Annotated in this window: 57 protein-coding genes, 7 tRNA genes and 3 pseudogenes (1 of these 67 running past the window's edge); 25 read left to right on the top strand and 42 right to left on the bottom strand. The window is 37.1% G+C overall.

Annotation, left to right across the window (positions count from 1 at the left end; translation table 11 throughout):
• The 6 genes from HFP47_RS09280 to HFP47_RS09255 form a co-directional block, all read right to left on the bottom strand.
• On the bottom strand, positions 1-1,614 hold the 5' portion of the coding sequence (locus HFP47_RS09280; protein WP_179876358.1) for a glycosyltransferase family 39 protein. The gene continues 489 nt to the left of window position 1, outside the view; 1,614 of the gene's 2,103 nt are visible here — the first part of the coding sequence; the start codon lies at positions 1,612-1,614; its stop codon lies beyond the left edge, outside the window.
• A gap of 209 nt (positions 1,615-1,823) precedes the next feature.
• Positions 1,824-2,462 (bottom strand): hypothetical protein, encoded by a 639-nt coding sequence (locus tag HFP47_RS09275; RefSeq protein WP_242961960.1) that lies wholly within the window; start codon positions 2,460-2,462, stop codon positions 1,824-1,826.
• A gap of 96 nt (positions 2,463-2,558) precedes the next feature.
• Positions 2,559-3,449: an XRE family transcriptional regulator gene (locus tag HFP47_RS09270; protein WP_115230867.1), complete on the bottom strand. Its 891-nt coding sequence runs from the start codon at positions 3,447-3,449 to the stop codon at positions 2,559-2,561.
• A gap of 180 nt (positions 3,450-3,629) precedes the next feature.
• Positions 3,630-5,027: a flavocytochrome c gene (locus HFP47_RS09265; protein ID WP_096638843.1), complete on the bottom strand. Its 1,398-nt coding sequence runs from the start codon at positions 5,025-5,027 to the stop codon at positions 3,630-3,632.
• Between the two features lie 196 nt (positions 5,028-5,223).
• Positions 5,224-5,790, bottom strand: coding sequence for an ECF transporter S component (locus HFP47_RS09260; protein ID WP_179876357.1), 567 nt, complete (start codon positions 5,788-5,790; stop codon positions 5,224-5,226).
• Positions 5,774-6,577 carry a hydroxymethylpyrimidine/phosphomethylpyrimidine kinase gene (locus HFP47_RS09255; RefSeq protein ID WP_179876356.1) on the bottom strand — a complete coding sequence of 268 codons (804 nt, stop codon included), beginning with the start codon at positions 6,575-6,577 and terminating at the stop codon, positions 5,774-5,776. The genes HFP47_RS09260 and HFP47_RS09255 overlap by 17 nt, the downstream gene beginning before the upstream one ends.
• A 471-nt stretch (positions 6,578-7,048) precedes the next feature.
• Here HFP47_RS09255 and HFP47_RS09250 point away from each other — a divergent pair, with 471 nt between their 5' ends.
• The 3 genes from HFP47_RS09250 to HFP47_RS10760 are packed head-to-tail and all read left to right on the top strand — an operon-like array spanning position 7,049 to position 9,089.
• Positions 7,049-8,359 carry a sensor histidine kinase gene (locus HFP47_RS09250; protein WP_179876355.1) on the top strand — a complete coding sequence of 437 codons (1,311 nt, stop codon included), beginning with the start codon at positions 7,049-7,051 and terminating at the stop codon, positions 8,357-8,359.
• A 5-nt stretch (positions 8,360-8,364) separates the two neighbouring features.
• Positions 8,365-8,781, top strand: coding sequence for a response regulator (locus HFP47_RS10765; RefSeq protein WP_257229749.1), 417 nt, complete (start codon positions 8,365-8,367; stop codon positions 8,779-8,781).
• The gene (locus HFP47_RS10760; RefSeq protein ID WP_237048903.1) at positions 8,736-9,089 is read left to right on the top strand and encodes a LytTR family DNA-binding domain-containing protein; all 354 of its coding nucleotides are present in this window, start codon (positions 8,736-8,738) and stop codon (positions 9,087-9,089) included. The genes HFP47_RS10765 and HFP47_RS10760 overlap by 46 nt, the downstream gene beginning before the upstream one ends.
• 271 nt (positions 9,090-9,360) lie before the next feature.
• Here HFP47_RS10760 and HFP47_RS09240 read toward each other — a convergent pair whose 3' ends face one another.
• The 6 genes from HFP47_RS09240 to HFP47_RS09215 form a co-directional block, all read right to left on the bottom strand.
• On the bottom strand, positions 9,361-9,573 hold the full coding sequence (locus tag HFP47_RS09240) for a hypothetical protein (protein ID WP_011679067.1): 213 nt from the start codon (positions 9,571-9,573) through the stop codon (positions 9,361-9,363).
• Between the two features lie 5 nt (positions 9,574-9,578).
• Positions 9,579-9,752, bottom strand: a complete 174-nt coding sequence (locus HFP47_RS09235) for a class IIb bacteriocin, lactobin A/cerein 7B family (protein WP_072612884.1) — start codon at positions 9,750-9,752, stop codon at positions 9,579-9,581.
• A gap of 13 nt (positions 9,753-9,765) precedes the next feature.
• Positions 9,766-9,945: a class IIb bacteriocin, lactobin A/cerein 7B family gene (locus HFP47_RS09230; RefSeq protein ID WP_036089377.1), complete on the bottom strand. Its 180-nt coding sequence runs from the start codon at positions 9,943-9,945 to the stop codon at positions 9,766-9,768.
• 811 nt (positions 9,946-10,756) lie between these two features.
• On the bottom strand, positions 10,757-10,933 hold the full coding sequence (locus HFP47_RS09225; RefSeq protein ID WP_096638841.1) for a class IIb bacteriocin, lactobin A/cerein 7B family: 177 nt from the start codon (positions 10,931-10,933) through the stop codon (positions 10,757-10,759).
• 603 nt (positions 10,934-11,536) lie between these two features.
• The gene (locus HFP47_RS09220) at positions 11,537-11,701 is read right to left on the bottom strand and encodes a class IIb bacteriocin, lactobin A/cerein 7B family (RefSeq protein ID WP_096638839.1); all 165 of its coding nucleotides are present in this window, start codon (positions 11,699-11,701) and stop codon (positions 11,537-11,539) included.
• Positions 11,694-11,894 (bottom strand): ComC/BlpC family leader-containing pheromone/bacteriocin, encoded by a 201-nt coding sequence (locus tag HFP47_RS09215; protein WP_036089375.1) that lies wholly within the window; start codon positions 11,892-11,894, stop codon positions 11,694-11,696. Before HFP47_RS09215 ends, HFP47_RS09220 begins: the two co-directional genes overlap by 8 nt.
• 688 nt (positions 11,895-12,582) lie before the next feature.
• Here HFP47_RS09215 and HFP47_RS09210 point away from each other — a divergent pair.
• Together HFP47_RS09210 and HFP47_RS09205 are read left to right on the top strand one after the other, a co-directional pair.
• Positions 12,583-14,730: a peptide cleavage/export ABC transporter gene (locus HFP47_RS09210; RefSeq protein ID WP_179876354.1), complete on the top strand. Its 2,148-nt coding sequence runs from the start codon at positions 12,583-12,585 to the stop codon at positions 14,728-14,730.
• A 17-nt stretch (positions 14,731-14,747) separates the two neighbouring features.
• The gene (locus HFP47_RS09205; RefSeq protein ID WP_179876353.1) at positions 14,748-16,097 is read left to right on the top strand and encodes a bacteriocin secretion accessory protein; all 1,350 of its coding nucleotides are present in this window, start codon (positions 14,748-14,750) and stop codon (positions 16,095-16,097) included.
• A gap of 815 nt (positions 16,098-16,912) precedes the next feature.
• Here the strand turns inward: HFP47_RS09205 and HFP47_RS09200 are convergent.
• From HFP47_RS09200 to HFP47_RS09190, 3 genes are all read right to left on the bottom strand, one after another.
• Positions 16,913-17,038: a putative metal homeostasis protein gene (locus HFP47_RS09200; protein ID WP_011679061.1), complete on the bottom strand. Its 126-nt coding sequence runs from the start codon at positions 17,036-17,038 to the stop codon at positions 16,913-16,915.
• Between the two features lie 182 nt (positions 17,039-17,220).
• Positions 17,221-17,892 (bottom strand): SDR family NAD(P)-dependent oxidoreductase, encoded by a 672-nt coding sequence (locus tag HFP47_RS09195; RefSeq protein WP_257229748.1) that lies wholly within the window; start codon positions 17,890-17,892, stop codon positions 17,221-17,223.
• Between the two features lie 57 nt (positions 17,893-17,949).
• A complete protein-coding gene (locus HFP47_RS09190) occupies positions 17,950-18,537 on the bottom strand; it encodes a helix-turn-helix domain-containing protein (RefSeq protein WP_115230862.1) in 588 nt (195 codons plus the stop codon).
• A gap of 466 nt (positions 18,538-19,003) precedes the next feature.
• Between HFP47_RS09190 and trpX the strand changes: the two genes are divergently transcribed.
• The 4 genes from trpX to HFP47_RS09170 all read left to right on the top strand — a co-directional run bounded on the left by trpX (position 19,004) and on the right by HFP47_RS09170 (position 22,682).
• Entirely contained in the window at positions 19,004-20,008 is a 1,005-nt protein-coding gene (gene trpX / locus HFP47_RS09185; protein WP_179876352.1) for a tryptophan ABC transporter substrate-binding protein, read from the top strand.
• On the top strand, positions 20,005-20,904 hold the full coding sequence (locus HFP47_RS09180; RefSeq protein WP_002815468.1) for an ABC transporter permease: 900 nt from the start codon (positions 20,005-20,007) through the stop codon (positions 20,902-20,904). The genes trpX and HFP47_RS09180 overlap by 4 nt, the downstream gene beginning before the upstream one ends.
• Entirely contained in the window at positions 20,897-21,652 is a 756-nt protein-coding gene (locus HFP47_RS09175) for an ABC transporter ATP-binding protein (protein ID WP_014324152.1), read from the top strand. Before HFP47_RS09180 ends, HFP47_RS09175 begins: the two co-directional genes overlap by 8 nt.
• A 115-nt stretch (positions 21,653-21,767) precedes the next feature.
• A complete protein-coding gene (locus tag HFP47_RS09170; protein WP_059442367.1) occupies positions 21,768-22,682 on the top strand; it encodes an NAD(P)-binding domain-containing protein in 915 nt (304 codons plus the stop codon).
• A 39-nt stretch (positions 22,683-22,721) separates the two neighbouring features.
• Here the strand turns inward: HFP47_RS09170 and HFP47_RS09165 are convergent, their stop codons facing one another.
• The 7 genes from HFP47_RS09165 to HFP47_RS09130 all read right to left on the bottom strand — a co-directional run bounded on the left by HFP47_RS09165 (position 22,722) and on the right by HFP47_RS09130 (position 28,812).
• Positions 22,722-23,678, bottom strand: a complete 957-nt coding sequence (locus HFP47_RS09165; RefSeq protein WP_031296082.1) for an ABC transporter permease — start codon at positions 23,676-23,678, stop codon at positions 22,722-22,724.
• Position 23,679: 1 nt separating this feature from the next.
• Positions 23,680-24,801 carry an ABC transporter permease gene (locus tag HFP47_RS09160; protein ID WP_042252489.1) on the bottom strand — a complete coding sequence of 374 codons (1,122 nt, stop codon included), beginning with the start codon at positions 24,799-24,801 and terminating at the stop codon, positions 23,680-23,682.
• Positions 24,801-26,357 carry an ABC transporter ATP-binding protein gene (locus tag HFP47_RS09155; protein WP_179876351.1) on the bottom strand — a complete coding sequence of 519 codons (1,557 nt, stop codon included), beginning with the start codon at positions 26,355-26,357 and terminating at the stop codon, positions 24,801-24,803. The genes HFP47_RS09160 and HFP47_RS09155 overlap by 1 nt, the downstream gene beginning before the upstream one ends.
• Positions 26,358-26,534: 177 nt before the next feature.
• Positions 26,535-27,200 (bottom strand): CPBP family intramembrane glutamic endopeptidase, encoded by a 666-nt coding sequence (locus tag HFP47_RS10755; protein WP_232683752.1) that lies wholly within the window; start codon positions 27,198-27,200, stop codon positions 26,535-26,537.
• A 704-nt stretch (positions 27,201-27,904) separates the two neighbouring features.
• Entirely contained in the window at positions 27,905-28,102 is a 198-nt protein-coding gene (locus tag HFP47_RS09140; protein WP_011679054.1) for a hypothetical protein, read from the bottom strand.
• A gap of 171 nt (positions 28,103-28,273) precedes the next feature.
• Positions 28,274-28,444, bottom strand: a complete 171-nt coding sequence (locus HFP47_RS09135; RefSeq protein ID WP_010288466.1) for a bacteriocin — start codon at positions 28,442-28,444, stop codon at positions 28,274-28,276.
• Between the two features lie 104 nt (positions 28,445-28,548).
• On the bottom strand, positions 28,549-28,812 hold the full coding sequence (locus HFP47_RS09130) for a helix-turn-helix domain-containing protein (RefSeq protein WP_010288464.1): 264 nt from the start codon (positions 28,810-28,812) through the stop codon (positions 28,549-28,551).
• Between the two features lie 172 nt (positions 28,813-28,984).
• Here HFP47_RS09130 and HFP47_RS09125 point away from each other — a divergent pair, with 172 nt between their 5' ends.
• Entirely contained in the window at positions 28,985-29,707 is a 723-nt protein-coding gene (locus HFP47_RS09125; protein ID WP_179876350.1) for a helix-turn-helix domain-containing protein, read from the top strand.
• Between the two features lie 56 nt (positions 29,708-29,763).
• Here the strand turns inward: HFP47_RS09125 and HFP47_RS09120 are convergent.
• Positions 29,764-30,967, bottom strand: a pseudogene (locus HFP47_RS09120) (MFS transporter).
• 311 nt (positions 30,968-31,278) lie between these two features.
• On the opposite strand from HFP47_RS09120, the pseudogene HFP47_RS09115 reads away from it, so the two are divergent.
• Positions 31,279-32,681, top strand: a pseudogene (locus HFP47_RS09115) (TrkH family potassium uptake protein).
• 31 nt (positions 32,682-32,712) lie between these two features.
• Entirely contained in the window at positions 32,713-33,378 is a 666-nt protein-coding gene (locus HFP47_RS09110; protein ID WP_010286784.1) for a TrkA family potassium uptake protein, read from the top strand.
• A gap of 20 nt (positions 33,379-33,398) precedes the next feature.
• Here the strand turns inward: HFP47_RS09110 and HFP47_RS09105 are convergent, their stop codons facing one another.
• Entirely contained in the window at positions 33,399-33,695 is a 297-nt protein-coding gene (locus HFP47_RS09105; protein ID WP_002815450.1) for a helix-turn-helix domain-containing protein, read from the bottom strand.
• Positions 33,696-33,805: 110 nt separating this feature from the next.
• Between HFP47_RS09105 and HFP47_RS09100 the strand changes: the two genes are divergently transcribed.
• The 8 genes from HFP47_RS09100 (at position 33,806) to HFP47_RS09065 (ending at position 40,380) form a co-directional block, all read left to right on the top strand.
• Entirely contained in the window at positions 33,806-34,186 is a 381-nt protein-coding gene (locus tag HFP47_RS09100) for a hypothetical protein (RefSeq protein WP_011679051.1), read from the top strand.
• A gap of 2 nt (positions 34,187-34,188) precedes the next feature.
• Positions 34,189-34,695, top strand: coding sequence for a YbhB/YbcL family Raf kinase inhibitor-like protein (locus HFP47_RS09095; RefSeq protein ID WP_011679050.1), 507 nt, complete (start codon positions 34,189-34,191; stop codon positions 34,693-34,695).
• A 124-nt stretch (positions 34,696-34,819) separates the two neighbouring features.
• Positions 34,820-35,860 (top strand): N-acetyl-gamma-glutamyl-phosphate reductase, encoded by a 1,041-nt coding sequence (gene argC, locus HFP47_RS09090; RefSeq protein ID WP_115230857.1) that lies wholly within the window; start codon positions 34,820-34,822, stop codon positions 35,858-35,860.
• A 44-nt stretch (positions 35,861-35,904) separates the two neighbouring features.
• A complete protein-coding gene (argJ, locus tag HFP47_RS09085) occupies positions 35,905-37,119 on the top strand; it encodes a bifunctional glutamate N-acetyltransferase/amino-acid acetyltransferase ArgJ (RefSeq protein ID WP_025267644.1) in 1,215 nt (404 codons plus the stop codon).
• Between the two features lie 43 nt (positions 37,120-37,162).
• Positions 37,163-37,897 carry an acetylglutamate kinase gene (gene argB, locus HFP47_RS09080; RefSeq protein ID WP_179876349.1) on the top strand — a complete coding sequence of 245 codons (735 nt, stop codon included), beginning with the start codon at positions 37,163-37,165 and terminating at the stop codon, positions 37,895-37,897.
• A gap of 10 nt (positions 37,898-37,907) precedes the next feature.
• Entirely contained in the window at positions 37,908-39,026 is a 1,119-nt protein-coding gene (locus HFP47_RS09075; protein WP_102753329.1) for an aminotransferase class III-fold pyridoxal phosphate-dependent enzyme, read from the top strand.
• Between the two features lie 58 nt (positions 39,027-39,084).
• A tRNA-Asn gene (locus tag HFP47_RS09070) sits at positions 39,085-39,156 on the top strand.
• Positions 39,157-39,555: 399 nt separating this feature from the next.
• Positions 39,556-40,380 (top strand): aldo/keto reductase, encoded by an 825-nt coding sequence (locus HFP47_RS09065; protein WP_179876411.1) that lies wholly within the window; start codon positions 39,556-39,558, stop codon positions 40,378-40,380.
• Between the two features lie 51 nt (positions 40,381-40,431).
• On the opposite strand, the gene HFP47_RS09060 is transcribed toward HFP47_RS09065, so the two are convergent.
• Genes HFP47_RS09060 through HFP47_RS09040 form a run of 5 tightly spaced genes read right to left on the bottom strand, consistent with a single transcriptional unit; the run spans position 40,432 to position 44,231 of the window.
• Complete coding sequence (locus HFP47_RS09060) at positions 40,432-41,199, bottom strand: ABC transporter permease (RefSeq protein WP_011679045.1); 768 nt, start codon at positions 41,197-41,199, stop codon at positions 40,432-40,434.
• A 3-nt stretch (positions 41,200-41,202) separates the two neighbouring features.
• On the bottom strand, positions 41,203-42,108 hold the full coding sequence (locus HFP47_RS09055; protein WP_179876348.1) for an ABC transporter ATP-binding protein: 906 nt from the start codon (positions 42,106-42,108) through the stop codon (positions 41,203-41,205).
• A 25-nt stretch (positions 42,109-42,133) separates the two neighbouring features.
• Positions 42,134-42,967: a hypothetical protein gene (locus tag HFP47_RS09050; RefSeq protein WP_179876347.1), complete on the bottom strand. Its 834-nt coding sequence runs from the start codon at positions 42,965-42,967 to the stop codon at positions 42,134-42,136.
• A complete protein-coding gene (locus HFP47_RS09045; protein ID WP_011679042.1) occupies positions 42,964-43,869 on the bottom strand; it encodes an ABC transporter ATP-binding protein in 906 nt (301 codons plus the stop codon). Before HFP47_RS09045 ends, HFP47_RS09050 begins: the two co-directional genes overlap by 4 nt.
• Entirely contained in the window at positions 43,866-44,231 is a 366-nt protein-coding gene (locus tag HFP47_RS09040; RefSeq protein WP_010289471.1) for a GntR family transcriptional regulator, read from the bottom strand. The genes HFP47_RS09045 and HFP47_RS09040 overlap by 4 nt, the downstream gene beginning before the upstream one ends.
• Positions 44,232-44,432: 201 nt before the next feature.
• Between HFP47_RS09040 and HFP47_RS09035 the strand changes: the two genes are divergently transcribed.
• The 3 genes from HFP47_RS09035 to HFP47_RS09025 all read left to right on the top strand — a co-directional run bounded on the left by HFP47_RS09035 (position 44,433) and on the right by HFP47_RS09025 (position 47,751).
• Positions 44,433-44,858, top strand: a complete 426-nt coding sequence (locus HFP47_RS09035) for a CopY/TcrY family copper transport repressor (RefSeq protein WP_011679041.1) — start codon at positions 44,433-44,435, stop codon at positions 44,856-44,858.
• The gene (locus HFP47_RS09030) at positions 44,855-46,906 is read left to right on the top strand and encodes a copper-translocating P-type ATPase (protein ID WP_179876346.1); all 2,052 of its coding nucleotides are present in this window, start codon (positions 44,855-44,857) and stop codon (positions 46,904-46,906) included. Before HFP47_RS09035 ends, HFP47_RS09030 begins: the two co-directional genes overlap by 4 nt.
• Positions 46,907-46,998: 92 nt before the next feature.
• Positions 46,999-47,751 (top strand): MIP/aquaporin family protein, encoded by a 753-nt coding sequence (locus tag HFP47_RS09025; protein ID WP_010284482.1) that lies wholly within the window; start codon positions 46,999-47,001, stop codon positions 47,749-47,751.
• Between the two features lie 73 nt (positions 47,752-47,824).
• Here HFP47_RS09025 and HFP47_RS09020 read toward each other — a convergent pair whose 3' ends face one another.
• The 4 genes from HFP47_RS09020 to HFP47_RS09005 form a co-directional block, all read right to left on the bottom strand.
• The gene (locus HFP47_RS09020) at positions 47,825-48,718 is read right to left on the bottom strand and encodes an RluA family pseudouridine synthase (protein WP_010284478.1); all 894 of its coding nucleotides are present in this window, start codon (positions 48,716-48,718) and stop codon (positions 47,825-47,827) included.
• A gap of 82 nt (positions 48,719-48,800) precedes the next feature.
• The gene (locus HFP47_RS09015; protein ID WP_010284476.1) at positions 48,801-49,241 is read right to left on the bottom strand and encodes a MerR family transcriptional regulator; all 441 of its coding nucleotides are present in this window, start codon (positions 49,239-49,241) and stop codon (positions 48,801-48,803) included.
• 67 nt (positions 49,242-49,308) lie between these two features.
• The gene (locus HFP47_RS09010) at positions 49,309-50,370 is read right to left on the bottom strand and encodes a glycosyltransferase (RefSeq protein ID WP_042252537.1); all 1,062 of its coding nucleotides are present in this window, start codon (positions 50,368-50,370) and stop codon (positions 49,309-49,311) included.
• Positions 50,371-50,423: 53 nt separating this feature from the next.
• The gene (locus HFP47_RS09005) at positions 50,424-52,622 is read right to left on the bottom strand and encodes an LTA synthase family protein (RefSeq protein WP_011679038.1); all 2,199 of its coding nucleotides are present in this window, start codon (positions 52,620-52,622) and stop codon (positions 50,424-50,426) included.
• A 101-nt stretch (positions 52,623-52,723) separates the two neighbouring features.
• Here HFP47_RS09005 and HFP47_RS09000 point away from each other — a divergent pair, with 101 nt between their 5' ends.
• Complete coding sequence (locus HFP47_RS09000; RefSeq protein WP_010287964.1) at positions 52,724-53,164, top strand: GNAT family N-acetyltransferase; 441 nt, start codon at positions 52,724-52,726, stop codon at positions 53,162-53,164.
• A gap of 35 nt (positions 53,165-53,199) precedes the next feature.
• Here HFP47_RS09000 and HFP47_RS08995 read toward each other — a convergent pair.
• Together HFP47_RS08995 and HFP47_RS08990 are read right to left on the bottom strand one after the other, a co-directional pair.
• Positions 53,200-53,990, bottom strand: a pseudogene (locus HFP47_RS08995) (DUF6681 family protein).
• Complete coding sequence (locus tag HFP47_RS08990) at positions 53,990-54,433, bottom strand: hypothetical protein (protein ID WP_042252540.1); 444 nt, start codon at positions 54,431-54,433, stop codon at positions 53,990-53,992. Before HFP47_RS08990 ends, HFP47_RS08995 begins: the two are co-directional and overlap by 1 nt.
• 235 nt (positions 54,434-54,668) lie before the next feature.
• Between HFP47_RS08990 and HFP47_RS08985 the strand changes: the two genes are divergently transcribed.
• Positions 54,669-55,445, top strand: coding sequence for a TIGR01457 family HAD-type hydrolase (locus HFP47_RS08985; protein WP_179876345.1), 777 nt, complete (start codon positions 54,669-54,671; stop codon positions 55,443-55,445).
• Positions 55,446-55,519: 74 nt separating this feature from the next.
• Here the strand turns inward: HFP47_RS08985 and HFP47_RS08980 are convergent, their stop codons facing one another.
• The 7 genes from HFP47_RS08980 to HFP47_RS08950 all read right to left on the bottom strand — a co-directional run bounded on the left by HFP47_RS08980 (position 55,520) and on the right by HFP47_RS08950 (position 57,658).
• Positions 55,520-56,695, bottom strand: coding sequence for an MFS transporter (locus tag HFP47_RS08980; RefSeq protein WP_179876344.1), 1,176 nt, complete (start codon positions 56,693-56,695; stop codon positions 55,520-55,522).
• Positions 56,696-57,090: 395 nt separating this feature from the next.
• Positions 57,091-57,164, bottom strand: a tRNA-Ile gene (locus HFP47_RS08975).
• Positions 57,165-57,196: 32 nt separating this feature from the next.
• Positions 57,197-57,267, bottom strand: a tRNA-Gly gene (locus tag HFP47_RS08970).
• A gap of 27 nt (positions 57,268-57,294) precedes the next feature.
• Positions 57,295-57,367 (bottom strand) — tRNA-Phe (locus HFP47_RS08965).
• 20 nt (positions 57,368-57,387) lie between these two features.
• Positions 57,388-57,461 (bottom strand) — tRNA-Asp (locus HFP47_RS08960).
• 2 nt (positions 57,462-57,463) lie between these two features.
• Positions 57,464-57,537 (bottom strand) — tRNA-Met (locus tag HFP47_RS08955).
• Positions 57,538-57,568: 31 nt separating this feature from the next.
• Positions 57,569-57,658 (bottom strand) — tRNA-Ser (locus HFP47_RS08950).
• Between the last annotated feature and the right edge of the window lie 13 nt (positions 57,659-57,671).

The following is a 57,671-nucleotide window of genomic DNA, read 5'->3' as shown; positions in this document are numbered from 1 at the left end:
CCAGCCTGCCATTAGTAAGATACTAATGGCCGACAAGACAATTTTTATTTTGTTATTGATTTGTCTAGGCAATAACCACCAGATAGATAAGCCAATTGCTACAATAATCAAGATAATGCTGATAATTTGATAATATGACCATACATAGTACGCTTGCAGTAGAAGCGTTGTTAATACGGCAACACTGACTACTATTCGTGCGATCATTGATTCTTTATTGCTTTGAGCAGACATTTTCACAACCGCCGCTACGCCGATTGCTGTCAGTGCAGCAATCGCAGGGGCTAGCATAATTGTGTAATACGGGTGAAAGAAGCTAGCAACTGAGAAAAATCCATAGACTGGAACGAACCAGCCCGCCCAGAGCAGAACCTCGGATTGTTCCTCAGAAACATGGTACCATTTAGCACCACGTTTTCTAAATCCAAACCAACCAGCAATAAGTCCAAGAATTGCAAGTGGCAGATACCAACCAATTTGTGAACCCAAATCTGATTGGAAAAGCCTAAATGGTCCAGCTGATCCAATAGCAAATGCACTGTTACCGCCACCCTGGCCACCTTGTGCTTGTCTGGTCATTTTTCCTGACTGACCAGGTGCTTTGCCTTTAGCCTGTTTTGCGTTTTTATTTGTAGATTGGTTTGGTGGCGTGCCAGTTGGCGCTTTACCACCGTTTTGTTGTCCGGTCGGTGCCTGTCCGGTCATTTTACCAGTTGGCGCTGACCCGCTCGGCTTTTTACCACTCGGAGCACCGTTATTTTTTTGAGTTCCTGTTGATTTTTTGGTACTTCCCATGCCAGGGAAAGCACCGCCGGTTCCTGTTGATTGTCCTAACAATCTTTCGGTACCGTTATATCCAAATGCTAGCTCCATTAATGAATTCGTTTGTGAGCTACCAATATATGGTCGACTAGATTGGTCAACAGAATCAACTGCCAACGGGTAGGCTACTGTAAAAATCGATAAGGAAGCCATACCAACAACTAACCAAGCAATTTTCTTTTTCCACGGTAGTTTGATTGCTACCCAATAATAAACAAGCATTGCTGGTAAAATCATGAAGGCTTGTAACATTTTGATGTTAAAGCCCACACCAATCAAACCAAAACTGACAATGACTAGCCAAATATTTTTCTTAGCGACTGCTTTTTGTAAAATATATACAGCTAAAAGCAAGAAAAATACCAGTATAGCATCCATATTATTTGTGCGACTATTAGCAACCACCGTTGGCGTTAATGTCAAAATCAAGGACCCAATTCGTCCGGCCCATAAACCAAACTTTGGTGCTAATAATTTATACATTAAGTAAACAGATCCTATACCCGACAAAACACTTGGTAAAACAACCGACCAGCCATGTACACCAAATATTTTAGCTGATATGGCCATTAGCCATAATGCAACTGGCGGTTTGTCAACAGTAATAAATCCTGCTGGATCAAAAGCACCGTACCAAAAATTCGACCAACTTTTTGTCATCGAGGTAATAGCCGCCGTATAGTAGCTATTAGCACTACCAGCATCCCATATACCCCAACCATACAGAAAGGCACTTAGTATTAAAATACCGACTAAATACCAATCTGTTTTTTGCATTCTTTTTAATTGCAAAACTGCTACCTCCTTATTCAGATAAATTTATTGTAAGAGTGGATTAATATATGTAAGTTAAACAAAAATTAATTCAACATTAAATCAATGCATTTTTACATTGACTTAATGCATAAAAATAGAAAGCATAACATGCAAATATGCACCTTATGCTTTCTATTTTCCCTCAGTATTTTCTATCCAAACACAACCCCATTTATTAAATGTGATTAACTCGTCATCCGTCGAATATGCAGGTAAGTAAATACCCCTATAGGGACAGCAGTCATAACGATCGTTGCTACAAAACGCAATACACTATATCCAAGACTGCTACTATCAATCAAATGCTGTATTATCGTAAATAAATAATACCCAGGAAACAGCTTTTGAACAGCACTGATAATCGTGACGAATCTTCCTGTGGTCCACGTATCAAAAGGTATAATCAATAATGCCCAAACCATCATAATTGGAAAGGATAACGCATCCAACACTTTGTTATCGGCTACGATGCCCATCGCAAATCCTATTAAACAAAAGTATACTCCCAAGATCTGACACAACAAGACCTCAAAAATGAAATTAATGTCTACTTGTATTGTCTGCATAACAACACCACAAATGGTTACGGTTAACGCAATGAGGACATTTAAAATCAACTGAATCATCATTTGATCCAACACCCAATTTTTTATACCATAACGAGAGGTTTTAGCCTGTAAAAAGTAAAAATTTTGACTACGATTAATGGTTTTTCCAAACGTAACAACCGAGTTGCCCATAATACCCATTACGCAAGAGGCAACAAACCAAATACTCGAATAACGATGAGTAAAGAACCCGGCAGACTTTGCTATATTAACCATGAATATGTACCACATTACTGGTGAAATAAGTGTAAATAAAATGAAGCGTCTATTTCGAAACGTTTCCTTTAATTCTATATATGTAATCATCCTGTATCACCCCTCGTTATTATTATACTTACGATACCATTCTTCAATTGTCTGATTATTAGAATGTATTTCCGTCACTTTTTCATCTTGTACAATCACGCCGTCTTTTAATAACAAAACACGATTAAAATACCGATCAATTTGATTAAAATCATGTGTAATAGTCAAAACACTACCAGCAACATGATCCATATAATTCCAAAAGAAATCAATAGATTCTAAATCCATGCCAACTGTCGGTTCATCTAGAATCAAAAGCTTTGAAGAACTCATTACACTTAACAATAATGCAAGTCTTCTTTTTTGACCGCCAGATAGATCACTGATTCTGACATTAGCTTGTTCTTCCAAATGAAACTTTTGCAATAACCCACTAACAAATTGCGTTGAATAAATGCGATGAATGCCGGCAGAAAGAGCGATATGTTCTGCCAATCGAAGCGTTTCTATTAAAGTATTTTCTTGGGGCATAACATTTAAATCCTCTTTGGGATCAAATAATCTTTCGATGTGACCTGCATCTGGTCGTAGCATGCCCGCAATAATATTTACAATAGTAGACTTACCCGAACCATTGCTCCCTAATAATTCAATGCGATCCTTACCATAAATTTCTAAATTCACATCATTTAATACTGGTTTTTTAAAGCCTTTACGAACGGCCGTCAACTTCAATAATAATTCTTCTGGGCTCTGTTGTCCGGCCAATAAATAATTTAAATCAACTCCAAAGATGTCCGCTAACGCAATAAGTTTATCAATGTCTGGTTCAGCATCCCCACGCTCCCATTTTGAAACGGATTGACGCGAAACATATAACTTTTGAGCAATAATCTCCTGCGATAAACTTTTCTTTTGCCGTAACATATTGAGCTGATAACTGAATATATTTTCCATATTTTAATTCCCTTCACTTTGTTGTGCACAGGTTTTATTATACGTAAAAGATTTCACTTGACCATCAAAAGCGCAATATCTCTGTATCCCTTTAGCTGCGCTGGTCGCAACTATTAGTTGCATACTAAAAAGACTATTGCCTCACCAATAGTCTTTCCACGTTTCTCTCAAAAATTTAATTTATGACAAACTCAAAACATGTTTTGCAGCTTGCTGGCCCGCCTGTCGACCAAAAACAATTGTTTCGGCAATTGAATTACCACCAATGCGATTATCTCCATGTAATCCACCAGCCACCTCACCAGCAGCAAATAATCCTGGTACTGCCTCACCTATCTCATTTAAAACTTCAGTTAAACGATTAATCTTTATTCCGCCCATTGTGTAATGAACGGCCGGTTTAATGTGAATTGCATAATAAGGCGACTTCTCAATACCACGATCCATGCCTGTCTGGCGATCAAATGCTATATCCTCAAAGGCCCTTTGATACATGTTCCAACTACTTACTGTTTTTTCCAAGTTATTATGGTTTACACCTATTTTTTCCGCTAGCTCATATATTGTATTTCCTGAAACAGCTAACCCCATGGCAACATAAAAGTCGGCTGCTTTAAATGCCTCGCAAATGCCCTGATCAAATACCAGTGTCGCTCCATCCTGATGCAGGTCATTAATGGCCTTAGTCACCTGATCACGCGTAGCCATTTCATTAGTAAAGCGTTTGCCTAAATGATTGATCAAAATAGCACCAGCACCGCGCAATCCCTCGCCTATTAAATAAATATGATCCGTTTCCTGCTGAGCAGTTGGGTGAACTTGTACTTTGTTCATATCTACCAGTGCACCACCGGCAGTTGTTGCAAGATTAATACCGTCACCGGTCGCACCGGGATGATTTGTCGTGCTTAACCTTAATAAATCAGGAGCATATACTGACATCATGGCACGATTCTGTGCGAACCCACCACTAGCAATCAGAACTGTTTTGGCATTAATAATCTTTTTTCCTGCTTGCGGGTGCTCAATCTCAACCCCCGAGATATGACCATCATTCTTAACTAAAGATAAGACTTTTGTCTGATTAAAGACGGGGATGCGCTTCTCCGCTAACTGCTGTTGCAGCCCCTTTACAAGATAACCGCCAATTGCAGTGGCACCGGTTGGTTGATGAGCGCGTTTTTTTGACATACCGCCTGTCGATACAATCTCATTTAATTCAATATTATGATAAGACAACCATTCAATTGCAGATTCAGTATGTCTCACAAAATATGACAATAATTCCTTATTATTACTACCTTTTCCACCCTTAAGCGTCTCTTCATAAAATGATTCCTGCGAGTCAATTATCTGATACTTTAATTGTGTCATCGTTTCAACAGCATTCATACCAGTAGACGCGCGCATTGAATTACCCCCTAGGCTATTTAACTTTTCAAATATAACCACATCCAGCCCTAATTCTTGCGACTGAATGGCAGCAGTCATGCCCGTCGCGCCCGACCCAATAACTACAAAATCATATGAACTTTTCAAATTATCAATATTGGTACATGAAAAATTAAATTTGACCATATTTGCTCCCCTCATTTTATGGCAATCACCATGCTTAATAAAATATATCTTTATCTTACTATACTTCAGTCGTTTTAGAGTTAATTCAGAAACCACCGTCAGAAAAAATAGTGTTCGTTAATCACAACTGTTATGAGCAAAAAAGCTACTATCCTATAAATAATAAGATAATAGCTTTTTACCGTTAAGTCGAAGTTTAACTAAAATTATTTCTTACAAATAATCGTTTAAACTGTTCAGCTAGTACTCGATATATCACAAAGACAACAACTAATGTCGTAATGCAATTAATTATAGTAGGAAAAAGAGATGAAATAGTAGCCATTATTGCCGGTTGCAGTGTCATCCCCTTAAATAAGCTCATCACAAAATTATGCCCCGTTGTCATTACTAATTTAGCAAAAACAGCTGAAAGAATAACAAGAATTAATTTTAAATTGGTTCCATGTTGTTTATAGTTTACTAATGAAAACACATAGGCCGCAACACCACCAACAATGAAGCACTCAACAAAATAATAAGGCGCTTCCATGGCATAACCATGCATCACATCGAATAATGCTAATCCAAAGCCACCAGCCAATGCACCCTGTTTATAGCCTAATAAGAGTACTGAAAGGAGCACTGCTGAGTTGCCCAAATGTACAAATGGTTTTCCTATCAGTGCCGGCATTGGAACCTGTATACTGGTCGCTACAAATGTAATACTAGTAAATAAAGCAACTAACACAATGTCTATGACTATCCTATTTTGTTGTCTCATAACCATTTTCTCCTTGCCAAACATGGCCTACAAATTGATTGACTCTAACTGCATTTTCTATCGACTGAAATGTAAAATTTTTGGCATCAAGAACCGCCTCGTGTATCGGCATCCCCTTCACAATGTTCGCCAATATAGCTGCAGAAAAAGTACAGCCTGCACCATGATTGTAATCAGTTGCTATCAATTCTCGTTGGATTATTTCAAAAGTAGTGCCATCATACAGCATATCTGTAGCTAGATTATTATCAAACCTACTACCTGATTTAATGACAACATATTTGATGCCGTAGCTAGATAGATTTTCAGCGGCTACTTTCATTTCGGACACGTTGTTAATAGACTTCACTCCCGTTAACATCGCTGCTTCCAAAATATTGGGCGTAATAATGTCCGCTTTGGCTAATAACTTTTCTTTATAAGTCTCTAGATCAACCGTACGATCATTATCGATTGACAATTTTGTAGCCATGACGGGATCCACTAACAATGCACTAGGCTTCACGCTTTCTAGATAGCCAACCAGTGTATTGAAATTATCAACATCTGAAACCATACCAACTTTAATGCCAGCTAGATCAACCGCCTCCGCTGTTTGTAATTGAGACGCAAACAGATGATTTGGCACTGTATATTGTGTCACTGCCCATGTTTGTGGTGCCATAGTCACAATATTTTCAATAGCAACCAAATTAAATATGTTGTATTTTTCGAAAGTTCTAATGTCCGCCTCTATACCACCGCCACCACTTGTATCTGACCCACCGATAGATAATATTTTATTCATAATTCTCCCATTTAAATTTTGTCAAGTTGTAATTATAAATGCTATTATACTAGTTTACTGGGTGATATCAAACAGAAAATTTTTGATACTAATTAATGTATTATAAAAAGCCACTAATTTTCAAAGACTAGTGGCCTTCTAAATATTTTTATAAGTTACTACTTAGTTCAAAAAAAATGTGCGTTGTTCATTATCCTGCACATACCACGCAGCAAATCTCCCCCATTAACTTTAGTTAACGTTTCCTGATTTAATTTTTTGAATTGTTCTAATTCCATTACTTTTAACCCCCTCAAATTATATTTGTATAACCATTATCTCTACTATTCTATAAAACTTCAATATTGTCTCATTGAACGGTCAACAACATTACGTTAATGGTTTTTGGTTTACTTAATTGACTGAGCTGATTTTAATGGTAAACGTTTATCTTTTAATGTAAAATGTAACTAGAGTTAGGGGGAACTTGTTATGTATATATTAGTAATGATTAACGTTATGTTTGGTTTTCTATTTTTATCAGGCATAAAATATATTATATTCTGTGCGATGAGTAAAACAAAGTACAGCCTACGCTATTTTATTTTATTTGTAATAGTGATTCTAGTAACAACACACTCATTGAGTATACTGGGGCACTCTGTACAAGTATTGTACTTAGTCCTGTTGGGGGTACTTCCCAATAGACAAACTCAAAATATTCATCTCATCTGTTTTTATGGACTATACGCCATTTTAACGGTATCTGCTTTAGGAACTATACTTCAATCATTTGGCGAACTATTTTTGCCTTCGCACTTTTTTGTAGACGATGTTGTGACTCTCTATGACAGCATTGCTACACCAATACTCATAGGCATTATACAGTTTGGTGTAATCAAACTGATTGCACCGAATCTAGAAATTATACGAAAAAACCAACATTTACAGAAAAGCAATCGTTTGAAATTTATCAACTCACTATTGTCTATTAGCCTAATACTTTATTTATTGACGTACCAATTTAACAATACTTCATATAAAAATGCTGTTAATATGTTCTTTGTTATTAGTTTAATATCATTATTGGTTTATCTTAAGAATACTACCCAAAATTATTTCAACTTTCAATTAGCGCAGCAAAAGCAACAGCAATTAGATCATTTAACAACCTATACAACACAAATCGAAGATCTCTATAAAAGTATCAATGGTTTTCGTCATGATTATGCCAACCTAATTGTCAGTTTAGAAACAAGTATACAAGCCGGTGATATCAATCAGATTCGCTCTATATATGAAGATGTATTAAAAAACTCCCCGAATGTATTAAATCATGGGAATCACACCTTAGGATCATTAACAAAAATCGACATCCCCGCGATCAAAAGTATTCTATCAAATAAAATTATTTTAGCACTAGAAAAAGGTATTCATATAGAATTCGAAATTGAACAAAAATGGTCCACTTGTCACGTTGATGTTTTTGATTATATTCGTATGCTGGGTATTTTATTGGACAACGCTATTGAAGCCAGCGAAGCATGCTCAATGGCGTTTATTAATATTGCATTTATTACAGATAATATTAAGCAGGAGCACCGTCTCATTATTGAAAATTCCACTAACCAAGAATTTATTAATATCGGCCATATTTTTCAAGATGGCGTAACTAGTAAAGGAGCTAATCGTGGCATTGGATTGAGCAATATGCAACATATCTTAAGTAATTATGAACAAGCACACATAGAAACCGAATACAGCAATTATCGATTCCGACAGACATTGATTACACAAGGATAAATTTTATGCACATCAACATTTTAGAAGATGATATCATACAGCAAAAAAAATTGCGACGCTACTTAAACGAATTAGTCCAGGAAAACAATTGGTCATGCCAACAGATTAACACTTACTCAAAGCCAGAACAATTATCACAGCACTTACTTAGTAATGGAACGCATCACATATACTTTCTCGATATTGAAATCAAAGGATCGGATAAAAAAGGGTTTCAGGTCGCTAAAGAAATTAGAAAACATGATCCATATGCTGCTATTATTTTTGTCACGACTCATTCTGAATTCTTGCCACTTACTTTCCAATATCATATTTCTGCACTGGACTTTATAGATAAAACGCAATCATCAAGTGATTTTAAGCAGCAATTAAAAGAATGCTTAACTCATCTTGTAGAAAAAAGCATCAAGATAAGCCTCTAGACTTATTTCACTACAATACCTCACAATGCCATTTTCAGATACCCTTCAATGATATTCTATTCTTTGAAACAATATCTGGTACACGACAAATCGCTTTAGTGAGTAAAAATAAACGTATCCAGTTCACAGGTCGATTACAAGATATCGAAGCGATGGATGATCGATTATTCCGTAGCCATCGTTCCTATCTTGTAAATATTAATAAAATTGAACAAATTGATAAAGTCAATAATGAAATTATCCTTCATAATCAACTGACTTGTCTAATTTCCCGAAGAAAAATAAAAGCATTAAGAAACCTCCTGTGACTAAAAAGTCGGGTTCACTGTTACCATCTCAGTGAACCCGACTTTTTTATTTTTTTGTGTATGATCTGCAATAGCTAGAATTAATAGTTTCCCAACAGTACATCACTAACAATAATGCAGTAACCTGAGAACTTTTGATATGTTTTCCCCTATAATAACCATATACTTTCTTGCCATCTGTCTAATTTGAATAAGTAATGTGATTGTTTTTTTACAATTGAATTATATAAAATAGTATTTTATGTAATAAAAGACAACTATATAATACTATTTACCGAAGAAGAGAAAATTTACTGTCTTTTTTTAATGGCCATACAATCAAATTAACAAAAGTTATTATTAGCAAAAAATGAGATGCTTGCTCTAAGTCTCTCGCAGAAATAATATTTAAGATACCTACATCTGTAAAAAAACGTAGTGCTGCAATGACAAAGTATAATATAAATGCTCCTAATGCTATTGCAGCGTTCGTATCATCTGTCATGATTATTATTTAGCCAAATCCTTTCCAAATTGATATCCTTTGTCATATCCCCACACAAAGGCACCACCAACTGCAGCGCAATACCACTTAACAGTACTCGGACTAACAGGAATAATTCCACCATGAATATTTTTCATTTCTTCTGTTGATAAATTAGCAAATGTATTCAATTCTTTCATTTTCTTATTCTCCTCACTTTTTATTAGCAATGTACCCAGCCGTCGCTCCGATAGCGAAGCCGGCAACTCCAGCACCGCCAACTCCTCCAGCGATCCATAAACCAGCTACAATCAGAGGAGCTATTCCTCCTGAATCCAGTAATTCTTCAGAATTCAACTCTTTAAAGTTACTTAATCCCAGATAGTTATCCATGACTCTTCTCCTAGTCCCATATTTTTTTATCGTTGCGCAACGAATAATTCGAGTATACAAAAATTTATTAACAATATATACATAAGTGAGGTCAGTGGCTATTTTAGGGTAGTAAAAGGTCCATTTGGTCCATCTACAGAGTATTAACAACCATTCATGATACATTCAAAAGCAATTTATAGCTAATCTTTGAGTGACTATTTGAATAATTGCTCAATACCAATTTTACTGCAAAAAAAAAGCATGGATTTCTCCATGCCATAAAAATCTACTTAAGAGTTTCGCAAACATCTTAATCCTTGATGTAAGATATATGAATTTAAAATTTATTACAAACTATTTCCTTCAACGACAATATGCCACCACTTATTCCTGTCCATACAACAATTTTCCATAATGATTTTTTTCTCAAATATCCGGACAAACTGTTTTCGAATGCACCTAATAATTTATTGGGTATTAAAAATAACACAAACTGGAGAAGCATCAACAAAACAAACATATTATTCATAGCATGATATGATAAAGCTCCAAAACGATGTTGATCACTTAACCCTATTAATATTACCAATAAACATAAAGCGATAAATATTAGACACTGTAAAAGCAACAGTAGATATTTCATCGACGTAAGCCAGCTTGAGCTCTGTCTTTTCCTGCCGCATATCCAGCCTGGTATATTCCAAGTGCTAATGTTGGCACACCCAAAACTACAGCTACTGGGACTACTCCCCATTTACATTTACCAATTCCTTGTTGCTTAATTCTTTAAATAATGCCATACGTAATACCCTCCTTAATAAATATAATCCTATTTTTTATTGTTTCGATATCCTTGGTCCATACCGAATTGATATATTGAATAGACACCAACACCCACTGCCCCTCCAAGTACAAAGGAAATAGCAAAACCTTGTGGTGACCAACCACCATTAATGCTTTCTAATTCCATGTCATTTAATTCCTTAACCGCTGTACTGTTGATCATACTTCCCCTATTATTTTGGTATTTAACCGCTGCGCAGCGATAGAACTAAACATACACTAACTTGTTGTGTTTCTATAGATGAATGGAACGAGTAGTCATGTTGAAATGTTAAACGGTTAAAAGCCTACCATTCAGCACAAAATAACAACCAGAAGCAATGATAATGGTGATGCTTTTCTAGTTTACGAAATGAGCAATAAAAGGATAGGATAATTTTTATCAAATAAACCCAAGCCCTCTTGAATAAGCATCGTTTTCAAATTTTAAAACATTGACAGTCTTAACGATACCCATATACTTAACCAAAACCCTAGCTAGGGCATCTACACCACAATCATGTTCGTCTATTTGTAGAATATAATTTAATTTATTTTCAAAAAAAGAACTTACATCGCAGTTATTCACAACATAAGCTCATTCTAATTTTCAGGTCCAACTAAAGTATAAAGCAAGCAATGAAAAAATGTATAATATATAAAAATTTTTGATACTATCAATGATGTTAGTGTATATAAGCAATGCAGTAACACTAAGTAAAATAACAAATATCAAACTAAAAATCTTTAAAACACTTTTGCTTGTTATAGTCATAATTTATTTACCTTACTTTTTCTTTGTGAGCGCGTATCCAATAGTATATCCAGCCGCAAAAGCACCACCCATACCAGCAGCCACCTTCAGGACTACAGCGCCACCCACTATTATTGGCACCACGCCACCAACAACTTCAGAAAGTTCTGAGTGATCCAAATTTTTAAAACTATCCATTTTTCTTTGCTTTATATCCAACATATGCTCCTACTCCCGCTGCTCCCGCTAATAAACCACCTGTTATAACCGCTCCCTTGGTAATAACTACCCCACCGATGATGAGTGGGAAGATACCACCTTCAATTTGTTCAAGCTGCCCGTTATCAATAGCTTCAAATTCAGACAAACTAGTCAATGATTGTGAGTTCATAAACTCTCCTTTAAATAAACTATTCCATGTGAAATGTTAAACATGATAATAATAAAATAGACAATACTTTTAATTTATAAATGAAAAATTCTTTATGGTTGATTTTAGTCAATTACCCCTGAAAAATCCACAAAATTTTTGTTCAATTGTTTGGTTTAATTTTACAAGCTACGACTCCCTATACATAAGACACACAAGATTACTAAAAAGAATGAAGCTATTACAATAAATTAACACTCTTTAAACTTACAAATAAAACCACTTAAAAGGAAATCAAATATCCAAAATATGACTGCTGCTATAATAGCAGTTAATAAAGATGTTTTTTCTCCCATTATGGTTACAGGTATTAAAAAAAATCCAAACATAATTGCACCGCAATCCATTAATAAATTTTCTTGTGTATGTGTTTACATATAAAAACGAACAATTTCATTTTAAAAGTACTCCGAACTTATTTCACATTGTAACAATAGCCTCTTTCTATCGTTGCGCAACGAATACATTAAATATACAACAAAGAATGAATAATGAATACATCATACACTAAATGATCATTTGATTACATTGAATGGTTAAAAGTCCACCATTCAACACAAAATAACAACCAATTATGATCAATTAATAACAAAATGCCATTCTCACTATAAAATAAACTTTTAAAGCTATTTTATAGGAGCGCATAAGCATGAGAAAGTTTCATTATATATCACAACTTGAAGAAAAAGATTGTGGCGTAGCAGCACTAGCTATGATTTTAAAGCGACACGGCTCAGATGTTTCATTAGCTAACATTCGTGAACGCTGTCAAACATCCCTATCGGGTACAACGGCGCTAGGCTTAGTGAAGGCCGCTGAATCATTCAATATGGATGTCCGTCCTATTCAAGCTGACCTTACCTTATTCAACATGAAAGATTTGCCTCTGCCGTTCATCGCTCATGTTGAGAAAAAAGGTCAATATTTGCATTATTATGTAGTGTACGGATTCACTAAAAACAAAGTTATCATTGCAGATCCAGATCCAACAGTTGCTAAAACCGCAATGACGTTACAAGAATTCTCTAAAGAGTGGACTGGTGTAGCATTGTTCATGTCGCCTTCACCCAGATATAAACCTTTTAAAGAAAATAAAAACAGTATCCTATCCTTTCTGCCAATTATTAGTCGACAAAAAGGATTAATTGCTAATATTGTCGTCGCTTCTTTGCTAGTCACTTTAATTAGTATCGCTGGCTCTTATTATATGCAACTAGTGATTGATGCTTATATTCCTAGTGCTATGTCTAACACATTAACCGTTGTTTCATTAGGACTCATTGCCACCTATGTGTTACAACAGCTACTTAGTTTTGCTCGCACCTATCTGTTAACTATTATGGGACAACGATTATCGATTGAAGTCATACTATCATACATACGGCACTTGTTCGAATTACCTGTTAATTTCTTTGCCACACGTCGAACAGGTGAAATTGTCACGCGTTTTAATGACGCCAACACCATTATTGATGCCATGGCAAATACAATTCTCTCACTTTTTTTAGATTTAGGTATCACGATAATTGTTGGCAGCGTCTTAGCAATTCAAAATACAAAACTTTTTCTGCTATCTCTAATCTCTTTTCCTATCTACTTCTTGATTGTCTATTGTTTCATGAAGCCATTTGAACGATTGAATCAAGAACAGATGGCAAGTAATGCAACGCTGAGCTCATCTATTATTGAAGACATCAATGGTATTGAAACCATAAAATCTTTGACAAGCGAGAAGACGAGCTACCAAAAAATTGATCGTGAATTTGTCGATTATTTAAAAAAATCCTTTGCCCATCAAAAAAGCGAAGCCATTCAAAATAGTATTAAACAAGCAACTCAACTCATTATCAATGTGCTCGTTTTATGGTTGGGTGCCAAGCTAGTGATTAGTAATCAAATTAGTGTCGGTCAGTTAGTTACCTATAATGCATTACTAGGCTACTTTACTGAACCTTTCCAAAATATTATTAACTTGCAGGCGAAATTACAAACGGCAACGGTTGCTAACCGACGATTAAACGAAGTCTATCTTGTAAAATCAGAGTTTAAAAAATCAGAATCACAAGAGCTTCATCATAACAACCCTCATAACATTATAGTTGACGACGTCAGCTATCAATATGGTTATCAAAAGAACATATTACACCACTTTTCAATTAAGATCCCCTTTGGTGAAAAAATTGCTCTGGTCGGTGTTAGCGGTTCCGGTAAGTCAACATTAGCCAAACTACTTGTTCATTTTATATCTCCTAGTGCTGGCAACATTTTTATTGGTGAACAAAACATTAAACACGTTCAACGACAAAATTTAAGGCAACATATTCTTTATCTACCACAAAACCCATACATATTTACTGGAAGCATATTAGATAATTTAACACTAGGTGCTCGTGAAAACACAACACAAGAAGACATCCTACATGCTGTTGAGCTTGCTGACATTAAAGATGACATCGAAAATATGCCAAAAAGTTATCAAACCGAAATTTCAGAGGAAGGCGGCATGTCTGGAGGCCAAAAGCAGCGTATCGCTTTAGCTAGAGCCCTCCTTAGTAATTCTCAAATACTTATTTTGGATGAATCAACCAGTAATCTTGATGTCGCAACTGAAAAAAAGATTATTGATAATTTATTATCGCTTAAAAATAAAACAATCATTTTTATTGCACATCGCCTGACTATTGCTGAAAAAGTCCAACGCGTTATTCTGCTTGAAAAAGGGATCATCAGTGAAGATGGTAGCCATGCTGAACTTATACATAAAAAATCAAAATACTATCATCTTGTAAAGCATTAATAATGGGAGGTACAACTATGTTCAACGAGAGGCTTTTAGAAAGCTCAGAATTTTATACTAAAAGATATCAAAATTTCACAACACTCATCATTTTTCCAACACTTATTCTTTTGGTCTTGCTTATTTTGCTTGCTTGCCTTACTCATAAAGAAACTGTTATTAAAAGCACTGGAGAGATAGCACCAATCAAAATACTTAGAACGATACAATCAACAAGTAATAATCCCATCATTAAAAATGAATTACTTACAAAAAAGGAAATCACTGCTGGAGATATTCTGATTCAGTATCAAAATACTGAATCAGATACCAATTTACAATTACAAAAATCATCGCTTAAAAATCTGCAAGAACATGTACAAGTACTAATAATCTATAAAGACAGCATAAAACAGAATCAAAATTTATTTACTGATGACGATAACTTTGGTTGTTCCACTTCATACCAAAGTTATCTTTCTCAACGTCGCAGTCTGTCTACAGACCATCAACAACAAGTCAATGACCAAGATCGCGTCAAACAGCAAAAAATAATTATATCAGAAGCTATAAATAAGAAAAATTCAGAGCTTAGCCAGTATCAAGACCTGATTAATGCCATAATAAAAAACACAAGCTTATCACCTAAAAATGCCTACTACAGCACCTTCTTAGACTACCAACATCAAACAAAAGAGTTGCCCATTTCACAGGTAGATAAACTAAAAAAAGAAACTGTAACTAGTATTCAACAACAAATCGATTCAATAAATGACGCGTTAACTAGCTATAAGACACAATATGCCGGTTTTTCTTCCACAAATTTAGCAGAAGATGCGCTCACAAACAAGCTCAACGAACTAAAATCACAACAACTAGCCTCTATTACGAAAGAATTAGAAACGCTTAATCAAGAAATTGAACAGACCAAAATACAACACGCTGCAACAGAAACAAGTGGCAAAAATACTATCATCGCTACTGAATCCGGCACGGTCAATTTATTAATCAACAAAACAAAATTAACTAGCATTCCTCAAGGAACTAATATTGCACAAATATATCCAAATCTCAAAAAAACTCCTGACTTAAAAGTTAGTTTTTATATCTCTGCAAATGAAATTTCAGAGATAGTGGAGAATCAATCAATACGTTATCATTTAACAGAAAAAAATAGCAAACACATGGTGATACCAGGCAATATTACAAGTATTCCTGCTAATCCTATTACAACAAAAGACGGTAATTTTTATCAGGTCAGTGCAATATTAAACTTACGTCCAAAAGACTATCAAAATATTCATTATGGACAAACTGGAACAGTTAGTATCATCACGGGGAAAAGCACTTGGATTTCGCACATTAAAAACACGTTGATTCATCAATAGCGTGCACAACCTAAAAAAACGTATCACCCTTGAGTAAAAAAGGTGGTACGTTTTTTTTGATTCCCATACGCATGGTTGAAGGAATAGGACACGAGCACAAGCGTGACATGATGAGCCCCAATATCAATTGTTCTTCATCATCACAGACCACCACAATTGAAAAATACAGCCCCTTGCTGTGTTTTTCAATTGTGGACCTATACTACTCCAAAAATTTTTTATAGTGCAACAAATTTTCCGAAGCTGATCAATGTAAAATTGTGATCTAACATACTAGCTTTTTCGAAAATTGTCCATCTCCATTAATTTTGAAGATAGAACTACACATGCAAAGGTAATGAACTTGAATAAATAACGATTCCATTTCATATCCTTCTCCCCATTAACTCACTTCAATAACAAGAACACTTTATGATTCAAATTAAGTGTCCCAAGTATGTAGACTGAATCACCATAAAAAACAGTTCTATGGCGCATGCACATTATCACCTGAAATGACTTCTTTCAAAATCACTTCATACAATTCCCCAATTATAAACAATAATTAGCACGATTAAGATCAATCTAAATTTCAAAACATAAACAAACGCATCAGATAGTTTTGATGATTATCCCTTCTGATGTAATTTGATGTTTTTCACCCTCCCTTTTAAATTTGTTGTATTTTAATCTATATAACAATAACTATATACACTTGATTTAGTTTTTCTACTTCAATAACATAAACGGTTGTAAAAATGCACTAAACGGTTAAAAATATGCGCCCAATCAAAAAAAGCATCATAACATACGATGCCTTTTCACATATTGAACAGCTATTTACTTTTTTGTGACTTTTTAGCCTTGATTTCTTTTAATAATTTCAAAGCACGGTCTCTTGTCTTCGCGTTCGGACTCTTTAATCGTCGGTATGCACTGCTTAAATCATTTTTTTCTGCCATTATTATTTTTTCCTTTTCAATAAATAGTAACAATTACTTTTAATTATAGTAATTATTACTATTTAAGTCAATAGAATAATAACATCCAAGTCATTAATCCACAATATGATAGTTCCTAATACGTAGTTATCTTACTCAAGTATGGTGCCAAAATTTCTTCTGCTGTTTTTAAATTATACTTCTTAATTATCAAGCTGTACTATTTTACCATTTTCATCAAAAAATATGCCTGACATTTTCTCTAAAGTAGCATTAAGCGCCAAATATGCTCCTACCGGTACTTCTGAGTTATCTATTTTTTTGGTATATCTCATCAAATTGCTATTCACTTGTCCGGGGTAAAAGCTATTGACTGTGGTATTGCAATCTCGCAACATTTGATTTAATAAGATCATTAGGAGCGTTTTGTGCGTGATTACCCACGCTGCTCTAGAAAATGCGCTACTTTGTATTTCACAAATCGGTACAAGATTTACTGCTTGTGGGTGTCCTGTGATAATCAACACCCTACTGTTTGCTAATAAGCCACGTAATCTAGTCGTTAAATAATAATGTGGTAATAAATTCACATAGATATTTTCACTCGCATTGCGTGGGAGAACACCTGCACTATGAATTAGCACGTCAATATGTGAAAATGACCTTTTAATTTCATCAATCACACCCTCACGTTCAGCTTCGTCGGATAGGTCTCCGATAGCTACTTTAACATTATTTCCTAGCTTCTTCTGAGCTATATGGGCTTTATATTCATGACGACCAACAATAATTATATTGTGTCCTTCTTTTGCTATTTCTTTGGCAATGGAAAATCCCACGCCAGAAGTACCACCCGTTATAACGATATTTTTCATCAACATTCTCCTTAGAGTGATCTTTTCTGTAGGATGCCGGAGCCTAAACACAACCTCCTAATGAACAAAAACATGATACGCGGTGTTAATAATTTTGGGACGATATCCTTGATACTGGGCTAATTCCTTAGCAATTCGTAAGTGAATACGTTGAGTTAAGAAAGGTTCTGCCAATAATGCCAAATAAGTATCGAAAAACCAAATGCCATCTAGGTTATCAAAATAATTCTCAACTTCACTTGGCAAACCACGATTAGAATTGAGCAACGTCTGCAAAATTAATTTTAAAATTTCTTCTTGTCGTATTAAAAAATCACGGCTACATATTTCATCTAAAATTTGTTTTAACACGATGTGGTCATTTTGAAATTGATAAGCTTTTTCGCACAATTCATTCATTAAAAATTCGTCAAATAGTCTCGCATGACATAAGTCATCTAAGGTTAAGGACATAGCACTAAATATCTTAATCACGCTGCTTAACTGAATGTCTGTCTGCCCTCTTTCAAATTTAGAAATCATACTACGCGACAACCCTGTCGCTCGGACTAAATCATTGACAGAAACGCCACGTGCTTCACGCATGCCACGAATTAACCGACCTAAATTATTGACTTCTGAAAAAGTATTGACTAAATCATTCATATAACTCCCTTTTAGTTAATATGTTTACGTTGACAATAAACATAATATTTTTATCTTTATTATATCCATAAATATTGCTTATTCTTTCAGTTTTTCTTATGAGAAAAACTTTTTAGGCATTCTACACTGTTTTAAAAGGACACATACTGATACGTTTTTATTTTGAAAAAACTATTGACAACTCATCAAATTCTTAGTATTCTTATTTCATAAACAACTCGGAGATAATTATGCAAAACTTAGCAGTTCAACTCAATAACGCCTGGTGGCGTCGGTAGAATCAGCTTTTCGGTAACGGATAAAGCTGATGTTTAAAACATTTGTTTTATCCATACCGACTATTTTTTGCAACAATCGGGTCTGTATGGGAATATGCCATGCAGACTTTTCTTTTGACCTTGGAAAGCCCTGCGTGGCGAGCCAAGGTCATTTTAGTTTAGAAGAGCAGAGAGATTTGGAGAATATCATGAACAAACGACTTTTGTCGGCAATTACAATTATTGTTGCATTTCTAGCCGTAGCATTTATTGTTACTAGCAAACCAAACACACAAGAAAAAAAATCAACTTACGTGCCAACTGTTGGCATTTTACAACTAGTTACGCACCCTGCCCTAGATCAAATTCATCATGGTATTGTTGCGGGACTAAAATCTCAAGGTTACTCAGGTAAAAAGATTAAGATTGACTATCAAAATGCTCAGGCTGACCAATCAAATCTCAAAACAATGTCACAAAAATTTGCCAATGAGAATGCTGATTTAACAATCGGCATTGCCACACCAGCTGCCTTATCCTTAGCCAAAACAGCTGATGGTAATAATCCGGTTATCCTAGCCGGAATTACAGACCCAGCGGGGTCTGAATTAGTCAAAACAACGCAACGCCCGGGAAATAATGTGACCGGTGTTTCTGGTGACTCTCCTTTGCAGCAACATTTAGATGTGGTTCAACAAGTCGTTCCCAAAGCTAAAACATTAGGTATTATTTACACAACATCAGATCATGGTGGTGAATATAATGCTAAAAACATGGAAAAACTGGCTAAAAAAGCTGGCTACACTGTTAAAATGTACACTATTTCAACAACTAACGATATGCAACAAGTTGCCGAAACAATGGCCAGCCAAGTTGATGTTGTCTATGCACCACAAGATAACGGCGTTGCAAGTGCTATGAAAACACTCATTAACGTCACCAACCAAGAAAAAATTCCAGTTATCCCTGCCGTGGATACCATGGTGAAGGATGGTGGCGTCGCCACTGTATCCGTTAGCCAGTATGATATAGGTTATCAAGCCGGTGTCATGGCCGGACAAGTCTTAAAGGGCAAGAACACCGCAACCTACCCTGTCAAAACCATTACAAAGGGCGAAATGACCATCAACTTAAAGCAAGCCAAACTGCTAGGTATCAATTTGCCAGCAAGCATGGTTAAGGAAGCTGAAACTAAAGGAGAAGTCTTCAAATGAGTATGATTGTATCTAGTATTGGGCAAGGTCTCTTATGGGCCGTGCTCGGTGTCGCGTTGTTTCTCACATTTCGAATTTTAAACTTTCCTGATATGACCGTTGAAGGCTCTTTCCCTTTAGGTGCGTCAACAGCAGTAGCGATGATTGCTCACGGAATTGACCCATTTATCGCGACCATTGCCGCTTTCTTAGTCGGCACAATTGCTGGGTTAATTACTGGGTTACTTTATACCAAAGGAAAAATTCCTATTCTTTTATCTGGTATCTTAGTCATGACGGCAACATTATCTATTAATCTCCGTATTATGGGTTCAGCAAATATTTCATTGCTAAATCAAAAGTCGATTTTCTCTATCAAAATATTGCAGCACTTACCAAAATATTTTGACTCTGTTTTCTTAGGGTTGGTTATTATTGCTGTCATCACAGCAGGATTAATTTTTTTCTTGCAAACCGAATTAGGACAAGCCTTTATTGCTACCGGTGACAACCCTAACATGGCACAATCAATTGGGATTCAAACGGACCGCATGACAATCATGGGACTAATGTTGTCCAATGGTCTTATCGCCTTCGGAGGCGCTGTTATCGCACAAAATAATGGTTATGCTGACATCAACATGGGTATTGGCATTATCGTTATTGCTTTAGCTTCAATTATTATCGGCGAAGTTGTTTTCGGTGAATTAACATTAAATGAGCGTTTAGTTGCCGTTATTGTCGGTTCTATTCTATACCGTTTAGTCTTATTAGCTGTCCTACGACTTGGTTTTTCTACTAACGACATCAACCTTATTTCAGCTATCGTCTTAGCTGCTGCTATGATTTTGCCGCAACTGCGTCATGCGCTGAATCTCGATAAAATAATTAAGAAAGGTGTTACACCACATGACTAAACCAGTTTTCTCTCTTAAAGACGTCATTGTCACAGTTGGGGATAGTATTCAAATACTAAAGTCAATTAATTTCGATATTTACGACGGAGATTTCATCACGGTTTTGGGCACTAACGGTGCTGGTAAGTCAACACTATTTAACACTATTGCAGGTAACCTATCAGTAGCATCTGGTGAAATCTTGCATAACGGTAATAATATTGCTCATGAAACAGCCGTTAAGCGTACAAATTACATTGCTCGTGTCTTTCAAGATCCTAAAATGGGTACTGCGCCTAGAATGACGGTCGCTGAAAATCTACTTCTTGCTGAAAAGCGAGGTAGCAAGCGTACATTACGAAGTCGTGGATTAACACAAAAAAAATTGACTGAATATGCTGCATTAACCAAGGTCATGGGCAACAATTTAGACCGTCGTCTCAATACAGCAACCGGTGATTTGTCCGGTGGTCAGCGTCAAGCACTAAGTTTTCTAATGGCTACACGTGTTAAACCAGAGCTACTTTTGTTAGATGAACATACTGCTGCACTTGATCCCAAGACATCTGAGCAGCTGATGCTTGCAACAAATGAGCAAGTTACTGCAAATAATCTGACTGCCCTAATGATTACACACAATTTAGCCGATGCGTTGAAATATGGTAACAGGTTAATTATTTTAAATGCCGGTAATATTGTACTTGATGTGCGCGATGACGAAAAAAAAGCACTTGATGAGACGCAAATTTTAAAATACTTTGTCAGTTAATTTTTAACCTACCAAAACAGCAGTGACACTGAGACAGTACCACTGCTGTTTTCATTTACACTAATTATGTGTATAATCTAATTTGTAACACATAATATATTAACGAGGTACTCACATGAGAAAAATAGGTGTTGTTGGCATTGGACATGTTGGTGTAACGGTAGCCCACATCATTATTGCACAAGGATTAGCAGATGAAATTATTTTAGTGGATAAAAATCCAGAAAAACTTGCATCTGAAGAGCTTGATTTTCGTGATGCTGCCAGTCTATTAGATCATCATGTCGAAGTACACGCAGGAACAGTAACAGATTTAGCAGACGCTGAAGTTGTTATTTCTGCTCTAGGACACATCGAATTGATTAAGCCTGGTGGCGATCGTTTTACAGAACTAAAAGCTAATACCCCAGAGGTACAACAGGTTGGATCTGACTTAAAGCAAGCAGGCTTTAATGGTGTGCTCATTGTTATCTCAAATCCTGTTGACGTTATTACTGGTATCTATCAAAAAGCAACTGGCCTCCCAGCGAATCAAGTTTTTGGCACTGGAACTTACCTAGATACTGCACGCTTAAAACGTGCATTAGGTGATACATTAGCAATTGATCCTCGCGGAATTAGTGGTTATATGCTTGGAGAACACGGCGATTCACAATTTGCCGCTTGGTCTACCGTTAATGCATTAGGAAAAAATGCAGATGAATTAGTTAAGTTGTACGATATTAATCTAGATAAGGTTGCAGAGGCTGCACGTGTCGGGGGCTTTACCGTTTTTGCCGGTAAAAAATATACGAATTTTGCCATTGCTCATGCTGCTGTTTCTCTTGCAAAATTAGTTCTATCCAATGCACGCAGAGAAGCCATCGTTTCTCACTATGATGAACGTTTTGAAGGATATATTTCTACGCCAGCCATTATTGGCCGTGATGGTGTAACTGCTGAATTTGATCTACAACTTACCGATGAAGAAAAGGTACTACTACAAAAATCAGCTAATGCAATTGCTGAGAAAACAGCAGCTTACTTATAAATAAAAAAGCGAATCAAAAGATTCGCTTTTTTATGTGATTTAAGCTGCTTTAATATAGTTCACACCATCAGCCTTAGGCGGACGTGTTTTACCAAAGAAGAACACAAGCACAATGATTGTGAGTACGTATGGTGCTATTTGTAACCAAATTGAAGGAACATTTTTCAGTCCTGGTAACTGTGCCCCAATCACAGCAAGTGATTGTGACAAACCAAAGAACAACGAAGCACCCAAAGCACCTAATGGATTCCAACGACCAAAAATCATTGCGGCCATCGCCATAAAGCCTTGTCCAACAATTGTGCTAGCTGAATAGTTTAATGAAATTGACTGTGCTACAACTGCACCACCAATGCCACCAAGCAATCCAGAAATCATCACACCAGAATAACGCAAACGTGCAACATTTAAGCCAAGTGTATCGGCAGCTTGTGGATTCTCACCAACCGAGCGCAGACGTAAACCAAACTTTGTTTTAAAGATAATATACCATGATATCCCAGCAACAAGAATTGCTAACCAAGCTGGCCCAGATGTTTTTTCAAAGAATAATTGCCCTAATACTGGAATTTTTGATAATCCAGGAACCGTGGCATAACCAAAGTCTTGCCCGATGGACTCCGTTTGCCCCTTACCATATAAAACTTTAATTAAGAATACACCCAAAGCTGGGGCCATCAAGTTAATGACTGTTCCAGAAATAATATGATCCGCACGTAGTGTCACTGTAGCAACAGCGTGAATTAGCGAAAAAACAACCCCAACAATGGCACCAGCTAGCAAGCCTAACCAAGGTGTGGCAGCGCCAAGTTGTCCAGCAAATGTTAGGTTAAAGACGACTGCTGCAAAAGCGCCCATTCCCATAATTCCTTCCAGGCCGACGTTAACGACACCTGAACGTTCGGAAAAAGTGCCACCAATTGAAGTGAATATCAGAGGTGCTGAATAAACTAGTGTGCTAGATATAACAAGTGATAACATTGCCATGAGTGACATTTTATTCACCGCCTTTCTGCTGATTTGCTTTTGCCGCTTTTTTATTGGCTGCCTCTAACGCCGCTTTTTCGTCCATATCTTTAATTCGCTTTTGAATTAATAGAATCAAATAGCGCACACCAACAAAGAAAATAATTGAGGCTGTAACGATATCCACCAACTCAAATGGCACACCAGAAGACATTGGCATTCCTAATCCACCGATTTTTAATATAGAGAAAATTGCAGCAGCACCAAGTATACCAAGATAAGACCCACCGCCAAGTAAAGCAACAGCCATACCATCAAAGCCAATTGATGGTGACCCATTTTGCGTAAAGAAGTTCAGATAATTACCAAGTCCCTCAATGGTTCCCGCTAAACCTGCCAAACCTCCAGATATTGCCATAGCTATTGTAGCATTACGCTTTGCTGACATACCAGCATATCTAGCCGCATCAGGGTTTAAACCAACCGCACGAATTTCAAAACCAAGCGTTGTTTTCTTCATAACAAACCAAACAACAACAATCATTGCTAAAGCAATAAATATTCCCGCTGAAATGCTTGAACCTTGCGTCAAATCAGTCAACCATTTCATCTGGAGCGATGCATTGGCACCAACTTGTTTGGTTGTTTCTGCAGACTCCTTAATATTCTTAGACATCGTATTTTGCAAGATATCATTTCCTAAAAATAAGAAAATATAGTTCATCATAATCGTCACAATAACTTCACTAGCACCAAACTGTGCGCGTAGCCAACCAGGAATGAACCCAGCAATGGCACCCAGACCAGCTCCAATGATTAATGCGCTTGGTATCATGATGATAGCTGACATATCAGGAAAACTCAAAGCATACCAAACTGCCCCAACCCATCCGGCTAAAGCTTGACCTGATAAACCAATATTGAAGAATCCTGCAGACGAAGCCACTGCAAACCCTAATGCTGTCAAAATTAAAGGTGTCATTTGCGTCAATACACCACCAATATCCTGCATTGAACCAAATGCCGAACCAAGTAGCGCAACATAACCAGAAATTGGGTTATAGCCGAATACTAACATAATCACTGCGCCGACAATTAAACCGAATAAAACAGAAAACATTGCCACAGAAAGGTTATTCTTTTGTGCAATCATTAGGACCCCACCTCTTCTTTCAATGCCGCACGAGCTTCTGTTAAGCTCATACCTGTCATCAACAAGCCAAGCTCTTGTTTGTTTGTGTCTTGAGCGTCAACTATTCCGACAATTTTACCGTCATTAATAACAGCAATACGATCCGATAAATTAAGAATTTCATCTAGCTCAAAGCTAACGACCAATACGGCCTTACCAGCTGTACGTTGTGCGATTAAACGTTGATGAATATATTCAACCGCTCCAACATCTAACCCACGAGTTGGCTGGGCAGCAATCACAAGATCATTATCACGATTTAATTCACGTGCAACTACAGCTTTTTGTTGGTTTCCACCCGACATTGAACCAGCGGTCACATGAATACTGGCAGCTCGCACATCAAATTCCTGAACTAATTTGTCAGCTAATTTATCCATTTCAGCAGGTTGCAAGACACCTGATTTTGAAATAGGTTGTTTATAGTACGTTTGCAATGACAAGTTTTCAGACAATGTCATTTCAACTTCCATACCAAAACGCAATCTATCTTCAGGAATATGACCAACACCCGCTTCAGTAATATGACGCGGCTTTTTATTGGTGATATCCTCTCCTTTTAGCTTAACATGTCCTGCTTGTACCTTTGTTAATCCAGTAATTCCCTGGATTAGTTCTGTTTGGCCGTTCCCATCGATACCAGCTAAACCAACAATTTCACCTGCTCTCACATCAAGCGAAAAGTTTTTAACAGCAGCAACACGACGTGTATCTTGCACTTCTAAGTTATCAATCGACAATATCACTGCACCAGGTTGAGCTACTTCTTTTTCAGTTTTAAAACTAACTTCACGACCAACCATCAAGTCAGCTAATTCCTGAGAAGACACACCGGCAACTGGGAAAGTATCAATTGATTTACCGGAACGAATGACAGTCACCGTATCAGCAGCAGCACGTATTTCGTCAAGTTTATGCGTAATCAAGATAATTGATTTACCTTCTTGTGCTAAATTGTGCATGATGACAATTAACTCATCGATTTCTTGTGGTGTCAAAACTGCTGTTGGTTCATCAAAAATCAAAATATCAGCGCCACGATAAAGGGTCTTTAATATTTCGACACGCTGTTGTTGACCAACTGATATATCAGAAATCTTAGCCATTGGATCAACTGATAAACCATATTGATCTGACAAAGCTTGTATTTTCTTAGCAGCAGTTTTAGTGTCTAAGGACAATCCTTTTGTTACTTCTGAACCGAGAATAATATTTTCTGTTACAGTAAAGGCGTCAATTAACATAAAATGTTGATGCACCATTCCGATGCCTAATGCATCAGATTTTGAAGGCGAATCAACTGATACTTTTTTGCCATTAATCAGAATTTCACCGCTAGTGGGCTGCAGTAATCCTGTCACAATGTTCATTAACGTCGATTTTCCTGCACCGTTTTCACCAAGTAACGCGTGAATTTCACCTTGTTGGACTTGTAGGTTAATGTCATCATTGGCCGCAAAATCACCAAATTTTTTGATAATATGTCGCATTTCAATGACTGGTGTTGATTCGGTCATATACTCTCTGCTTCTTTCTATATAGGTTGTAAAAATTCCGCGGACAAAAACTGTTCGCGGAATTTTCCTTAAATAATATTATACCATGTTCTCTAAACACGTATGTTGCAATCATTTTACCTATTGATTAGAGCAAATTGAGGTAACTCCCACTTATCACGATTATTTTTCCTTATTCTACAAGCCAACCGTTGCCATCAAGTTATGTGCCATATGAAACATTACTGAATATTGTAACTTTTTGGTCACTAAGCGAACAATCATCAACAATACACCTGCGGTTAAATAAACCGTCCATTGCTCCGGTGTCGATGGCCCATGGACTGCCGCAAAAACAAACGTTGGCCAAATGAACTGTACAACTTTCCCTAAAGGCTTTGCCTCTTCAAATATAATGCCACGAAAGGAAATTTCTTCAATTATTGGCGCAATAATAATAGTATTCAGTTTAAATAATAATGCTACTATCCCACCTTGCTGAAACATACTTTCAATCATTTTTTGATTTAAACTAATATCTTGATTTTGTCCAAATATAGCCGGTATTATCAAATCCATCAGAACTCTTGTTAGGACCAACATGATAATAATAAATCCTATTTTTTTCAGATTAATTCGTTCAAAAATAGCAGTTGTCTTTGATGCTAAGTAACGATAGCCAAAATATGAAACAACACCCCCAAGTATAATTGACAATAACACGAACCACCCGTTAGACTTATCTATAAATACACAGGCCGGAGGTATGTCTAAAATAATATCAATTAATACTGTTACTAAAACTAATTCAATAAGTTGTCCTACCTTTTTCGATATGACAGTTATTGCACGATTAAATATCATTGATTACCCTTTCAATAATTAGTTAAGTTAGTACTACAGACTCAGTTTAGATAGCAGGGGGCATGTGTACCATATTGTCGTCTAATTTATATATGCACATGTTTTGGATGAATCCACAAAATTAAGTCAATGACAAGGCCACCACGGATAAATAACATAATAGTTCCCTTTAGTGTGGCCCTTTATAGCGTTAAAATACTATGTTCGTTTACACTCAAATTGTTAAATATTAAAGTAAAATCCCACATGGTATACGATGAATGCCTATATTTTGGAAGGTTGAAGAATAACCTTATTCTTAAATGCTTATCGACTAATATTACCGAAAAAATCTTGTAATCTAGCATATATTCTGTATTGTCTTAGCCTTAATGAATAAAGTATATACAGCCCTACCAATTTAGTAAAATATGGTGGTTCCAACACCTCTAAAATTTATTTAATCCTTACTTCACTCAATCATATGATCAACATTACTCTACCTACATCAATGCAAATTATATACCAGCAAACATCCCCAATAAAACATAGTCAACATTATTGAATCATGTCCACGCAAGATTTTGCAAAAGAATTATATGAAGATTTACTAGTTTGACAGGATATATCTTAAATTTAAACACAAAAACATGTTTATAGTTAGGATCTCAACTTGCTATGATATTTATCTAAAAACCAAGCTTATTTTTTTCGTTGAGACAAAATTACCACTTGTTTCCAGTAAAGCATCGTTGATGACTTCTAGTATGAGCTCTTGCCACAGTTGTTCCAGCATAAACAACTGTATTCACTGTTTTATGCAGTCCTGAGCCAAAGCCCTCCCAAGAATCATCTGTTGAACCTCCACTAATCATCATTAGCTTTTCCGAGTTCAATACATTACGTTGCGTTTTAAAATCCATTTTTACTTCTCCTTGAATAAAAATATAAAATTTGTAACAAAAATATTACACCAGTAAACTTCATTGCATCGTACCATCCGTAGAAGAAACTTTCTTCTGAGACAAAGTTTAACCCAATACGTGCTAGAAAAACACCAATCATTATGCTTAATCCGTTATACACATAATTCTTTACCACTTACTATTACCTGCTTTTCTCCATCCTGACCGAATTTGATCCAAATGGTTCCACGCATCTTTTGCAACATAAGTTGCTCCACCAGCGATAATTGGAACTACAATTGGCAATAGTGGAAATCCCCCCGAAACTTTTGCTAATTCTTGTTCTGACAACTTTTCCATAAATAGTTATTCTCCTTTCGTAATATATTCATATTATATAAAATAAGTTCCTTAAAAATTGAGACATTTTGTCCATACAACTAGCTTTCCCGTCCAATATCTTTTCATTTAAAAATTAAATTATTTACATTTGTATGCAATACTTTGGATAATTGAATTATTGTATCAATGTCCGGTATTCTCGATCCAGTCTCATATTTTGCTATTGTTGACAAGCTGATGTTCAACTCATCTGCTAAATCTGCTCTTCTGTACCCTAATTCTAATCTCAATCGTCTGAGATTATATGCAATATCTTCTGATTCGCCCCCAATAACTGTGGCTATATCTGCCTCACTCAATCGGCAAAACTCATGGTTCTCGATCATTATGCTCCCCTCCTCTGTAGAATTATAACAAAACCGCTTTATATGAATTTCAATAATTAGCAGTTTAAAAAGTGACATTTTTTAGTGATTATCCAGACATTTTATGATAAAATATTGGATTCATTCCAAATATGTTATATCATGGTATCAAAGAATTATTTTGGAGACTATTATGGAGATTGGTAATAAAATTAAAGCGCTCCGTAAAAAAAACGGACTAACACAACAGCAATTCGCTGAAAAACTATATATTTCATTTCAATCTGTCTCTAATTGGGAACGTCACAAAGGGCACCCTACAACAGAAATGATGCTCTTAATTATTGAAAAGTTTGATTTACCTCTAGATTTTTTTATTATTCCACCGACTAATCCGTGTGAAGACAATGATGAAGGGCTAATTTTACTATCTTTCTTAGCCAATATGCATTCAAACAGAGAAGATAAGCCTAGTCTCAAACAACTAGAAAAAACTTCTGGTATCGCTATCCAGAAAATTAAACAATATTATCCCTCATATGATGATTTATTTTATGCTGTAATCAATCGGATTGACAAAGACGTTAAAATCAAGGTAGAAACAAGCTTGTCAACCAATGATAATCTTATATCAGTTTTTATCAACGACATGGCACCGATGCTCTACGAAAAGAAAGAAGAATTACACCTTTTATATACGCGCCCATACATTAGAAATATTTGGATTACATTTATCAAATCCAAATATTTATCGCTAATTACACGATATAATCCCAAGTTGGCTGCTGACATTCTAACCACAGAATACTTAATTGAAATGCTCACATCGTTTATTTCTGTCTGGATGAGCCAACCTGAACCAGAGCCACTAGTTGATTTTCAGAACCGGATGAAAAAGTATCTGTCCAACTTATAACAAACACAAAAAAAGCAAGACATGTTAGTCTTGCTTTTTTGTATTTGTTTATGAAATTATTGTTTCTGCACTTGTTGCGAATGATAAAAATTAAAGACTACAATAAACAAATTCAAACCAGCCACAGCCAACAAACTCAACATCACACCTTGCAAATGTTGTGCGGCAAAGTGACCAGTGACAATTGGCATAACAAAAAATGCAATGCTACCAAAGAAAAAATAGAGACCGGTCAAACGGCCTGAAAACTTTGGATCTGAGGCTATTAATTGACTCAATCCCAACTGTAGCGCTCCTCCTGCGGCTGAAAAACCAAAAATAAAGCAACCGAAACTAGCACTGATTGTTTCTTGGCTCAAAACGACAATAACTAATCCAACTATTGTCCCTATCGCTGTGATCATTAACAATATCTTTTCGCTGATCCATCCCCGGTTGGTCAATAAAAACAAAGTACCCACGCCCATGAGTGAGCCAATACTGTAAAAAGACATTAGCACATGCGAACTAACCGTTGAAAATGATTGTACAATGTGAAAATATCGCGTGACCCACTGAGTAAAATGAATCATCACCCACATTGCACTGAATCCATAAATCATAAATAATATTTTTGTAATATTCCAATGCCATGTACCCTTATTGGTAGCTCTCTTGCCCCCTTTTGAGGTACGAATAGTGTAAAAACCAGCTGCATTAATTGAGGTCATGATAATTAAGTTTACTACCAGAATAGCCGTGGCAACCCAAAATAACCAACCAAACCAAATATGTTGATTAATCAACATGACTAAAATAATCGGTAATATCCCCTCACCCAATGAAATCATTGCTTTAATCAGTACATTCCCACTGGATTTACCATGATTCATTTCTAATAATGTGGGGTAGGCCACAGAATCTAATGCCGCGTTGGCTAGTCCTGCCAGCGTGGTTATGACAACGGCGAAAAATATATTCTTTGTTAATGGTAAAATAGAAAAAATATTAAATACATGAACATAGCCATCATTAATAATTTTTTCTATCAACGTGATCAGACAATTCTCCCAAAATTGGATAAGCAATTAGCTTTCCAATACCAATTGCTGAAACGACAGCAGTTGTACCAGCAATTGAGGCATTCCACAATTCACTTAATTGTTGCACGGTCTGCGCTAAAATAATTAAAGCAAATCCCTGTACAATATAGGTCAAATAAATAGCAATACGTACACTAATATTATTCCTCTGATCTTTATTTTGCATTAATCGAATCATACTTGATATGTCCCCTTAAATAATTCATGGCATTCGTGTTTATTTTTTATCTGGAAATGATAAATATAAGTTACAATTATAATAATCTAACAATTTTATCATAATTTTCGAACATTTTATATTAACATTAGTGACGTCATTTGTAAACCGTCATCATTATCGTGAAATCATACTTTAAAATAGCTAATCTTAATCAGCTCATCATCCAAAAATATCCGATTTTACAACCCACAGTGTATAATTGAACAAAGGTAATATACCTCTCTATTAAACAACAATCTATTTTGAGAAAGAACCCTACAAAAATAAATATGTCTAGAAAAATCGATTTACCAACTGCAGCTGAAATGCAAAAATTTCATGACAAATCGCAACGCCATACTTTTTGGTCACGCATATCAATGCCACAACGATTGTCATTAGGCTTTTTAACAGTCATTACAGTCGGTGCGCTATTGCTAATGCTGCCCCTTAGTTATCATGGTAATGTGGGTCACACCTTCATGGATGGCTTATTTACAGCAACTTCAGCAGCCTCGGTTACTGGCCTCACAGTTGTCGACACAGCAACCCACTGGACCACCTTTGGTCAAATCGTCATCATGGTTTTGATTGAGATTGGCGCACTAGGATTCATGTCGTTTTCAGTGCTGTTATTTACGGCCACCCGAAAAAAATGGATTTAAGAAGTAAAATGATGGTTCAAGAAGTCTATAACTTGGAAAGCCTCTATGATACACGGGTGGTCTTTGGGTATGTTATTAAACTATCAGTTATTATTCAAAGTATCGGTGCAGTGTTGCTAGCGCCTTTCTTTATAAATGACTTTGGTTGGAAACATGGTATGTTTTATGCTGTATTCCACGCCATTTCAGCATTTGGTAATTCAGGTTTCTCAATTTTACCTCACGGGACAGCTGCTTATAATAATCAACCCTGGATTCTACTAATTATTGCCTTCCTAATTATTGCTGGTTCTCTCGGGTTCTTAGTCTGGCGTGATCTACTCATATATCGGACAACACATCGCCTAACATTACACTCCAAGCTAGCACTTGTTATGACAGGTGTTCTAATTGTAGGTGGTTGGTTGTTGTTTGAATTGACCGAACGTAATATGAACTCTGTTCAAGACATTCAACCTATAAACCGCATTTTCGATACATTATTTATGTCTATTTCATATCGTACCGCGGGATTCGCACAATTTGGTTTCGATTCAATGAGCTCAGCAACCGTGTTATTAACCATGATGTTAATGTATATTGGTGGTACACCAGGATCAACTGCTGGTGGTATCAAAACCACTACGCTTGGTGTGTTGATTTTACAAACACACGCTGCTTTACGTGGGAAAAAGGATGTTGTATTTTCGCATCGTCGCTTATCACACGAAAACATTGTTCGTGCACTGCTATTAGTTTTCGTATCGCTAGCATTCTTAGGCATCTTATCATTTCTATTAATGCTTACTCAAGAGCACACTGCACATTATGGGCTAGAATACATTATTTTTGAGGTGGTCAGTGCTTTTGCTACAACTGGCTTAACTCTTGGCCTGACCCCACATCTAACAACCTTTGGACAACTTATTATCATGCTTGCAATGTTCATTGGTCGTGTCGGAATCTATACCGTCATGTTCTCCATTCTAAATGTACATGATGATAAAGCACCCTTCCGATACCCAGAAGAATCCGTTATCATTGGATAGCGTTTTGCAACCATAGTTAGGAGAAATAAAAATGAGACAAACCTATGCCATTATAGGCCTCGGACGTTTTGGCGGCGCCCTTTTAGAAACATTGGTTGCCAATGGGCAAGATGTTTTAGGCATTGATATTAGTGAAGAACATGTTAATGATTATCGTGATATCGCAACACAAGTTGTCATTGCAGATGCTCAAGAAGATGAAGTGTTACGCAAACTAGACATTGCTAGTTTTGATCATATTGTGATTGCCATTGGTCATAATATGCAAGCCAGCATTCTAGCGACCATCAACGCCAAAGATCTTGGTGCTAAGAATGTTATTGCTAAGGCTGAAAATCGCACCCATCTGCGTGTGCTCACAAAAATAGGCGCAGATGTCGTCGTACAACCTGAACGCGAAATGGGCGAACGAGTGGCACGCAAACTTCTTGCGCCTAATATGTTAAACTTCATTGAACTATCTGATGACTATTCAATGGCAGAGGTTCAAATTGTAAACCCCGCCTTTTATGGTCGATCAATTAGTAACTTGAATATTCGTAAAAAATTTGGATTAAATGTTATTGCTGTTCGCCATGATGGGGATGTTATCGTGGCACCGGATTCAACCTACAAACTACATGAGAAAGACATTGTCTCGGTAGTGGGCCCTAAAGATATGGTAGACGATTTTGACCAACTAACAAACAATAAATAACCATCCACACCAAAACCGCGTCATTCCTCTTCATCAATTTTATTGATTTTATCGAAGACTCTAAATAAGTTTTCCATCTCAGTCAATCGATATTTCTTTGAATGACGATCAAAAATAATCTCAGATTTAATTGGCTCACCGATTTGCAAATCATGCAAAAAAGTTCGGATTTCGGAGATATCGCGTTGGACAGTTTTTCGGCCAATAAAAAACATGTCCTCAATTTCTTCAATTGAGAGCGCTCGATGGCTTATCAATGCTGAATAAAGCCGTAAGATACGTTGTTTGTCATTAAATACCGTTTTATGTGCTGCCATAATTTTCCCCGATCCAAAAACTATTTTTATTGTATCAGATAAAACGTTTGTTCGCCATTAAACGAACATGAAAAATTACTATATATTTATACTTGAAAGGATTTCTAATTATGTCTTTCTTTAACATTTTCAAAAAGAAAAAAACGACAGAAAAAAATATTGACGCAGCAAATGAACCGATTACTTGGAAAAATACGACCAATGCATCTGACTTTTTTGAGGGGTATAATATAGCTATAACTGACCTTGAGTCTAACGGTGAAGTTGCCGCAGCCGAGACCCTCCGCGCTGATAAAACACAACTCCAGCTTGATTTTATTGAACGATTCGAAAAGGAAATACACTCAAAAACTGCTGGCATACAAGACATAGATACCCGCACAAAGATTGTTATTGATGCCATTTCATCCATTCGTAAATATAATTCTGAAATGCCCATCGCTGTTCGCACACGTTTGGCACAGGCCAAGAAAAACTTAATAGGAGAATGATCATGAAAATAGATGTCACACTTGATAACGGTTTTATACCAGATAAGTATGCAAAATATGCACCTGCTAATTATCGTACCAATGATATGCCAACTACTAATTTCCCAGTCGAAATATCCAACACGCCGGCTGGTACCCAATCATTGTCTGTCAGTTTAATCGACTACGATGCCGTTCCTGTATGCGGTTTCCCCTGGATTCACTGGTTAGCGGCAAACCTCCCTGTAACTAATATTCCTGAAAATCTTCGTGCTACCAAACGCGGTACATTTGGTACAAATTCAACTTGGCATGATGTGCAAAAGTTAGGACACCCAGCCAATGCTAGCATAAATCAATCTTATATTGGCCCAATGCCTCCTGATAAGACTCATAACTACACACTAACTGTATTCGCCTTAGATACTAAATTGGACCTGCAGAACGGATTTTTCCTCAATGAATTACGTTCCAAAAGCATGGAACACGTACTTGATATAGCAATTCTTGAATTACCTGCACGAGCTTAACACTTCGTATGAAGTGTTTTTTTATACATTAAATTTAAAATATCCAATTCCGTTTTGCATATTTATTGTATTTAAATGCTTATTGGTTTAATATTTAAAACATCAAACACAAGGAGGACACACCATGACAGACAAAATTATAAAAATTGCTATCGTTGGCATTACAGGATACGGCGGTCTTGAATTATTGCGACTGCTTTACAATCACCCTAATGCTAAGGTTGTGTCCATACATAATACCCAAACAGAAAACACTGACATTAGCGAACAGTTTCCGCATCTAAAATCAATGTATAATTTAACGCCTACGACGTTCGACCCAATGCATATTATGCAAGAAGCGGATCTTGTATTTTTTGCAACATCCAGCGGCGTTTCCAAAGATTTAGCTCAGGACTTTATTCAAGCTAAGTTTCCCGTCATTGATCTATCTGGTGATTTTCGTCTTCCCGCTGATGTTTATAAAAAATGGTACAAAAACGAACCAGCCTCTGACGAAGCGATTCAACAAGCACACTACAGCTTAGCAGATTTTTATGACAATAAAGTAACTTACATTGCCAATCCTGGTTGTTATGCCACGGGCACACTTCTTGCTCTTGCCCCTCTTGCACAAAACCACCTGCTTGATAAAGATAACATCATCATTGATGCTAAAAGCGGATTATCTGGTGCTGGCAAATCCCTGACATTAGCGAGTCATTTTGTTAACGTTAATGAAAACTTCACCATGTATAAGGCCAACCATCATCAACACATTCCTGAAATTACCCAGCAACTGCAACAATGGCAATCCGATATTGCTCATATTCAATTCACCACATCCCTACTACCAATTAATCGCGGCATTTTTGTCAGTGCTTATGTCAAGATAAACGACAACAGCCAGGCCGAAAAAATTCAGGAATTATACACTACAACGTATGCAAATAAGCAATTTGTACGTGTCATGCCCAAAAATCAATTACCAAGCATCAAACAGGTTATCGGTACTAACTTTACTGATATCGGACTAACATACAATCCTGATACCAAATACCTCACCATTGTTAGTGTTCTTGACAATATGATCAAAGGCGCTGCTGGACAAGCTATCCAAAACATGAATCATATGTTTGATCTAGAGGAAAGCACAGGACTTCATTTAATTGCTCAATACGCATAATATTCATTATACTAACGTCTAAAAATATACTTAGGAAAATCCTTATGACAGAATTATTAAATCAAATTACAACACTATCAATAGCTGACATTGCTGCTCCCATAGGATTTCATGCGGATGGCCAACACGTTGGTCTCAAGCACAAATCAAAAGATCTCGGTTGGATTTACAGTGACGTGATAGCTAGTGTGGCCGGCGTTTTTACAACGAATCAAGTGCAGGCCGCTCCAGTTCAACTGGATAAAAAAACGATTCGAAATGGTCAATTGCAAGCCATTATTGTTAATTCTGGAAATGCTAATGCTGTCACCGGTAGCATTGGTGTGTCACATGCGGAATCTATGCAAGAGTTTACTGCACAACAACTAAACATCGATACCAGCCTGGTTGGCGTCGCTTCTACCGGTATTATTGGCAAAGTACTGCCAATCGATAAGATTATCAACGGCATCAAAAAGTTAAAGATTGATGGTGACACAAACGGGTTTGCGCACGCCATTATGACTACTGATACTAAGGAAAAATCAATTACCATTCAATCCACTATTCAGGGCAAAATTGTCACAATGAGCGGTGTGGCAAAAGGTTCGGGCATGTTGCATCCGAATATGGCTACCATGCTTGGATTTATAACGACCGATATTAACATTGATGCTAAACTTTTACAGCAAGCACTTTCAGAAGATGTTGAGACAAGTTTTAATCAAATTACAATCGATGGTGACACATCAACTAATGACACTGTCTTAGTAATGGCAAACGGTTTAGCTGGTCATAAAATGATTGAGAATCATACAGCTGAATATGAGCAATTCAAAGACATGTTACACACCGTAACTACCGCCCTTTCGATTGCTATTGCTAATGATGGTGAAGGCGCCACTAAATTAATTGCTGTTGCTGTAAATCATGCGCAAAGTGCTCTTGATGCGCGAATGGTTGCTAAAAAAATTGTCGGTTCCTCATTAGTAAAAACAGCTATTTTTGGTAAAGATCCTAATTGGGGCCGCATTATCGCTGCTATTGGAGCCAGCAATGTCGATCTTAACCCAAATCTTATTGATATTAGCATTAATAAAATCGCTGTATTAGTAAATGGTGCCCCTGCAGATTTTGATGCCGATACCATGGCAGAAAAACTTGAGGAGCATGACATTCACATTGATGTCGATTTACATGCCGGTACTGAATCCGGTTGTGCTTGGGGTTCAGATTTAACATACGAATATGTAAAAATTAATGCACTTTATACAACGTGAGAATTCATTCTCATCTTGTTCGTTTTATGGGAGATAAAGTCTAATGAAAAAAATAGTCATCAAAATTGGTGGCAACGCCGCCACTCAACTTACACCTGCCTTTTTTGATACTATCAAATTTTGGCAAAAACAACATTATAAAATTGCAATTATTCATGGCGGTGGTGACACTATTTCTGCCTTAATGTCACAACTTAATGAACCTGTTCAGAAGATAAACGGTATTCGTTTTACAACACAAAATGGTATCAACATCACAAAAATGGCACTCCTTGGTCAGGTACAACCTGCGCTACTTGAAGCTTGCCGTGTCAACGGCCTATCTGTAATTGGATTAAATGCTGCAAGTGATCAACTGTTAACTGGTCACACAATTGATCAAGACACATTCGGATACGTTGGCAACATTCACCAAGTGAATACTAAATTAATTCATAACCTTTGGGAAAAAAATCTCATTCCTATTATTGCTCCGATGGCAATTACTAATAGTGGTCAGTGGTTAAATGTTAATGCGGATCACGCAGCGACAGCTCTGGCTAAGTATCTAAAGGCTGACGAATTATATCTATTAACAGATGTTTCTGGTGTGAAAATTAAGGGAAACGTTTTACAAAATCTAACTTCCAAAACGATGGAAGAATTACAAAAAAAACAGATGATTACCGGTGGCATGATTCCAAAAGTAAACAGTGCCTTATTTGCAGCACGTCATGGCGTGCGCGCTGTTCATATTACAAATACAGTCACCCATCCCGGTACTATTGTCACAATTTGAGGTATATCACATGACGCTATTTCCAAACTATCAACGTGCCCCACTAACATTTAAGAAAACTAAAAATGCCACCTGGACTGACCGTAAGAACAATGAGTACACAGACCTATCCAGTGGTATTGGTGTCTATAATGTTGGCGCAAATAATGATGCTGTTGAGTCAGCACTTATTGCTCAAGCTAAAGAAATCTGGCACTTGCCTAATTTATACGAAAATGAATTGCAAGAAACTGTGGCAGCAAAATTAGGTGGTGAAGATTATACCACTTATTTTGCTAATTCAGGAGCGGAAGCTAACGAAGCGGCAATTAAGTTAGCCCGTTTAGTGACTAAGCGGGAAACAATCATTACTTTCAAAAACTCTTTTCATGGTCGTACTTATGGTGCTATGTCAGCAACTGGACAAGATAGCATTCATTATGGATTACCTATGTTAGATGGGTTCCAGTATGCAGAATTTAATGACATTAATAGTTTAAAAGAACTCCTTAATAAAGACGTTGCTGGCGTAATGCTTGAGCTTGTTCAAGGCGAAGGAGGTGTCATTCCTGCGCATCAAGATTTTGTTACAGAACTAATTCAAATAGTTCATGATAATGGGTCTTTAGTCATGATTGATGAAGTACAGACTGGCATGGGACGCACGGGGAAAAAGTTTGCATTTGAAAATTATCATTTTCAACCGGATATTTTTACGAATGCCAAAGCATTGGCTAACGGTGTCCCTGTGGGTGCAATGCTTGCTAAAAACGAATTTGCCAGTTCATTTTCATATAATGCACATGGTTCAACATTTGGTGGGAATCCACTGGCTATGAGTGCTGCTAGTGCAACGCTAGACGAATTATCTTTAATTCTGCCTAATATTTCAGAAAAAATTAATCTTTTTTGGCAGGAATTGGCAGCCTTCAAAGAGTTAAGGAACGTTGTTGAAGTACGTGGCCTTGGTATGATGGCCGGTATTGAATTAAATATACCTGTAAAGCAAGTTGTTGCTGACTTATTGGATGAAAAAATTGTTACTTTGGGTGCGGGGCACAATACGCTTCGTTTGTTACCGCCACTGACAATATCAGAATCACAGCTCACAACAGCACTACAAAAAATTAAGCAGTTACTTTCGCAATAAACTGTTGACAAGATATTCCAACGTTGATATACTTTAATAGTTGATTAATTCAGCTAATTGCTCCATAGTTCAGTGGTAGAATAACGCACTGTTAATGCGCAGGTCCTTGGTTCGAATCCAAGTGGAGCAGTCTGAAAAAAAGCACCAAAATCGATAAGGTTTTGGTGCTTTTTTAGTTACTTTGAAACAGCTAGATTTTTTCATCACTCAAAACGAAACCCCCGCATCCAAAGATACGGGGGAGAGAAGAGAATTATAATTTGAGAGAATAATAATAGATTGAGTGTATCTTTTTTAGGGGGCTTCGCTAATTTGACAAATTAAGTATCATTGTCAATATAATCACTGTACTGCACTAACATTAAACCAGTGTTAAAATAATTATTTTTCTCCGTGCACTAAAAATCAATTAGTGAGGCTGACATGTTATACTGATGGTAACTGGTGCTATCAAAACAACACCGTATAATAAAAGGCTCACGGAGGTAAATAACATGTCCTTGTAGATACATATAAGCTAACCAACGGCATCGAAATTCCCATAATTGGGTTTGGAACTTGGCAAAGTGCAAACGGTACAGAAGCTTATCAGTCTGTACGTTGGGCTCTAGAAGCAGGTTATCGCCACATCGATACAGCGGCTGTATATGGTAATGAAGATTCTGTCGGTCGTGCCATAAAAGATTCTGGTATTCCACGTGATGAATTGTTTGTGACGACTAAACTTTGGAACGATGCGCACACATATGAAAGAGCTATACAAGCGCTTGACACATCCCTCAGCAAGCTTGGCTTAGATTACGTTGATTTATATTTAATCCATTGGCCCAATCCTGCTGTCCTTCAAAAACAAGGAAAGGATGCCTGGATTGATGCAAACGCGGATACTTGGCGTGCTTTGGAAGACGAATATAAAATAGGAAAAACGACAGCCATTGGCGTGTCGAATTTCCAAATTGAACATCTAGAAGCGCTAGCTAAAACACAGACCATAGCACCCATGGTTAATCAAAACTTTTTAAACCCTTCTGATAACCAACAAGAATTAGTTGACTATGATAAAGATCATGGCATGCTTAACGAAGCCTATTCCCCACTAGGTACAGGAAAGCTCGTTGATTTACCACAAGTCGTTAGTCTGAGTGAAAAATACAATAAATCGGTACCGCAAATATTAATTCGTTGGTCCTTGGATAAGGGATTTTTACCTTTACCAAAATCAACACATGAAACATACATTAAAGCAAATGCCGATGTATTCGACTTTGCTCTAACATCAGCAGAAATTGAATCATTAGATTCACTCACTGGCGTGGGTGGATTCCATACTGATGCTTCCTCAGCCGATTTTTAAATAAAAAACACGAACGTAATGTGAGTTCGTGTTTTTTATTATTTACTAATTTTAAACGCTGCGTTTTCTAAAGATTAAATAAGCGATACCGTACATCAACACAATATATATCAAGTATGCTGATATCATTGCTCCTTGTGACATATCCATTATTTGTGCCATTATACTAGGTTTAACTTGTCCAATACTAGCAATACCTAAATATATATTGAATGGATTCCACTTCAAGATTGGTGCTAAATCAATTAATTTTAACGAAATGACAGAGATGATTGGTGTAGCAACAATCATAACTACGCCAAGTCCAATAGCAGCTCCTGAGCTCTTGACCATATTAGTAACCATCAATACTAATGCAGCCACAAATATCATTTGAAGTGCTACATCCATAATCGAAATCATCATGCCCTGCCAACTGTTCCCTATATATCCTAACTTTTGTGAGAAATCATATTTAGGGGCAAATATAGCAGTAGCCAAAACAGTGCCAATAAAAGCTGATAAAAACAATCCAATGTAAACACTAATATTTAATAACAACTTACTGATGAACACTTCACCTCGACTAAAGCGACGTGACAGCAATGGACGAATTGTACCAAAACCGAACTCTTGGGAGATAGACAAAGCAGTAATAATGATTCCTGCCATTTCAACATAAATTAAGGACTGACCAAGGTTAATAATCGATCCAGCTGTTCTTGTTGACTTAAAGATACCAATGATAGCAATGGGAAAAATAAATCCCAAAATCAACCAAATGTATAATCTATTTTGCTTGAATGCTTTGTAATATTCTTGCTTCATTAATGTTAACATGCGTTATTCCCCCTGATTATCAGCCGCTAGCATGCCAAGTAGTGACTTTTCTAGATTGCCAGTTGCAGTATTAAGTGATTGAACTTGTATATTGGCCGCATTGAGTGCTGTGATCACTTGCTGCAAATTTTCTGCCCCACTAATTTGCAACTGACTGTTGTCAATTGTAGCTTGCCAGTTTTTATCTTGTGCTATTTGTAGAGCTAATTCATTATCACTAGTGTCAAATGTCCAACGTGCTTGGTCATGAATAAAGAAAGTTTCTATGGTAGCCGTTTGAATAATTTTACCGTGATTAATGATTACAACATCATCAACTAGTTTTTGCAATTCATCCAATAGATGGCTTGAAATCAAGAAAGCCACCCCTTCTTCAGCCAATGAGCGAATTAATTCACGCAAGTCGTGAACAGATTGTGGGTCAAGTCCGTTCATTGGTTCATCCAAAATAACTAATTTTGGATTTCGGATGAGCGCAATAGCAATACCAAGGCGCTGTTTCATGCCTAATGAAAAGTTTTTCGCCTTGCGTTTTCCAAAATTGTCCCCGTCAATTTGCGTTTTATGCATTAATTCTTTGAAATCAGCGGGATTTTTTGTGTCCATTGCATACAACTTCAAGTGTTCTAGCGCGGTTAAGTTCGGATAAATGGCTGGATATTCAATCAAATTACCAATTTTATCAAGCGCACTATGATTATTAAAGGTCACAGGTTGCCCATCAAACGTGATTTGTCCAGATGAGTAGCTCATTAAACCAGTAATAGCACGCATGGTTGTTGATTTACCAGCGCCATTGGGACCAATCAATCCAACAATGTGACCAGCTTCAACGTTGAAACTGACGTCGTCCATTGCTGCTCTATTACCATACTTTTTATTAACGTTCTTTACTTCCAATAATGCCATGTTTTTCCCCTTTTTATTGAATCAACTATTTTTGCCAAGATAGTTTTGGTTTAAATACGAAGATGAATGTGATTACGCTCAAAACTACTGGTAATACGAATGAGCTTGCTGTCAGTGGACTCTCATTTAGTGACAAGAACAGTGTTGAGATAAACACAAATATAACCACTGGCCACCGCAAAGCCGGTACACGTACTGCGTCGTGTTCACTTTCTATCCCGATAATGCCCACAATATAGTAGCTAGCACCCAGTAAGAGCAGTGCTACGATAAATGTAACTAACGTTGTGAACTCAGCGTTTTGAACTAGTTCTTTCATCCCAAAGTCAATAGATATTGTGTTCACACCCACAGATAGTGATGAGCAAACAACTAATGCAAAAAAACTACCTACGATTTTTTGCCATATTGGTCCAACAATTGTACTAACCAACACCACCACACTAGCCACGTAAAATAATTCCACACCGTCGTTTAAATTGTTACTCGCCACTTTGTGCAAATTATCAGAGCGTATTGTAATGGACATAAATAAGTCAATAGCAGCACCCAATATAATTGGCGCAATAATCATCCACACCACTTTACTGATGAAGAACTGCCTTCTAGAGGCACTTTGCGTACTCAACCAGGTATTCAAGTGTCTTGTTTGATCTGCGTACGTAGCGGCGCCTGCTGCTATGAGCATTATACCCATAAGTACGCCTCCCAACTCGCTGTCACTTCCTATGTTTGTTATTGCTCGCCCATAATATGTATTCACGCCCCCAATAAAACAAGTCACTAGAACACCAAGGATCGCTATTAATATAATTTGATTAGATTTAATCCTGCCATATAACCGTAGTGCTTGTTTCATTGTTCACCCCCTAATTCTTGCTGCCAAGCATATACTTCGTTGGCAAAGCTCGCGCGGAATATGTCTTCACTGCTAATGGGTAGTTCTTCTATGAACTTGAAATCCGATCCAGCTAACTTAATACCAATATCTTCATCAAAATTATCAAACACAATGGTTACAATATGACCAACCTGAGCAATGATCGTCCCATTGTTCCTTAGAAATTCTGGCATCACATCCCCATCGTAAGCCAGTTGATACTTTTTAATGTTTTTATTATTTTCAATCGCAAATGCGCGATCAATTGTACCATCTTTTAGCAATAGAATACGATCAACTAAAGTATCAAGTTCAACCAAATTATGTGACGCAATGAGAACAGTCGTATTGTTTTTTGTAACACGGTCAATAATTAACTGTTTTACCTGATCTCGAACTAATACGTCTAATCCATCAAGCGGTTCATCTAATAAAACATATTGGGCACGGCTAGCGAAGCTGACAATAATCGTGAACAACGCTTTCATCCCTTTTGAGTAATTTTGAACACGTTTATTATTGTTTAGTCCAAATTGATTCAAACGTTCATCGTACCATTCTGAATCAAAATTCACATAAGCGACAGATAAAATTGATTTAATCCGCTTTGGTGTGTAATATGCTAGCCAATTGTCTGGCATATCAATATAAAATAATTGGTCGTGAACTGCAATTGTTTTCATATAATCTTTATTATCTAGACCAATACGACCAAAATCAGCTTGCATCTCCCCAGATATTGTTCTAAATAAAGTTGTTTTCCCCGCACCATTACGCCCAACTAGACCAACAACTTCTCCCTCTTTGAGTTCAAAGCTTGCATTATTTAGAATGGCATGATGGTGTATCTTTTTAGAAATATTTTCTAAAATTAAACTCATGATATTTCTCCATATAATTCTTCAATCCAACTATGTAGCTGCTTGGCATCAATAGATGCACGTTTGGCCTCAATAACAATTTCGGTCATTTTTAAACGTAATTGTGCTAATAATTTATCATCTACAATACCCTCGTTTTCGCGAACAAAAGTACCTTTACCAGTCACCGTTTCAATCACATTTTGCGTTTCAAGAGCCTTATAAGCCTTTGCCACTGTATTTGGATTTAATCCCTCAATTAAAGCCATTTCTCGGACTGATGGTAATTTATCACCAATATGCAATACACCAGACGCAATTTGCGCTTTAATACGCCACATTAACTGCTCATATAATGGTTGACTGCGTTGAATTTGCGCCATCTGTGCACTTCCTTATTAAATTTTGATAGGTTTTTATAAATTGTCCTATCAATAACTGTTCCTTTGTGTGTTTCATTGTTCCCCATGATATCTGTACTACGTGTACTATAATACACAGTACACTTTGTCTTGTCAATCATTTTTATTTATAAAGCATTCAAAATAGTTGTGTTTTTTAGTTTACAGTTGTAAACTAAAAGTATGAATAAATTACTAACAACAAGTGAATGGGAAATAATGCGTGTGATATGGACGTTAGGTGAAGCTACCACCAATCAAATCATTCATATTATGCACAACCAGAAAGATTGGCAGCCATCAACGGTTAAAACGTTGATCAACCGAATACTAAAAAAAGGATTGTTACGTACAGATGGTGCTACACGCAATCGATTATACACACCAACTGTAGGTGAACATGAAACGATGACCCAAACACTACGTGCCACAATCGACGATATGTGTGCCATGTGTATAGGCCACACATTAGTGGATGTACTTGCTGACATGACCTTATCTCAATCAGACATTGTCAAACTACAAGCGTTACTAGCACAAAAAGTGAAAAATGCCCCGGAAAGCATTGCTTGTAACTGTCTACCCGAAAACTGTGAGGATTGTAAATGACTATGAACCATGATCACATGAATATGACAAATAAAAATACATCACATGAGCACCATGACATGTCAAGCATGAACCACGATCATATGGACATGTCCAGTCATGAACACACTTCTCATGCCGGCATGGACAGTATGGATATGTCAGACATGAAACGCCGTTTTTGGTGGGCTTTTTTCTTAATGCTTCCAATCATCATTATCACACCCTTCATGGGTATCCATTTGCCATTTACTTTTACTTTTCCTGGCAGTTCTTGGGTATCTGCGCTATTATCTACCCTCCTCTACTTCATTGGTTCCAAACCTTTTTGGGATGGTGCGCGCGCTGAATTTCGTACTAAAAAGCCCGCTATGATGAGCTTAATTACCGTCGGACTGAATGTTACTTTTTGGTATTCTATTTACGCGGTTCTATCGACGCAACTATTTCATGTTCACGTTATGGATTTCTTTTGGGAATTTGCAACACTAAATGTTATTATGCTTCTAGGTCACCGAATTGAGATGTCTGTGACCATGCAAGCCGGAGATGCGACGGCTAAGTTACGCGAATTAATGCCAAACATTGCTCATGTCAAACATGATGATATGTTGATGGATATGCCTATTGACACACTAAAATCAAACATGATTGTTCGTGTGTTGGCTGGTGAATCTTTCCCTGCTGATGGTACTGTAGTTGAAGGTGTAAGCCAGGTTGATGAATCTTTAATGACTGGTGAAAGTCGACTAGTCGAAAAGAAAATAGGTTCTCAAGTGGTTGGTGGTACCATTAATGGTAATGGTACGCTCGATGTCAAATTAACGACTGTTGGGGATGATTCATTTATTGGCCAGCTAAAAGAAACCTTACTATCTTCTCAAGATAAGAAATCACGCGCTGAAACACTAGCAGACAAAGTCGCAGCATGGTTGTTTTGGGTGGCTCTATTATTTGCTATTGGTTCTCTACTTATTTGGACGCCACTACGCGGACTAGGTTTTGCAGTTAATATTGCCGCAACTGTGTTAGTCATTGCCTGCCCCCATGCTTTGGGTCTAGCAGTACCTTTGGTCATCAATCAAACAAAGGCGATTGCAGCAAAAGAAGGCATATTAATCAAAAATCGTAAAGCACTAGTGGCAGCAAATCATTTAAAGTTTGCTTTGATGGATAAAACTGGTACATTAACAACTGGAAAATTTACTGTACAGCGCTTTAGTGTCTATGACTTTGATCAAAGTAAAGCACTAGGAATTATGAGCGCATTAGACCAGCAATCTACCCACCCACTTGCGCAATCCATTGTTAACTACGCAAAAGAACAACACGCGCCAAAAATACAAGCATCACACGTAGAAAACATTGCCGGTTATGGTGTACGTGGTAAAATAGATGATCAATTATATACACTTGCTTCGGCAAAATATCTCAAACAAAATCATATTACTTTTACGCCACTACAAACGGAAGGCTCAATCTCTTACTTATTGGAAGAGGGACGCGTTATAGCTGCAATAGCACAAGGGGACCATCTCAAAGAATCAGCTCCTGCCTTTATTCGCACCTTATTGAACCAAGGGATCACACCTGTTATGATCACAGGTGACAACGAATTGGCTGCTAAACAGATTGCTGACGAGTTAAAAATAACAGATATCCATTCACAAGTATCCCCTCAAGACAAAATCAATCTGGTTTCAGAGTATCAACAACATGGTACGACAATGATGATTGGTGATGGTATTAATGATGCCCCAGCCTTAGCTCAAGCTAATTTAAGTATTGCCATCGGTGTTGGAACGGAAGTAGCACATGCTTCCGCTGATGCTATATTAATAGCTGATCAGTTATCAAAAATTATTGACTTTATTAATCTAGCTAAGCGTAGCAATACTAAACAAGTGCAAAACCTGTGGTGGGGAGCTAGTTACAACATTATTGCTATTCCTTTAGCTGCCGGTGTGTTGGCATTTGCTGGTATAATGCTAAACCCAATGATTGCCGCATTAATTATGTCACTGTCCACAATCATTGTTGCAATTAATGCATTATTATTAAAGCATTAGTTATACCTTTCCTTAATATTTAACAACCAGTTAATCTAAGAGTGTATAATAGTAGATATTGGTAATTTTACATACATATAAGGAGAAATTTCATGCGTAAGTATATCGCAGAATTCCTTGGAACATTTATGCTAGTGTTCTTTGGAACTGGTAGCGTTGTTTATTCAGCTGCTACAACACAATCGGCCATCACTGTCGGTTTGGCATTCGGTCTTTCATTAGCCGTTGCCATCTATGCCTTTGGTCATATCTCAGGTGGACATTTTAACCCTGCCGTTTCATTGGCAATGGCTATTCAAAAGCGTTTACCATGGGTGACATTTATTGGCTATGTGATTGCACAATTACTTGGTGCTATTGTTGCTTCTGCTGCTGTCTATGGCGGTGTAACAGCTTACCTGAAATCATCAACTGTAACTACTGCTTTGTCTGGTCAATCAATGACCGTAAAACAATTCGTATCCTTAGCTGGTCTTGGACAAACAAACTTCTCTGATGGTTCAGGTTGGTATGCATTTGCATTTGAACTTGTATTAACATTCTTGTTCGTTTTGGTAATCGCAATTGTTACTAAGTTGAATAACGTACCAGCACCATTTATTATCGGTATCTGGTTGGCCGTATTAATTGTTGTTGTATTACCAATTACTGGTGGTGCATTCAACCCAGCACGTGCATTAGCCCCAGCAATTTTTGTTCAAGGTAAAGCACTTACTCATGTATGGGTTTACCTAGTTGCTGACTTACTTGGTGGTGCATTGGCAGCATTTGCCGCTAACTTCCTTGATAAAAAGGAAGAAGTTGCAAGCACACCAAAAGAAGTTAAAGAAACTAAAAAAGCATAATTTCATCTTAGTCAAATAATGATGTCAGATAAAAAGACGAACACTCATTCAAGTGTTCGTCTTTTTGTGTTGCTTATCGTAGCTGTCTTGGAAAATCGCTTGGGAGTGGTCCTGTAATCATTCTTACTCCCTCATCAAACGGCAATGGTATTTTTATGGTTGCTGAATGTAGCAGCATACGGCCATTGTATACTCCACCGTATAGTTCATCCCCAACAATAGGGTGTCCTATACTAGCTAAGTGCACGCGTATCTGATGCATGCGCCCCGTACTTAATTGCACCCGTAGTAATGAACTGCAAAACACCGTATGCATTCGCCACCAATGTGTCATCGCCACTTGGGCTTCTTTCCCGTCAACGGCACGTTTTCGATCATCTCGAGCGTCGATTCCTATCGGTTTTGCGATTGTACCATGATTATCTTGCACGACGCCACTAACCCACGTTACATAAGTTCGTACAATCCGTTTATCTGCTAACATTCTATCTAGAATTGGTACCACGACGGGGTTCTTTGCTACAATTACTAAACCTGAAGTTGCTCGATCTATCCTGTGAACCATATAAGGCTGATCACTGACCTTTCGCTGAATAAACTCACCTGCTAAATAGTTCAACAAAGTATCAGTTTCCGTTGGCGAATGCGGATGCATTTTCATTCCTGCAGGTTTATCAATAACAACCAAGTCTTTATTTTCAAAAATGATATTTACCGACTTCTGATGGTTGGGTAGATAATTTGATTCACTAGTACGAAAGTCATCTGCATCGAAATTAAGCTGCAACTGATCCCCTGTTCGTAATTCATAGTTGGTAGGTACAATAATATTGTTCACACTAAAATGCTTTTTAATTCGCAAAGCGCCGCGAATCCTTTGTGGCACGTACCATTTTATCAATAGTTCCTTAACAGTTTGGCCAGAATTCTGGGATGTTATTATAAAATTATACTGCCACTTTTTCATATATCTAATTCGCTATTTTCATTCAGTTGCCCAACACAGAAATGTGAGTATACATAATAAAAAATGACTGTCTGTTTGACAATCATTTTTTACTATCGACAACGCGATACTTGGCTTTACCATCCTCTAAAAATACGTATAGCAATTGTGTCTCGTCGTCATCAAAGTAACCCATATTTACTGCCACAGTACCTTGAAAGTCTTCTAGGCCCTGAAATGCTTGTTTCATAATATGCTTTGTAATCATTGCACTGTCAATGTGTTCATTAGCATGAATCACTGCTGTACGCAAGGTATCGCCATCATCAATGTGTTGCTTAATAATGCTAACCTTTAAGAATGCACGAAAGCCATATAAGCGGGATTCTTGATCGTCATTACGATCCAGTGCCTTAACGTAACCTTGTTTTTCCCAATAACGCAGTTGTCGGGTAGACACGCCTGTCATCCGCGCAAGATCACCAATGCCGAATTGTAACTTATCGAATGCTGTTTTTTTATGAATGGTGCTGCGATTGTCCATGAATTAGACCTCTAAGTTAATATTATATAGTTGTCAAGTTACTTGTCAACAAATATCTATATAATAATTAAAATAAAGCTTCCCATTGTTTCAAAATGGGTTCGATTTGAAAATCACGAACACGATTTAAGGACTTTTCTGCTAAATCAAGTTGCTGCTGACGACTGTTGATTAGCCGTTGAATCGCTATAGCTGCCCCATCAATGTCACCGTTCTCTATCAAAACCCCAAATTCACCCTCTTTTAATACTTCTGCGGACCCTGTCTGTCTCATAGCGATAATTGGCAAACCAAAACTCATTGCCTCAACTAGGACAAGCGGTAATCCTTCCCAGCGTGATGTTTGCAGAAATAAACTTGAGTTACGATAATGGTCACGCAATTCATTATCTTTCAATGGACCACGATATATTATTTTTTCATGCGCCCCGTACTCATTGATTAATTGCTCAAAGGTTTCCATATCCTCCTGCATCCCACCCCCGGCAATTGCTAATTGCCAATCATCCGGTAATTTAGTGGCCAATTGTACAGCAAAATCAATTCCTTTGTGTTGAATAGCAATACGTGCCGTAAACGATATAATGTGTTTCTCCAATTTAGAAGGGCCTTTAGGTGCAATTGTCAAAGGGTTCCAAATTTTAACCGTACGTTCATTGTATTTTTTAAAGCCACCTAAATCAAAATCAGTTAGTACCACTACCGCATCTAAAACACGTAAGCCAGCTATAAATTCCTCGCGCATCATTGCATAGTATTGATCTCTATAAGTCGTAATGTTGTTATGCATCCACCCAAGCAGTTTTGTATGTGGCAACTTTGGTTTCAAAACAGCTGCAAAACTGGATAGTAGTCCACCTGCTAAAATAACCACATCATAGCGCTGTGCTAAAAGTGAGAAATTTTCAATAGCTTGGGCGTATCTTTTAAATGGATGCGCTTCACTTGTTAGACGTAGCGCGGGTGAAGCAACAACTAAAGGTGCTGACAATCCATAAAACGGTGGTAAATCAGAAAAACTATAATAGGTAACTTCATGGCTTGCTGCCAATGCATTACCGACGACAGTTGTTGCTCGCTTCATTCCCCCGAGTTCAATATTTTCGAGCGCAATTAAAATTTTTGCCATATATTACTCCAAATTTATATTCCCGTCATCACGACAGGTTGATTTCTAAAAAATTATTCGTCGTTACTCCAATCATCCGCATTTCGTGGCAATAATCTGGTTGTATCTGTCGTTTCATCATCAACTTCCGGTGCATCAGTAATATAATCACTCAATGTCGACTTATTACCATTTTGAGCAAACAAACTTGTTGATTTTGTTCCCAATTTTTTATTTTGTTTCTTCAGTCGTTTAATGGTCGCTTCTTTACTGTAGTCAAAACTATTGGCCTTGACTGTCTTGAAGCCTTCAGGTGTATAGAATTTAAGTAAGTTTTTTTGATTTAAGTTATCTGACATGGATAACTTTTTATTTACATATGCTTGAATTTTATCAACCTTGGCCTGCAATGCCTTACCTGGAGTTGTAATCTCTTGCCCTGTCTTAGTATTCCATATTCTTCCCGATAGACTGGCATATTCTGGCGTTATCCAGTCTTTATTTCGAAATACGACAATTTGCTTATGATTTTTACTCAATAAATCCTGCCCGAATTGAATGTAACGTTTCGTACTAATGCCCAATAAATGTTCTATCGTTGGGGCCACATCAATTTCACCACCATAAGTATGGTCAACATAACCGTTTTTCATTCCCGGAATATGAACAATAAATGGTACGCGCTGAAGGTTTGCATTATCTAGATCAGTCCAGTCGTCAGAGTCTTTTCCTAATATTGAAGCTAAATAAGAGGCATCTGTGTTCGAAATACCATAGTGATCACCGTACAAAACAACAGCTGTATTTTTATATAAGCCCGATTTTTTCAGATAAGCAAAAAATTCTTTCACAGATTGATCAAGATAATGATTAGTAATGAAATAATTATCAACTAATTTTGATCCAGTATTGCTCGTTTGGAAATTAGGGTCTTGATCTTGTTTATCTAGAGTAAACGGTGTGTGATTAGTTACTGTTAAATATTTAGCATAGAATGGTTGTTGTAGCCGTTCCAAATAAGGTACTGAATTATGAAATAACAACTTATCCTTCAGACCCCAAGAAGTTGCCTTTTTTCCAGTAATATCGAAATAATCACCTGAAACCCAATTTTGATAACCCATTCGTTTATAAACTGTACTACGATTCCAGAATGAACCCATATTACCATGGAATACTGCACTGGAATAGCCGGCCCGTTGATTCAAAATTGCTGGCATCGCTTGGAAAGTCTGATCATCACCCAATTTAGTAAATAAAGACCCCTGGGGCAAACCAAATGTAGACGTTTCTAACATATTTTCTGCATCTGACGTTTTTCCCTGTCCAACTTGATTGAAAAAATTATCAAAAGCAATGGTTGACTTACTGTGGTAAAGACTATTCAAAAATGGTGTGACTTCCTGCCCGTTTATTTTTCGATCAATCGACATTTGTTGAAAGCTTTCCAGATGAATGACGATTACATTCTTTCCCTTAGCTTTTCCGTAAAATTTAGGATTAATCGCAGCATAGTTTTTCTTAATGTAGTTTTGCACAGCTGTCAATTCTGATGGCGTAGCCGTTTTTCGGATTTGACTAGTTTGATATGTATTGATGGCATCATAAATTGTAAACGGTCCTATACCAAGGTATTTAACCATGTACTCTCGATCGAACTGCCGAACCAGTAATTGTGGGCGATTCAAGTCAGCCAACAATAGATTGGCCATAAAAATAAATACACCGATGGTTAAAATTTTAAATGGTTGTAACCGCATCATTGGACGACTATCAAAATGAATCTTTCGCGCTAAGAATAAGCCAATCAGGATGATAATATCAATCCAGAAAAATACATCATGAATCCCAAACGCAATTGCTCCAGCTGCTTTTCCACCCTGATTAACCGAACTATATCCCAACATTGTATTAACTGACATAAAATCAGAAAACTCACGAAAATAAATCACATTTAAATATAGTAGGCCCGTCATTGCGGCATCAAGTAAAATCAATGCACCATAGTATAATTGCTTGGGCTTAATAAATAACGCAATACTAAAGATAATTATCGTAAACCCGATTGGATTGACTAGCATCAAGAATATCTGCAAAGGGTCGGAGACATGTAACCAATAAAAATCAGCACCATATGCCAAAATTGTTTTTAACGTAAATAATACAACCGTCCACGTAAAAAAACCTGTACGAGTATTCAGCTGTTTAATCCAATTTTTTGGCGCCAAAGTTTCATGCCAAATATTTTTTAAATATTTTTTCATAACTATCATTATACCAACTTTGCAGGGTTTAGGTTTATAATTTCTGCTGAACCAGCGTCTCACTGTTATCCCCATTGCTTTTCTTGCACTTAACTTGCTATAATAATGCTATGAAAATACAGATTAAACATGAACAAGGCCTCGGACCTATCCACGAGGATGCCCTAGCAATACGTAAAGCAGTTTTTATTGTTGAGCAAGGGGTTGACATTAAAGATGAATTGAATGATCAAGCTGCTGAAGAGAATGCTATCCATATCGTTATTTATGTTGATAACAAACTTGCAGCCACTGCTCGTGTATTAGCAGAATCAGATGATACTTGGCACATACAACGTGTCGCTACATTATTTCCTCTTCGTGGACAAGGGTTAGGTAGAAAACTTATGGAATACATTGAAACCCTAGCACCATCTTATGGTATTCAAAATCTTGTCCTTGGTGCTCAAGTTCAGGCCCGGGGATTTTATGAATCACTCGGCTTTGCAGCGATTGGAGCGACTTTCTTTGAAGCTGGAATACAACATATACATATGAAAAAAGAGCTATAATCAATTATTAGCTCTTTTTTTATGCGATAGTATTATTATATATGATCATAAGCTATTTCTATTTTTATTTTGTAGGGCTGCACGTCATCAACTAACTCACTCCGTGTCGCTAAATGACTTGGCCCTCCTATAAGAACTACTGAGGCTATTGCCAAGCGATAATTAGTCAATGCTTGAGCCGTAGGTGTTAGACCAACCATAGAAACATTACCCAATTCTCGAGCTTGTAATTGGTTAATGCCGCCGAATATTTGTAGCGTACCATTATTTTCGCGCATTGCAAAATAAGGTAACAAAGTCCCAGGATGGTTGGCGTAAATTACTCCTTGTTGCGCAATAATTTGTCGTTGTGCTTGTTCACCAAGATGCCCGTAATCATTTGCTATTAGATCAAGTTGTCGCATCTCTAATGCAAGCGTGTCTAGATTGGCTTGTTGCTGCGCGTCACTTACCACTGTGCCTGACATAACATTCTGTCGACTGTATAGTCCATTAGCCGGCATGATAACCGTCTCCGATTCACGTTCACTCTTTTCCTCATGAGGTCCCCTAATAATTTCTCAATCCTAGGTGAAACATCCCACTTACTCGTATGCTTCGTAAAATAATATATTATATTCAAAATGACGAAGTAAAGTAATAGTAAGAATACTGCAGCAATTAATGCACCACGCAACCAACGACCATTCACAAAAAAACGATAGGCTAAATAAAGTAGATACCAAACACCCCCGGCCCCAACAACAGTATATATGCGACCCTTGGTTTTTGAATTTGTCGTAAAATATCCGAGATAATGATTAATTAAATCAAGAACTGTCAGCATTATTGGGTATCCTCCGAACTACTTGTTGTACGTGTTGCATTTGATGAACTTGATGTTGCATTATTATCACTTGACGATGTTGCTGAAGATGATGTACCAGATGATGATGTAGCAGCACTTGAGGTTGTCGTATCTGCGGCCGAAGTTGTAGCAGCCGATGACGTATCCTCAGCTGATGTATCATCCGATGTTGAACTTGACTCGTCATCGCTGCTCGACGTTGAGGAACTACTTGATTTATCATCACTACTAGTCGATTTACTTGTTGTGCTACTTGTTATCATCGAAGTGCTCATGGCACTACTAGCACTTGATGATACTTTCCCACCTTCACTTGTACCAGTTGCAACGTTTACTGCTAAATTTGCAGCACTGATAGCAACAATTAAGGAAACAATAGCTGATGGTGTTAAAAACGGTGGTGTTCGATATTTTTTAGGCATAATTTATTCCCCTGTTATTCTATTTTACCCTTTCTATATCAAATTAGGATAAAGATTTAACCTATAACCAACGAAAACCCGCAATTACTTGCGGGCGAACTATATTTATAAAATATTTTCGGAGATTTTATTTTAGGGAGATTGAGATGGGAGAGAAGTCCGTTGATTCGTTGTTTGATATCAACCAATGTTGATGGGTATAATATAGACATTCAATATTAAATGGAGATTAAACATGTCAAAATATAAAGCTTACTTCATCGACCTAGATGGCACAATATATCAAGGTAACAAAAAGATGCCTTCTGGAAAACGTTTCATTGATCGACTAAAGGCAGCTAATATTCCTTACCTATTTGTAACCAATAATTCAACCAAAAACCCAGAAGACGTGGCTGATAACTTAACCAAAAACCATGATATTGAAACATCGGCCGACCAAGTTTATACTAGCTCAATGGCAACAGCCGATTTTCTTAAAATGATTGCTTCACCTGACAAAAAAAGAGTATATATAATAGGCGAATCTGGTCTACGGGATGCATTAATAAATGCTGATTTTACAATAACTAGTGACGAAAATGCTGATTTTGTTGTTGCCGGACTAGATCGAGCATTCAACTATGAAAAGCTCACTACCGCTACATTAGCAATCCAACAAGGTGCACAGTTTATTGCAACAAATCGTGATACTAATTTACCCAATGAACGTGGCATGTTACCTGGAGCTGGTTCATTAATTTCTGCCATCCAAACTGCAACACAGGTTGAGCCAACTGTGATAGCTAAACCAGAAATACCCATTATGGATGGTGCGTTAAACAAGCTTCATATTAATCAACAAGATGTTGTTATGGTTGGTGATAATTACAATACTGACATTCTTGCCGGCATTAATTCACAAATTGACACATTACTCGTATATTCAGGCGTTTCTACACCTAAGCAAATTTCTCAGATGGTTCAAAAACCAACCCATGAAGTTGAAACTTTAGACAATTGGACAATTTAAAAAATAAAAGCGGTATGTTTCACGTGAAACATACCGCTTTTATTTTTAAGCTAATTCCTCGCTAGGAATGGTTGCTACATTTTTTTGATGCGATCTGGATGATAAAATACCAGATAAAGTATTGCTGAAATCACGGGAATAACAGCTGAAACCAAATACAGTTCACGGAATGTCAACACGGCGTGTAAAGCACCAAGAGCGTATGGTCCGACACCTAACCCCAAGTCCAAGCCGATGAAGTATGTTGATAAAGCAATACCGACACGATGACTCGAAACTAACTTTAAGGAAACCGCTTGACCATTTGACATGAATGTTCCATATCCTAAACCAATGAATGCGCCGGACAATAACAAAGTAAATCCATTATGAGTCAATGCCAAAACAACTAAACCAAGAGCTAAGAAAAAGTAGCTCGGATACATAACGTAATTTTCACCAAAGCGATCAAAAATACGTCCTGACATTGGCCTTGTCAATGTTACAATACCGGCATAGACTACGAAAAAGAATGAACTAATTGAAACCAAGTTCAAAGTTTCCGCATATGAAGCCAAAAATGATAGTACTGACGAATAAGACAAGCCCATCAAAAATCCTACACCAGCAATTAATAATACTTTAAATTCAATGAAACTAGAAACCTTCCAAGACTTCAATTCGGATAAATGTTCTGGTGAAAGCGTCACATTGTTAATTTTAATTGCAAACAATGCAACCATTGAAATTCCAATTAAGATAACCGATAATATCACGATAAATCGAAAACTAGTTGCATTCAATAACAATAAACCAATGAAGGGGCCAATAGCCGCAGCTAAGCTTGTACTCAACCCATAATAATTTATACCCTCTCCTTTGCGTTTCTCAGGAATAAATTCGGTCACAATAGCATTTAGGGCTGTTGAAGTCATTCCGTACGCAAAACCATTAAAGAGACGTACCGCATCTAATATAGCGACTGTTGGTACAAATAAGTAAGCAATTGTTGTAATTAAATATAGAATAGCGCCCCATCGAACAATCTTTTTCCGTCCGATTAGTTCTAACTCTTTTCCAACTATTAGCCGAGCTATTAACGTTCCTATGATATAAATCCCAGAGGCCAATCCCGCTTGCCCAAACGAAGCATGTAGTTGATTGTGTGCAACAACAGCAATTATAACCATCATCAGATAATACACTAAGTACACGATAAAGTTAATAATAGTAATTGTTAAAAAGCCTTTATTAAATAATTTTTCTTCCATTTTCCCAATCTCAAATTCTATTTAGCAACTCTAACAATAGCAAAGTAGCTATGTAGGTGCAAACTTGAAATCAGATTTTAAAACATGCATATCGCGTTCCTTCAATCATTTTAACACTGCGCGCGTTTGCATGAAAATAATGTAAGCGTTAAGCCGTTGATATTAGATTACCACGATTTCACAAAGGTTGCAAAATTTTTTTAATTCACTTATATACTTGTCAAATAAGTTGACAAATAAGCTTTTAATATTATTAAATTGCTTGTTTCCTCTTGTGAAATTTATTTTCTTTCAGTAATTTACAGTAATTATTTCTTAGTTTTTTCTATATGAAGAAAACAATACAAAGGTTTTACACAACAAAAAAGGAGAGGTAATCCTCTCCTACTTCTTAATGGGCCATCCAGGACTCGAACCTGGGACCTCTGCGTTATCAACACAGCGCTCTAACCAACTGAGCTAATGGCCCGTATTCCCCTTGCCTACTCTTACATAGACAAAAGCGAATGACGGGAATCGAACCCGCATAGCCAGCTTGGAAGGCTGGAATTCTACCATTGAACTACATTCGCAAGCTTTTCTTCGGGATCCTCTCCCTATGGCGCTGGACGGAATCGAACCGCCGACACATGCAGCTTCAATGCATTGCTCTACCAACTGAGCTACAGAGCCATCTCATTGTTCCCAATGAACGGTCACAGCGGGGCTCGAACCCGCGATCTCCTGCGTGACAGGCAGGCGTCCTAACCAGCTAGACCATGCGACCAATTGCGGGAGCAGGATTTGAACCTACGACCTTCGGGTTATGGGCCCGACGAGCTACCAGACTGCTCCATCCCGCGATTATATTATGACACCTTCTTCAAATGCCTAAGGAGAATGTGGGATTCGAACCCACGCGCCGGTTTCCCGACCTGACGGTTTTCAAGACCGTTCCCTTCAGCCAGACTTGGGTAATTCTCCATTATCTTTCTTA

The organism is Leuconostoc sp. DB-1 (assembly GCF_013414845.1).
Lineage (GTDB): Bacteria > Bacillota > Bacilli > Lactobacillales > Lactobacillaceae > Leuconostoc > Leuconostoc mesenteroides.
This window is presented reverse-complemented; position numbering and strand designations above follow the sequence as displayed.

Coding starts and splice junctions, on each gene's coding strand:
- HFP47_RS09275 (WP_242961960.1), bottom strand. CDS start 2,462: ATGGTTAATATAGCAAAGTCTGCCGGGTTCTTTACTCATCGTTATTCG.
- HFP47_RS09270 (WP_115230867.1), bottom strand. CDS start 3,449: ATGGAAAATATATTCAGTTATCAGCTCAATATGTTACGGCAAAAGAAA.
- HFP47_RS09265 (WP_096638843.1), bottom strand. CDS start 5,027: ATGGTCAAATTTAATTTTTCATGTACCAATATTGATAATTTGAAAAGT.
- HFP47_RS09260 (WP_179876357.1), bottom strand. CDS start 5,790: ATGAGACAACAAAATAGGATAGTCATAGACATTGTGTTAGTTGCTTTA.
- HFP47_RS09255 (WP_179876356.1), bottom strand. CDS start 6,577: ATGAATAAAATATTATCTATCGGTGGGTCAGATACAAGTGGTGGCGGT.
- HFP47_RS09250 (WP_179876355.1), top strand. CDS start 7,049: ATGTATATATTAGTAATGATTAACGTTATGTTTGGTTTTCTATTTTTA.
- HFP47_RS10765 (WP_257229749.1), top strand. CDS start 8,365: ATGCACATCAACATTTTAGAAGATGATATCATACAGCAAAAAAAATTG.
- HFP47_RS10760 (WP_237048903.1), top strand. CDS start 8,736: ATGCTTAACTCATCTTGTAGAAAAAAGCATCAAGATAAGCCTCTAGAC.
- HFP47_RS09240 (WP_011679067.1), bottom strand. CDS start 9,573: ATGACAGATGATACGAACGCTGCAATAGCATTAGGAGCATTTATATTA.
- HFP47_RS09235 (WP_072612884.1), bottom strand. CDS start 9,752: ATGAAAGAATTGAATACATTTGCTAATTTATCAACAGAAGAAATGAAA.
- HFP47_RS09230 (WP_036089377.1), bottom strand. CDS start 9,945: ATGGATAACTATCTGGGATTAAGTAACTTTAAAGAGTTGAATTCTGAA.
- HFP47_RS09225 (WP_096638841.1), bottom strand. CDS start 10,933: ATGATCAACAGTACAGCGGTTAAGGAATTAAATGACATGGAATTAGAA.
- HFP47_RS09220 (WP_096638839.1), bottom strand. CDS start 11,701: ATGGATAGTTTTAAAAATTTGGATCACTCAGAACTTTCTGAAGTTGTT.
- HFP47_RS09215 (WP_036089375.1), bottom strand. CDS start 11,894: ATGAACTCACAATCATTGACTAGTTTGTCTGAATTTGAAGCTATTGAT.
- HFP47_RS09210 (WP_179876354.1), top strand. CDS start 12,583: ATGAGAAAGTTTCATTATATATCACAACTTGAAGAAAAAGATTGTGGC.
- HFP47_RS09205 (WP_179876353.1), top strand. CDS start 14,748: ATGTTCAACGAGAGGCTTTTAGAAAGCTCAGAATTTTATACTAAAAGA.
- HFP47_RS09200 (WP_011679061.1), bottom strand. CDS start 17,038: ATGGCAGAAAAAAATGATTTAAGCAGTGCATACCGACGATTAAAGAGT.
- HFP47_RS09195 (WP_257229748.1), bottom strand. CDS start 17,892: ATGAAAAATATCGTTATAACGGGTGGTACTTCTGGCGTGGGATTTTCC.
- HFP47_RS09190 (WP_115230862.1), bottom strand. CDS start 18,537: ATGAATGATTTAGTCAATACTTTTTCAGAAGTCAATAATTTAGGTCGG.
- trpX (WP_179876352.1), top strand. CDS start 19,004: ATGAACAAACGACTTTTGTCGGCAATTACAATTATTGTTGCATTTCTA.
- HFP47_RS09180 (WP_002815468.1), top strand. CDS start 20,005: ATGAGTATGATTGTATCTAGTATTGGGCAAGGTCTCTTATGGGCCGTG.
- HFP47_RS09175 (WP_014324152.1), top strand. CDS start 20,897: ATGACTAAACCAGTTTTCTCTCTTAAAGACGTCATTGTCACAGTTGGG.
- HFP47_RS09170 (WP_059442367.1), top strand. CDS start 21,768: ATGAGAAAAATAGGTGTTGTTGGCATTGGACATGTTGGTGTAACGGTA.
- HFP47_RS09165 (WP_031296082.1), bottom strand. CDS start 23,678: ATGTCACTCATGGCAATGTTATCACTTGTTATATCTAGCACACTAGTT.
- HFP47_RS09160 (WP_042252489.1), bottom strand. CDS start 24,801: ATGATTGCACAAAAGAATAACCTTTCTGTGGCAATGTTTTCTGTTTTA.
- HFP47_RS09155 (WP_179876351.1), bottom strand. CDS start 26,357: ATGACCGAATCAACACCAGTCATTGAAATGCGACATATTATCAAAAAA.
- HFP47_RS10755 (WP_232683752.1), bottom strand. CDS start 27,200: ATGATATTTAATCGTGCAATAACTGTCATATCGAAAAAGGTAGGACAA.
- HFP47_RS09140 (WP_011679054.1), bottom strand. CDS start 28,102: ATGGATTTTAAAACGCAACGTAATGTATTGAACTCGGAAAAGCTAATG.
- HFP47_RS09135 (WP_010288466.1), bottom strand. CDS start 28,444: ATGGAAAAGTTGTCAGAACAAGAATTAGCAAAAGTTTCGGGGGGATTT.
- HFP47_RS09130 (WP_010288464.1), bottom strand. CDS start 28,812: ATGATCGAGAACCATGAGTTTTGCCGATTGAGTGAGGCAGATATAGCC.
- HFP47_RS09125 (WP_179876350.1), top strand. CDS start 28,985: ATGGAGATTGGTAATAAAATTAAAGCGCTCCGTAAAAAAAACGGACTA.
- HFP47_RS09110 (WP_010286784.1), top strand. CDS start 32,713: ATGAGACAAACCTATGCCATTATAGGCCTCGGACGTTTTGGCGGCGCC.
- HFP47_RS09105 (WP_002815450.1), bottom strand. CDS start 33,695: ATGGCAGCACATAAAACGGTATTTAATGACAAACAACGTATCTTACGG.
- HFP47_RS09100 (WP_011679051.1), top strand. CDS start 33,806: ATGTCTTTCTTTAACATTTTCAAAAAGAAAAAAACGACAGAAAAAAAT.
- HFP47_RS09095 (WP_011679050.1), top strand. CDS start 34,189: ATGAAAATAGATGTCACACTTGATAACGGTTTTATACCAGATAAGTAT.
- argC (WP_115230857.1), top strand. CDS start 34,820: ATGACAGACAAAATTATAAAAATTGCTATCGTTGGCATTACAGGATAC.
- argJ (WP_025267644.1), top strand. CDS start 35,905: ATGACAGAATTATTAAATCAAATTACAACACTATCAATAGCTGACATT.
- argB (WP_179876349.1), top strand. CDS start 37,163: ATGAAAAAAATAGTCATCAAAATTGGTGGCAACGCCGCCACTCAACTT.
- HFP47_RS09075 (WP_102753329.1), top strand. CDS start 37,908: ATGACGCTATTTCCAAACTATCAACGTGCCCCACTAACATTTAAGAAA.
- HFP47_RS09060 (WP_011679045.1), bottom strand. CDS start 41,199: ATGTTAACATTAATGAAGCAAGAATATTACAAAGCATTCAAGCAAAAT.
- HFP47_RS09055 (WP_179876348.1), bottom strand. CDS start 42,108: ATGGCATTATTGGAAGTAAAGAACGTTAATAAAAAGTATGGTAATAGA.
- HFP47_RS09050 (WP_179876347.1), bottom strand. CDS start 42,967: ATGAAACAAGCACTACGGTTATATGGCAGGATTAAATCTAATCAAATT.
- HFP47_RS09045 (WP_011679042.1), bottom strand. CDS start 43,869: ATGAGTTTAATTTTAGAAAATATTTCTAAAAAGATACACCATCATGCC.
- HFP47_RS09040 (WP_010289471.1), bottom strand. CDS start 44,231: ATGGCGCAAATTCAACGCAGTCAACCATTATATGAGCAGTTAATGTGG.
- HFP47_RS09035 (WP_011679041.1), top strand. CDS start 44,433: ATGAATAAATTACTAACAACAAGTGAATGGGAAATAATGCGTGTGATA.
- HFP47_RS09030 (WP_179876346.1), top strand. CDS start 44,855: ATGACTATGAACCATGATCACATGAATATGACAAATAAAAATACATCA.
- HFP47_RS09025 (WP_010284482.1), top strand. CDS start 46,999: ATGCGTAAGTATATCGCAGAATTCCTTGGAACATTTATGCTAGTGTTC.
- HFP47_RS09020 (WP_010284478.1), bottom strand. CDS start 48,718: ATGAAAAAGTGGCAGTATAATTTTATAATAACATCCCAGAATTCTGGC.
- HFP47_RS09015 (WP_010284476.1), bottom strand. CDS start 49,241: ATGGACAATCGCAGCACCATTCATAAAAAAACAGCATTCGATAAGTTA.
- HFP47_RS09010 (WP_042252537.1), bottom strand. CDS start 50,370: ATGGCAAAAATTTTAATTGCGCTCGAAAATATTGAACTCGGGGGAATG.
- HFP47_RS09005 (WP_011679038.1), bottom strand. CDS start 52,622: ATGATAGTTATGAAAAAATATTTAAAAAATATTTGGCATGAAACTTTG.
- HFP47_RS09000 (WP_010287964.1), top strand. CDS start 52,724: ATGAAAATACAGATTAAACATGAACAAGGCCTCGGACCTATCCACGAG.
- HFP47_RS08990 (WP_042252540.1), bottom strand. CDS start 54,433: ATGCCTAAAAAATATCGAACACCACCGTTTTTAACACCATCAGCTATT.
- HFP47_RS08985 (WP_179876345.1), top strand. CDS start 54,669: ATGTCAAAATATAAAGCTTACTTCATCGACCTAGATGGCACAATATAT.
- HFP47_RS08980 (WP_179876344.1), bottom strand. CDS start 56,695: ATGGAAGAAAAATTATTTAATAAAGGCTTTTTAACAATTACTATTATT.